Origin of the sequence: Mucilaginibacter aquariorum (assembly GCF_024498135.1) — a bacterium.
Taxonomy (GTDB): Bacteria; Bacteroidota; Bacteroidia; order Sphingobacteriales; family Sphingobacteriaceae; genus Mucilaginibacter; species Mucilaginibacter aquariorum.
Window position 1 is genome coordinate 461,373 of sequence record NZ_JANHOH010000002.1, and the last position, 57,671, is coordinate 519,043.

The 57,671-nt window shown below is 42.2% G+C and carries 52 protein-coding genes and 1 riboswitch (2 of these 53 cut by a window edge); of the genes, 30 read left to right on the forward strand and 22 right to left on the reverse strand.

The features are described from left to right. On the reverse strand, positions 1–263 hold the 5' portion of the coding sequence (locus tag NPE20_RS13125; RefSeq protein ID WP_256539118.1) for a glycosyltransferase family 117 protein. 2,755 nt of this gene lie to the left of the window's left edge; 263 of the gene's 3,018 nt are visible here — the first part of the coding sequence; the start codon lies at positions 261–263; the stop codon falls past the left edge of the window. A gap of 174 nt (positions 264–437) precedes the next feature. Between NPE20_RS13125 and NPE20_RS13130 the strand changes: the two genes are divergently transcribed. From NPE20_RS13130 to NPE20_RS13185, 12 genes are all read left to right on the forward strand, one after another. Next, positions 438–2,090: a capsule assembly Wzi family protein gene (locus tag NPE20_RS13130; protein WP_256539119.1), complete on the forward strand. Its 1,653-nt coding sequence runs from the start codon at positions 438–440 to the stop codon at positions 2,088–2,090. Between the two features lie 203 nt (positions 2,091–2,293). Further along, on the forward strand, positions 2,294–3,544 hold the full coding sequence (locus NPE20_RS13135) for a DUF2130 domain-containing protein (RefSeq protein WP_256539120.1): 1,251 nt from the start codon (positions 2,294–2,296) through the stop codon (positions 3,542–3,544). Between the two features lie 134 nt (positions 3,545–3,678). Beyond that, the gene (locus NPE20_RS13140; protein WP_256539121.1) at positions 3,679–4,332 is read left to right on the forward strand and encodes a response regulator transcription factor; all 654 of its coding nucleotides are present in this window, start codon (positions 3,679–3,681) and stop codon (positions 4,330–4,332) included. Positions 4,333–4,464: 132 nt separating this feature from the next. After that, positions 4,465–4,755, forward strand: coding sequence for a hypothetical protein (locus NPE20_RS13145; protein ID WP_256539122.1), 291 nt, complete (start codon positions 4,465–4,467; stop codon positions 4,753–4,755). Then, positions 4,755–5,141 (forward strand): response regulator, encoded by a 387-nt coding sequence (locus tag NPE20_RS13150; RefSeq protein WP_256539123.1) that lies wholly within the window; start codon positions 4,755–4,757, stop codon positions 5,139–5,141. Before NPE20_RS13145 ends, NPE20_RS13150 begins: the two co-directional genes overlap by 1 nt. An 87-nt stretch (positions 5,142–5,228) precedes the next feature. Further along, positions 5,229–5,579 carry a single-stranded DNA-binding protein gene (locus tag NPE20_RS13155; RefSeq protein WP_256539124.1) on the forward strand — a complete coding sequence of 117 codons (351 nt, stop codon included), beginning with the start codon at positions 5,229–5,231 and terminating at the stop codon, positions 5,577–5,579. Between the two features lie 265 nt (positions 5,580–5,844). After that, positions 5,845–6,909 (forward strand): M20 family metallo-hydrolase, encoded by a 1,065-nt coding sequence (locus NPE20_RS13160; protein ID WP_256539125.1) that lies wholly within the window; start codon positions 5,845–5,847, stop codon positions 6,907–6,909. 36 nt (positions 6,910–6,945) lie between these two features. Continuing rightward, a complete protein-coding gene (locus tag NPE20_RS13165) occupies positions 6,946–7,296 on the forward strand; it encodes a four helix bundle protein (protein WP_256539126.1) in 351 nt (116 codons plus the stop codon). 53 nt (positions 7,297–7,349) lie between these two features. Continuing rightward, entirely contained in the window at positions 7,350–8,684 is a 1,335-nt protein-coding gene (gene argH, locus NPE20_RS13170) for an argininosuccinate lyase (RefSeq protein WP_256539127.1), read from the forward strand. 5 nt (positions 8,685–8,689) lie between these two features. Then, positions 8,690–9,157 carry an HAD domain-containing protein gene (locus NPE20_RS13175; RefSeq protein WP_256539128.1) on the forward strand — a complete coding sequence of 156 codons (468 nt, stop codon included), beginning with the start codon at positions 8,690–8,692 and terminating at the stop codon, positions 9,155–9,157. 15 nt (positions 9,158–9,172) lie between these two features. After that, entirely contained in the window at positions 9,173–9,373 is a 201-nt protein-coding gene (locus tag NPE20_RS13180) for a YwbE family protein (RefSeq protein WP_256539129.1), read from the forward strand. Between the two features lie 87 nt (positions 9,374–9,460). Then, positions 9,461–10,144, forward strand: a complete 684-nt coding sequence (locus NPE20_RS13185; RefSeq protein ID WP_256539130.1) for a DUF1345 domain-containing protein — start codon at positions 9,461–9,463, stop codon at positions 10,142–10,144. 307 nt (positions 10,145–10,451) lie between these two features. Here NPE20_RS13185 and NPE20_RS13190 read toward each other — a convergent pair whose 3' ends face one another. After that, positions 10,452–11,762, reverse strand: coding sequence for an MFS transporter (locus NPE20_RS13190; RefSeq protein ID WP_256539131.1), 1,311 nt, complete (start codon positions 11,760–11,762; stop codon positions 10,452–10,454). A 331-nt stretch (positions 11,763–12,093) separates the two neighbouring features. Here NPE20_RS13190 and NPE20_RS13195 point away from each other — a divergent pair, with 331 nt between their 5' ends. Both NPE20_RS13195 and NPE20_RS13200 read left to right on the forward strand, forming a co-directional pair. Next, positions 12,094–13,380: a DUF2851 family protein gene (locus tag NPE20_RS13195; RefSeq protein ID WP_256539132.1), complete on the forward strand. Its 1,287-nt coding sequence runs from the start codon at positions 12,094–12,096 to the stop codon at positions 13,378–13,380. A 1-nt stretch (position 13,381) separates the two neighbouring features. After that, positions 13,382–13,603 carry a PspC domain-containing protein gene (locus NPE20_RS13200; RefSeq protein ID WP_256539133.1) on the forward strand — a complete coding sequence of 74 codons (222 nt, stop codon included), beginning with the start codon at positions 13,382–13,384 and terminating at the stop codon, positions 13,601–13,603. Positions 13,604–13,864: 261 nt separating this feature from the next. Here NPE20_RS13200 and NPE20_RS13205 read toward each other — a convergent pair whose 3' ends face one another. From NPE20_RS13205 to NPE20_RS13235, 7 genes are all read right to left on the reverse strand, one after another. After that, a complete protein-coding gene (locus tag NPE20_RS13205; RefSeq protein ID WP_256539134.1) occupies positions 13,865–14,782 on the reverse strand; it encodes a DUF72 domain-containing protein in 918 nt (305 codons plus the stop codon). 111 nt (positions 14,783–14,893) lie between these two features. Beyond that, complete coding sequence (locus tag NPE20_RS13210) at positions 14,894–15,655, reverse strand: SDR family oxidoreductase (RefSeq protein ID WP_256539135.1); 762 nt, start codon at positions 15,653–15,655, stop codon at positions 14,894–14,896. Between the two features lie 219 nt (positions 15,656–15,874). After that, positions 15,875–16,264 (reverse strand): helix-turn-helix domain-containing protein, encoded by a 390-nt coding sequence (locus NPE20_RS13215; RefSeq protein ID WP_256539136.1) that lies wholly within the window; start codon positions 16,262–16,264, stop codon positions 15,875–15,877. A 90-nt stretch (positions 16,265–16,354) separates the two neighbouring features. Continuing rightward, positions 16,355–17,968, reverse strand: coding sequence for an amidase (locus NPE20_RS13220; protein ID WP_256539137.1), 1,614 nt, complete (start codon positions 17,966–17,968; stop codon positions 16,355–16,357). Positions 17,969–18,023: 55 nt separating this feature from the next. Continuing rightward, positions 18,024–18,542, reverse strand: a complete 519-nt coding sequence (locus NPE20_RS13225; protein ID WP_256539138.1) for a hypothetical protein — start codon at positions 18,540–18,542, stop codon at positions 18,024–18,026. Between the two features lie 107 nt (positions 18,543–18,649). Beyond that, complete coding sequence (locus tag NPE20_RS13230) at positions 18,650–19,153, reverse strand: hypothetical protein (protein WP_256539139.1); 504 nt, start codon at positions 19,151–19,153, stop codon at positions 18,650–18,652. Next, complete coding sequence (locus tag NPE20_RS13235) at positions 19,150–20,436, reverse strand: alkaline phosphatase family protein (RefSeq protein WP_256539140.1); 1,287 nt, start codon at positions 20,434–20,436, stop codon at positions 19,150–19,152. Before NPE20_RS13235 ends, NPE20_RS13230 begins: the two co-directional genes overlap by 4 nt. 180 nt (positions 20,437–20,616) lie before the next feature. Here NPE20_RS13235 and NPE20_RS13240 point away from each other — a divergent pair, with 180 nt between their 5' ends. Beyond that, complete coding sequence (locus NPE20_RS13240; RefSeq protein WP_256539141.1) at positions 20,617–21,588, forward strand: glycoside hydrolase family 5 protein; 972 nt, start codon at positions 20,617–20,619, stop codon at positions 21,586–21,588. Between the two features lie 50 nt (positions 21,589–21,638). Next, a complete protein-coding gene (locus NPE20_RS13245) occupies positions 21,639–22,097 on the forward strand; it encodes a hypothetical protein (protein WP_256539142.1) in 459 nt (152 codons plus the stop codon). Here NPE20_RS13245 and NPE20_RS13250 read toward each other — a convergent pair. The 3 genes from NPE20_RS13250 to NPE20_RS13260 form a co-directional block, all read right to left on the reverse strand. Next, positions 22,094–22,516 (reverse strand): BLUF domain-containing protein, encoded by a 423-nt coding sequence (locus NPE20_RS13250; RefSeq protein WP_256539143.1) that lies wholly within the window; start codon positions 22,514–22,516, stop codon positions 22,094–22,096. The two genes, NPE20_RS13245 and NPE20_RS13250, sit on opposite strands and share 4 nt — an antisense overlap. A gap of 70 nt (positions 22,517–22,586) precedes the next feature. Beyond that, on the reverse strand, positions 22,587–23,348 hold the full coding sequence (locus NPE20_RS13255; protein WP_256539144.1) for an MBL fold metallo-hydrolase: 762 nt from the start codon (positions 23,346–23,348) through the stop codon (positions 22,587–22,589). Next, positions 23,345–23,644: a hypothetical protein gene (locus NPE20_RS13260; RefSeq protein ID WP_256539145.1), complete on the reverse strand. Its 300-nt coding sequence runs from the start codon at positions 23,642–23,644 to the stop codon at positions 23,345–23,347. The genes NPE20_RS13255 and NPE20_RS13260 overlap by 4 nt, the downstream gene beginning before the upstream one ends. A gap of 157 nt (positions 23,645–23,801) precedes the next feature. Here NPE20_RS13260 and NPE20_RS13265 point away from each other — a divergent pair, with 157 nt between their 5' ends. Continuing rightward, positions 23,802–24,935 carry an acyltransferase family protein gene (locus tag NPE20_RS13265; RefSeq protein WP_256539146.1) on the forward strand — a complete coding sequence of 378 codons (1,134 nt, stop codon included), beginning with the start codon at positions 23,802–23,804 and terminating at the stop codon, positions 24,933–24,935. Positions 24,936–25,163: 228 nt separating this feature from the next. On the opposite strand, the gene lolA1 is transcribed toward NPE20_RS13265, so the two are convergent. Continuing rightward, positions 25,164–25,835 (reverse strand): outer membrane lipoprotein periplasmic chaperone LolA1, encoded by a 672-nt coding sequence (lolA1, locus tag NPE20_RS13270; RefSeq protein WP_256539147.1) that lies wholly within the window; start codon positions 25,833–25,835, stop codon positions 25,164–25,166. Between the two features lie 82 nt (positions 25,836–25,917). Beyond that, on the reverse strand, positions 25,918–28,485 hold the full coding sequence (locus NPE20_RS13275; protein ID WP_256539148.1) for an FtsK/SpoIIIE family DNA translocase: 2,568 nt from the start codon (positions 28,483–28,485) through the stop codon (positions 25,918–25,920). Positions 28,486–28,568: 83 nt separating this feature from the next. Here NPE20_RS13275 and NPE20_RS13280 point away from each other — a divergent pair, with 83 nt between their 5' ends. Together NPE20_RS13280 and NPE20_RS13285 are read left to right on the forward strand one after the other, a co-directional pair. Beyond that, positions 28,569–29,216: an ankyrin repeat domain-containing protein gene (locus NPE20_RS13280; RefSeq protein WP_256539149.1), complete on the forward strand. Its 648-nt coding sequence runs from the start codon at positions 28,569–28,571 to the stop codon at positions 29,214–29,216. Between the two features lie 91 nt (positions 29,217–29,307). After that, positions 29,308–30,636, forward strand: a complete 1,329-nt coding sequence (locus tag NPE20_RS13285) for a serine hydrolase domain-containing protein (protein ID WP_256539151.1) — start codon at positions 29,308–29,310, stop codon at positions 30,634–30,636. Between the two features lie 65 nt (positions 30,637–30,701). Here the strand turns inward: NPE20_RS13285 and NPE20_RS13290 are convergent, their stop codons facing one another. Both NPE20_RS13290 and NPE20_RS13295 read right to left on the reverse strand, forming a co-directional pair. Then, positions 30,702–30,887 (reverse strand): hypothetical protein, encoded by a 186-nt coding sequence (locus NPE20_RS13290; protein ID WP_256539152.1) that lies wholly within the window; start codon positions 30,885–30,887, stop codon positions 30,702–30,704. 264 nt (positions 30,888–31,151) lie between these two features. Further along, entirely contained in the window at positions 31,152–32,216 is a 1,065-nt protein-coding gene (locus NPE20_RS13295) for a branched-chain amino acid aminotransferase (RefSeq protein WP_256539153.1), read from the reverse strand. Positions 32,217–32,323: 107 nt separating this feature from the next. Between NPE20_RS13295 and NPE20_RS13300 the strand changes: the two genes are divergently transcribed. Continuing rightward, the gene (locus tag NPE20_RS13300) at positions 32,324–32,800 is read left to right on the forward strand and encodes a hypothetical protein (protein WP_256539154.1); all 477 of its coding nucleotides are present in this window, start codon (positions 32,324–32,326) and stop codon (positions 32,798–32,800) included. Here NPE20_RS13300 and NPE20_RS13305 read toward each other — a convergent pair. Both NPE20_RS13305 and NPE20_RS13310 read right to left on the reverse strand, forming a co-directional pair. After that, the gene (locus tag NPE20_RS13305; RefSeq protein WP_256539155.1) at positions 32,787–33,740 is read right to left on the reverse strand and encodes a tryptophan 2,3-dioxygenase family protein; all 954 of its coding nucleotides are present in this window, start codon (positions 33,738–33,740) and stop codon (positions 32,787–32,789) included. The two genes, NPE20_RS13300 and NPE20_RS13305, sit on opposite strands and share 14 nt — an antisense overlap. A gap of 18 nt (positions 33,741–33,758) precedes the next feature. Beyond that, positions 33,759–34,262, reverse strand: a complete 504-nt coding sequence (locus NPE20_RS13310) for a hypothetical protein (protein WP_256539156.1) — start codon at positions 34,260–34,262, stop codon at positions 33,759–33,761. An 85-nt stretch (positions 34,263–34,347) separates the two neighbouring features. Continuing rightward, positions 34,348–34,412: riboswitch (Fluoride riboswitch) on the forward strand. Between the two features lie 27 nt (positions 34,413–34,439). Here NPE20_RS13310 and NPE20_RS13315 point away from each other — a divergent pair. Together NPE20_RS13315 and NPE20_RS13320 are read left to right on the forward strand one after the other, a co-directional pair. After that, on the forward strand, positions 34,440–35,780 hold the full coding sequence (locus NPE20_RS13315; protein ID WP_256539157.1) for a voltage-gated chloride channel family protein: 1,341 nt from the start codon (positions 34,440–34,442) through the stop codon (positions 35,778–35,780). A gap of 109 nt (positions 35,781–35,889) precedes the next feature. Further along, positions 35,890–36,366, forward strand: a complete 477-nt coding sequence (locus tag NPE20_RS13320; RefSeq protein WP_256539158.1) for a universal stress protein — start codon at positions 35,890–35,892, stop codon at positions 36,364–36,366. Between the two features lie 26 nt (positions 36,367–36,392). Here the strand turns inward: NPE20_RS13320 and NPE20_RS13325 are convergent, their stop codons facing one another. Then, positions 36,393–37,253 carry a YitT family protein gene (locus NPE20_RS13325; protein WP_256539159.1) on the reverse strand — a complete coding sequence of 287 codons (861 nt, stop codon included), beginning with the start codon at positions 37,251–37,253 and terminating at the stop codon, positions 36,393–36,395. A gap of 198 nt (positions 37,254–37,451) precedes the next feature. Beyond that, positions 37,452–38,213: an NUDIX hydrolase gene (locus tag NPE20_RS13330; RefSeq protein WP_256539160.1), complete on the reverse strand. Its 762-nt coding sequence runs from the start codon at positions 38,211–38,213 to the stop codon at positions 37,452–37,454. A gap of 180 nt (positions 38,214–38,393) precedes the next feature. Here NPE20_RS13330 and bglX point away from each other — a divergent pair, with 180 nt between their 5' ends. The 6 genes from bglX to NPE20_RS13360 all read left to right on the forward strand — a co-directional run bounded on the left by bglX (position 38,394) and on the right by NPE20_RS13360 (position 53,202). Then, positions 38,394–40,703, forward strand: coding sequence for a beta-glucosidase BglX (gene bglX, locus NPE20_RS13335; protein ID WP_256539161.1), 2,310 nt, complete (start codon positions 38,394–38,396; stop codon positions 40,701–40,703). Between the two features lie 805 nt (positions 40,704–41,508). Next, positions 41,509–44,778, forward strand: coding sequence for a SusC/RagA family TonB-linked outer membrane protein (locus tag NPE20_RS13340; protein ID WP_256539162.1), 3,270 nt, complete (start codon positions 41,509–41,511; stop codon positions 44,776–44,778). Between the two features lie 33 nt (positions 44,779–44,811). Beyond that, complete coding sequence (locus NPE20_RS13345) at positions 44,812–46,647, forward strand: RagB/SusD family nutrient uptake outer membrane protein (protein ID WP_256539163.1); 1,836 nt, start codon at positions 44,812–44,814, stop codon at positions 46,645–46,647. 79 nt (positions 46,648–46,726) lie between these two features. Continuing rightward, entirely contained in the window at positions 46,727–50,302 is a 3,576-nt protein-coding gene (locus NPE20_RS13350; RefSeq protein WP_256539164.1) for a VCBS repeat-containing protein, read from the forward strand. Between the two features lie 22 nt (positions 50,303–50,324). Continuing rightward, a complete protein-coding gene (locus NPE20_RS13355; RefSeq protein ID WP_256539165.1) occupies positions 50,325–51,644 on the forward strand; it encodes a vanadium-dependent haloperoxidase in 1,320 nt (439 codons plus the stop codon). Positions 51,645–51,663: 19 nt separating this feature from the next. After that, entirely contained in the window at positions 51,664–53,202 is a 1,539-nt protein-coding gene (locus NPE20_RS13360; protein WP_256539166.1) for an FG-GAP repeat domain-containing protein, read from the forward strand. A gap of 55 nt (positions 53,203–53,257) precedes the next feature. Here NPE20_RS13360 and NPE20_RS13365 read toward each other — a convergent pair whose 3' ends face one another. Next, positions 53,258–54,481, reverse strand: coding sequence for a multiheme c-type cytochrome (locus NPE20_RS13365; protein ID WP_256539167.1), 1,224 nt, complete (start codon positions 54,479–54,481; stop codon positions 53,258–53,260). A gap of 279 nt (positions 54,482–54,760) precedes the next feature. Here NPE20_RS13365 and NPE20_RS13370 point away from each other — a divergent pair, with 279 nt between their 5' ends. After that, positions 54,761–57,172, forward strand: coding sequence for an ABC transporter permease (locus NPE20_RS13370; RefSeq protein ID WP_256539168.1), 2,412 nt, complete (start codon positions 54,761–54,763; stop codon positions 57,170–57,172). A gap of 111 nt (positions 57,173–57,283) precedes the next feature. Then, positions 57,284–57,664 (forward strand): hypothetical protein, encoded by a 381-nt coding sequence (locus tag NPE20_RS13375; protein WP_256539169.1) that lies wholly within the window; start codon positions 57,284–57,286, stop codon positions 57,662–57,664. A 3-nt stretch (positions 57,665–57,667) separates the two neighbouring features. On the opposite strand, the gene bla is transcribed toward NPE20_RS13375, so the two are convergent. Next, positions 57,668–57,671, reverse strand: the end of a protein-coding gene (gene bla, locus NPE20_RS13380) for a subclass B1 metallo-beta-lactamase (protein WP_256539170.1). It continues 722 nt past the right edge of the window; only the last 4 of its 726 coding nucleotides appear in the window; the start codon falls outside the window, past its right edge — the gene reads right to left on this strand; its stop codon occupies positions 57,668–57,670.

Consider the following 57,671-nt stretch of genomic DNA (forward strand, 5'->3'; position numbering starts at 1 on the left):
GCGCCACTTGCAATGGCCGAACCCATATTAGTGAAATACGGTACCTTGGTATTATCGCCCAGTGATAGCAGCGAAAACACCTTGCCCAACATAGCAAACAAAGGGTAGCCGGGCTGATGTGATACCTGCAACCTGTATGCGCACGAAATAAATTCGCCACAATCCCAAAAACTTACTGATGGCTCTAATGTTAAGATGTAGGTTGCTGAAGCTATAACAAAGCAAAGCCAGCCAAAAAGGTTGTTAATTTTATTGTATTGCATCCTGTATGGGTATAATTAAGCGGGGCAAATATCAGTATTTTTTGTAGCTTGATATTACAATAATAAGGCAGTATTAACAAATTTAACAGAAATTAACTGTTTACCATGGCGATGATACTTTAATTAGCGCCTTAAATTTTAATGTTACAATAAATAACACTTATTTTGTTGTGTATGCAAAAAAACTATACTAAGCTGGCAGGTAAATCAATCTTGCTGTTGTGCGCCATCATGTTATCGGCTACGATAAGTAAAGCGCAATCTGTTTATTTGCCCCAATCGTATCAGCTTTATCAAAAATTTAATGCCGATATATACTCCAAAAGCAGCCGGATGCATACATCGCTGCGCCCGTTTCTTATAGATAGTACATTAAATGCAAGGTATGATCAGTTAATGAACCTTGGGGTTGATACCAACCGCAAAAACTGGTTTTTACGCAAGATATTTAACGAGCATTTAATAGATATAAAAACCAAAGATTATACCTTTTACGGCGATATACTTTTAGAAAATACCTTTGGCCACGATTTTAAGGACAAATCAAACGAACCCATAAACTTTAAGCCAATTGGTTTTGGCCCAAATGCCAGGATAGGTTTAAATACACGCGGTTTCCAATTTGGCGGTACGGTAGGCACAAAATTCTCTTTTTATACCAGCGGTTTTGAGAATCAGGCATCGTTCCCCGATTATTACACCGATTATGTTAAACAGATCCGATTCATTCCCGGCCAGGCGTATGACAGGTCGCCTTCTAAAAGCTATCGCGACTATTCTTACGCAACAGCAATATTATCATACACACCAATAAAACAATTGAACATTACCTTAGGGCAGGATAAAACCTTTATTGGCGATGGTTACCGCTCAATATTATTGTCAGATAATGCCGCACCTGCACCTTTATTAAGGTTAACCGCCAATGTTGGCAGGGTGCAATACATGATGATGTGGACTTACATGCAGGATATTAACCTGCCCAAGTTTGACAGCTTTGGCGGCAATCGCCGTAAATGGGGCCTGTTCCACTACCTGGACTGGAACGTAAGCAACAGCCTTTCGTTAGGGTTCTTTAACGCTTATATAGTTCCCGAGGCCGATGATCAGGGTAACCGCCGTGGCTTTGATATTAACTTTATTAACCCCGTACTGTTTGCAAGCGGTTTAGGCTCGTCATCGCAACCGGGCAATGCTTTGATTGGCTTTACAGGCAAGTACAAAATATTTGATAAAACCGCGCTTTACGGGCAGCTATTGTTAGATCGCTTTAAGGCAGATAACTTTTTCAAGAGCGACAATACCGATAATACAGGTGGTTTACAGTTAGGTATCCGCGGGGCGGATATATTTGGTGTGAAGAACCTGAATTACCTGTTTGAATACAATACCGTTAAACCATATACCTACTCGGATGAGCAGGCTATAAGCGCCTACACGCTTTACAGCCAGCCATTGGGCAACCCGCTGGGAGCGAATTTCAGAGAGTTTATAGGGATAGTAAATTATTCTGCTGGCAGGTTTGATTTTCAGGGCCAGCTAAACTATGCCAAATACGGCTTGGATGCTACCGGACAAAACAATGGTAAGGATGTTACCAAACCCTTTGTACCAACGTTAAATTCGACAAAGGTAGGGCAGGGCATAAGCACCAATCTTTACTACGCCGAAGGCACAGTCTCATTTATGGTTAACCCCAAATACAACCTCCGTTTTGAGCTTGGCGGTATTTACCGGAGAGAATCTAACGCGATAGATACAAAAAATGCCGCTATTATCTCTTTCGGACTAAGAAGCAGCTTCCGGAACTTGTATCACGATTTTTAAGCTAATATGGTGGTGATTTAACCACAGAGGAAACAGAGGTTTTCACAGAGAGGGTAGAGCTTTCCGGTCTTTTAATAATATTCTTATCTATTATTTTTTAGATATTCCTCTGTGGGCTTTGTGCTTTTCACTTTGTGATCTCTGTGGTTAAAATTCTAAAACCAAACAAAAATCCCCCTATCTTTGATATTCTATTTTAAATTATGGCTACAGAAGTTAAGTGCCCAAGCTGCGGACATGGTTTCCCTATTGAGGAGGTTATGGCCGAGGAATATAAACAGCAGCTAAGGCTGAAAATGCAGGATTATACCCGCCAAAAAGAAGAAGAGTTCCAGAAGAAGGAAGCTGATTTTGTTAACCGCGAAAAACAACAACAGGAAGCCTTTGAACAGCGCCTTGCCGGAGAAAAGAAAGCTTTACAGCTAACCCTGGAAGAAAACCTGCGTAAATCAATCGCATCCGATTTTGAGAACCAGTTGCTGATGCTGCAAAACTCGGTAAATGCAAGCGCCGAAAAACTAAAGGAATCGCGACAGAAAGAACTGGAGTTTTTACAGCGCGAGCAATCTCTCAAACAAAAAGAAGAAGAGATGGAAATTGCCCTGCAACGCAAATTGCAGGAACAACGCGCCGAACTAAGTGAGCAGATCCGCAAACAGGAAACCGAAAAATACAGCATAAAAGATACCGAGCACCAGCTAAAGGTGAAGGAGATGGAGAAACAACTTGAAGATCAAAAAAAACTGGTTGACGAGATGAAACGCCGTGCCGAGCAAGGATCAATGCAGTTACAGGGCGAGGCCCAGGAGCTGATACTGGAAGAACAGTTACGCAGTTATTTCCCGTTCGATGTGATCAGCGAAGTAGGTAAGGGTGTACGCGGGGCCGATTGCGTGCAAACCGTACGTAACCAATTTGGACAGGAGTGCGGGCGTATCATATATGAAAGTAAGCGTACTAAAGACTTTGGCGGCGACTGGATAGATAAACTTAAAAAGGATATGCGTGCCCAGGGCGTTGATGTTGCCGTTATTGTAACACAATGTTATCCTAAAGGTATGGACTGCTTTGGCGAAAAGGATGGCGTATGGATCTGTAGCTTTGATGAGTTAAAGGCAGTGTCCTACATCCTGCGCGATGGTGTTGTTAAACTGGCTAACATGGCCAAAGCCCAGGATAATAAAGGCGATAAAATGCATTTGCTGTATGATTACCTAACCAGCGGCGAATTTTCTGAACAATGGAAGGCCATTAGGGAGGGATATATGAGCATGCGTATATCTATCCAAAAAGAGCGCGACGCCATGGAGAAACTATGGAAAGCCCGCGAAAAGCAGCTGGAAAAGGTTTTATTGAACGCGGCCCACATTAAAGGCTCAATAGAAGGCATTGCCGGTACAGATGTTATACAACTAAGCCTGGGCGATGAGGACGAACCTTTACTGCTCGAATAAGAATTAATACTTTATAATTAATATTTATACGCATAATACCAATCTTTATATGTAGATTTACTCTTCTTTCCGCTCACCCAATACTACTTCCCGGTACTTATATCATCCCGCTAAGTTTTTTTAGTAATACTATAATGATTAAGATTATACTGGCCGAAGGTCATAATGTTGTGCGTAATGGTATCCGTTTGCTTTTAGATAAGGAAGCTGATATTGAAGTAATTGCCGAAGCTAACAATGCTAAAGAGGTACTGCAGTTACTTAGTGATGGCCTTAAGCCGGATATTATAATAACCGCCATTAATCTGCCCCATATAAATGGCATCGAACTTTTAACAAAAGTACGTTCAACATACCCCGAGATCAAGCTTGCCGTGCTTTCTATGGTGGAGGAAGAAAAATACATTATACAAGCTTTTAAAGCAGGCACTACGGGCTACATGCTAAAAAGTGTGAATGAGTTTGAATTGGTTTATGGGATAAGGCATATGTATTTGGTTAACGAAAGATACCTGTGTAACGAACTTGCCTTAAGGCTGCTTGATAAGCTATTACGCATGCCCGAAAATAAATTTGACGTGCACATAAAAGATATCGAAATATCAAAAAGGGAAGTAGAGATCTTGTCGCTCGTATCAGAAGGATTTACCAATCAGGAAATAGCAGATAAACTTTTTACCAGCAAACGTACTATTGAAGGGCACCGCCAGGACCTTATTGCAAAAACCGGAACACGCAACACTGCCGCTTTGATCAGGTATGCGGTTTTGAACAGTATCATAGAGTAATTACCATTGAGATGTAATTATGGTATTCAATTACTTTTTAATTAGAATACCGTATTTATTCCTGTAAATTAGGTACTTATACTTATTGATTGAGTTTTCTTTTCTTAGCTTTGTATTCTAATAGGGAGTCTTATGAAAGCTATCCTCACCCGTTCGGTTGTGAGATTTTTGATTTTACAGGGTTATAAGTACTGTTTATCAAAAACAACCAACATTCAACACACAGATGCATCTGTCTGCATCACTTTAACCCCCGTAAAATTTAAACCGGCAACCAGGTTTTTGCCCCAGGGCTACGATACCTATTTTAGTATTATGCGAGAGCCTCTGCAGCTTGCAGGAGGTGTTGATGATACTGAAGTTTTGGTAAATATTGACGATACCGAGCTCCAGAAATTTAAAGGCAGCATAAGTATCCTATAATGAGCGGTATTATAAAACGGTTACTAATTCTGGATAATGACGGGGACCTTCTCGAAATTATGGAGGAAGTTTTTGTGTATGAGGGTTATGAAGTTAAAGCGCTGCAAGGCACTGATGATATTTTTAATGATATAGCTGCCTATAAACCACATGTAATTATGCTCGATTACATTTTAGATGGTGTAAACGGCGGTGAAATATGCCATCAGGTAAAAAACAGCCCCCTTACCTGCTATTTACCAGTAATTATTGTATCGGCATACCCAAAGGTTATTAACTCTTTGGGTTACTACGGGTGCGACAAGTTTATACCAAAGCCATTTGATATATATGATCTGATAAATCAGGTTAATCAGCTGATTATTCCCGATAACAAACACGTATAAATTCATATTAAATACGTATAAATACTACTTTTAATTAAATTTATTAACCCAAAATTTGCAAGGCAATTACTATTCAATATAATTTTGATGCTAAGCAATTCGGGAATAAACAAAGTACTACTGTTAGGGCAAATTACAAATGATCCTTTTATTGACAGTTATGTTAACGACCAAAGGTATGTATCCGTTACATTGGTAACTAACGAGCAAATAAAAAGAGGTGACGATACCGTAGAGCATAACGAATATCATAAAATTAAGATCCCCGAAAAAATGGTATCTCAGGATAGATTGCAGCTACAAGCGGGCCAGGTTGTTTTTATAGAGGGTAAAATTCATACAAGCGCTGTAATTGATAATGATAACATTAAAAGATATAACCTGGAGGTGATAGTTAATAAATTAGAGGTATTAAATTTAGTTTCAGTAACTGCTTAATAATTAAATTGTAACTATCGAGAAATATTTATAGCTTTGAGTATAATATGCCGATTCTTAAAGAAAAATACTCCAAGCCGGGACAGCCCGGCTTATTTTTTTGCCCGTCATGCCGAATTTATTTCGGCACCCCACCAGAATAGCTTGCCGCCTTACTAATGAGATCCCGAAATAAATTCGGGGATGACATATAAGGTTCAATTGTTACCTTACACCAAAAGCATTACTTTTGCCGTTCACTATTTGGGAACATTACCCGCTATTTATGGCCGATATAACAGCATTATCGCAACTGGCTTTACAGCTGCTTCAGCAACTCATCTCTATACAATCTTTCAGTAAAGAAGAAGACCGCACCGCCGATCTTATAGATCAGGTTTTACAGCAGCACGGTGTTAAAACACATCGCAAGCTCAATAATATATGGGCATGGAACAAACACTTTGACGAGGGCAAGCCCACCGTACTATTAAACTCTCACCACGACACCGTTAAACCCAACAGCGGCTACACCCGCGACCCATATGACGCCAAAATAGAAGACGGCAAGCTGTATGGCCTGGGTAGTAATGATGCCGGCGGATGCCTGGTATCATTGATAGCCGTGTTCCTTTATTATCACGATCAGGAAAACTTGAAATACAACTTTTGCCTGGCTACTACCGCCGAAGAAGAAATTTCTGGCGTGAACGGATTGGAACTGATCATCCCTGACCTTGGTAAACTGGATTTTGGCATAGTTGGAGAACCTACCCTGATGGACCTTGCCATTGCCGAACGTGGACTGATGGTGCTGGATTGTGTTGCCCACGGCCGTGCAGGCCATGCCGCGCGCGAGGAAGGCGACAATGCCATTTACAAAGCCCTGGCCGATATTGAATGGTTCCGTAATTTTAAATTCCCGAAGGAATCGGAAGTGTTCGGGCCAATAAAAATGTCGGTTACTATTATTAATGCGGGTTCGCAGCATAATGTAGTGCCCGCAACCTGTACCTTTACGGTAGACGTTAGGGTGACCGATGCTTATCGTAACGAAGAGGTGCTGGAAATTATCCGCCAGCATGTAAGCTGTGATGTAACCCCGCGCAGTATCCGTTTAAAACCATCATCAATAGATAAAAAACACCCGTTTGTGCAGGCAGGTGTATCGCTTGGCCGAAACACATACGGTTCGCCCACAACGTCCGATCAATCCTTATTAGATATCTCCTCCATCAAAATTGGTCCCGGCGATTCCGCACGTTCCCACATGGCCGATGAGTTTATTTATGTCGATGAAATAGGCGAGGGGATTGATCTGTATATCCAGATGCTAAGCAAGATAATTTGATTTTAGATTTACGATATACGATTTTAGATTTGTTTTATGACTAAGCAAGAAATGCTATTAAGAACTAAACAGTACTCAATAGCAAATGCACGATTGGTATTGAGCATTCCTATCAATATTGTAAATAAAAATTATTGCGATCAGTTAAGCAGGAGCGCAAGTTCAACCGGCGCAAATTACCGGGCAGCCTGTCGGGCAAAATCTAAAGCCGATTTTATTAACAAATTAAAAATTGTAGAAGAAGAGCTTGATGAAAGTATGTTCTTTTTAGAACTTTTGGTGGAACTTAATCCTGAACTAAAAGAAAAAATTACACCAATATATAGAGAAGCCAATGAACTTCTTTCTATTATTGTATCTTCAATTAATACATCCCGTGGAAACTGATTGCGATAGAACTTTATTAAATCTAAAATCGTAAATCTAAAATCGTAAATCAAATGAGCAAGCTATGGCAAAAAACCACAAACGTTGATAAGCTGGTAGAAAACTTTACCGTTGGCCGCGACCGCGAGCTGGATAGGCAAATGGCCGCTTTTGATGTGCTGGGTTCACTTGCCCATACCACCATGCTGCAATCTATCGGCCTGATGGAAATGGAAGATCTTGTGCTGGTTCAGCAGGAGTTAAAGTCAATTTATGCTGATATCGAGAACAATAATTTCGAGATAGAAGCTGATGTAGAGGATGTGCACTCGCAGGTAGAAATGCTGCTTACCCGCCGCATTGGCGACGCCGGTAAAAAGATCCATAGCGGCCGTTCCCGTAACGACCAGGTGCTTGTAGACCTGAAACTTTTCTTCCGCCATCAGCTACAACAGGTAGTTATTGAAACTAACACCTTATTTCGCCAGCTAATAACGCTGAGCGAATTACATAAGAATGTGCTATTACCCGGTTATACACACCTGCAGGTAGCCATGCCATCGTCATTCGGGCTATGGTTTGGCGCTTATGCCGAAGGCTTGGTAGACGACCTTGAAATGGTTTTAGCCGCATGGAAGATCACGAATAAAAACCCCTTAGGTTCGGCCGCGGGGTATGGTTCGTCATTCCCGCTGAACAGGACAATGACAACCAATTTACTTGGTTTCGAAAGCCTTAATCATAACGTAGTTTATGCCCAAATGGGGAGGGGTAAAACAGAGCGTGTTATTGCACAAGCCCTATCATCTATAGCAGCCACGCTGGCTAAAATGGCTATGGACCAATGCCTGTACCTAAGCCAAAACTTCGCTTTTGTAAGCTACCCCGAAAACCTTACTACGGGCAGCAGTATAATGCCGCATAAAAAGAACCCGGATGTTTGGGAAATAATGCGTGGTAAATGTAACCGTCTGCAAGCCCTGCCGAATGATGTTGCCCTGATGACCACCAACCTGCCATCGGGTTATCACCGCGAATTGCAGTTATTGAAAGAGCTGCTGTTCCCGGCCTTTACCGATTTGATCGATTGCCTGCAAATGGCAACCTTCATGTTGCAAAACATCGCCGTAAACGAAAATATACTGGATGACCCCAAATATACCTACCTGTTCAGCGTAGAGGAAGTGAACAGATCGGTATTGAATGGTACACCTTTCCGCGATGCTTACAAGCAAATAGGTTTGGATATTGAACAGGGTAATTTTAATCCCGACAAAACGGTTAACCATACTCATGAAGGCAGTATAGGCAACCTGCAAAACCAGCAGATAGCCGAAGCAATGGATAAAGTGATAGGTAGTTTCGACTTTAAAAAGGTTGAGGATGCGATAAGCTGGCTGGTGAAGTAAATATTATGACTATTTTGCTTGATATGGATGGGGTTTTAGTTACCGTTCCATCGTGGAGAAAAGTAGAAATAGGCCCGGATGGTTTTATGTTATTTAATGAAAAAGCAGCAAAGAACCTGGCAGACATATTATCAAAAACAAATGCGTCAATAGTTTTAACAACCACCCATAGGATAAACTACAACATAGAAAGGTGGCTTGAAATACTTGCGGCAAGAGGTTTAAAATTACAAACTATAGCTAAAATTAATAGCGTTAATTCAATATCCTTAATGGGTAGTCGGGCATCTGAAATAGAAGGATGGGTCAATAATAACACACCGGAAAATTATGTAATTATTGACGATGACCTGTCGATTGAAAGTTTACCTGAAAGCATTAAATCAAGATGGGTTAAAACCAATCCAATGATTGGGATAGATGAACAAGCAAAACAAGCGGTCTTACAAATACTGGGTGCAGTCAATCAATAATAAGTAAATTATAACATGAACGGACAAAACAGGGCAGACATATATCCCGGACTTGAAGTAGACATTATCCTTAAAAAAGATCAGCGCAGCGGTAAACTTACACGTGGCATAGTGAAAGATCTACTTACCAGTTCTTCTTTTCACTCACGTGGCATAAAAGTGCGTTTGGAAGACGGGCAGGTAGGCCGTGTTGCAGAAATAGTGGAAGAAGATTAAATTTAGTTCCTGATTCATAGTTAATAGGCCATAGCCGAATGTATATTTGGCATAACCGTATTGCTCTGAACCATTAACTATAAGCTAATGCCATCCCAACCCAAAAAAAACTTCTTATTACGTATGGATGCCCATTACAGGCTTTACCTATCCCTGTTAATTGGTATGGGTACGTTTTTCGCCATAAGGCATGTGCAATCGGTGCCGGCCGTAGCATTAATTGCCTGGATAGCCGTTGCCATGAGCATTATCATACTCGATTGGATAGTTATCTTAAGCGCGCACCCAAAAGATATCCGTAAGGTTGCCAGTCTGGAAGATTCCAGCAGGCTTACTATATTTCTTTTTGTGCTGGTAGCATCGTTGGCAAGTTTGATAGCCATGTACCTGTTGCTAAAATCAACTAAGGGCGAATCTGAAGAAACAGTTACCGGTTATATATTTTTAGCTATGACAGCGGTTGTGGTATCCTGGTGGCTCGTACATACGGTGTTTACTATGCGTTATGCCCATCTATTTTACACCGTAACAGACGGTCATAGAACACCAACTGGTGGCCTGGAGTTTCCAGGTGATGACAAAGAACCCGATTATCTCGATTTTGTGTACTTCTCTTTCGTTATAGGGATGACCTTCCAGGTATCCGACGTCGAGATCTCATCCAAACAGATCCGCCGCCTTGCCTGGGCACATGGGCTGATCGCTTTCGCGTTTAATACCGCTATAGTGGCGTTGAGTATTAATGTGATATCGGGGTTGGTATCGAAGTAAAGATAACAAGCATCTTCCTCCACTCGTCATTGCGAGGTACGAAGCAATCCCTTTAGACAGTTAGTAAATATGCTGAGTCGATACATCATGCCGTTGTTTCGGCATCTCTAATGCTAAGCCTCCTGCTATAACATTCGCCGCTCATTGCCGCGGAGGCTACTTCTTTTGTCTTGATACAAAAGGAAGCAAAAAATCAAGACAAAAAAATCCTTCCCCACACAGGCCTTTACCTATCGGCCCCGGTTTTTTGTCACCCCAGCGCTCTTTATTAATTGTCCTAAAAAATCTCTTAATCTCTAAAATCCGCTTAATCCGGGTTTTCCTCTATCTTCGAATGTTTCTGCGTATCATTCATCGTAATATATATCACCAATGACACAATGATACAGCCCGTAACATACCAGTAAAACCAGTTCTCGTGGCCATAACCTTTAAACATTAACGCGATGTACTCGGCAGTGCCGCCAAAAACAGAAACCGCTATAGCATACGGGAAACCCACACCCAGCGCACGGATGTGTGCGGGGAAAAGCTCGGCTTTTACTACGGCGTTAATAGCGGTATAATTACTCACAATAAGCAGGGCCAGCATTATCAGCGCGAAGGCTACCCAAAAGTTATGGGTTTGGCTCAGGTAAGTAAATATGGGGATGGTTGTCAGCGTACCCAGTATCCCGAAGGTTTTTAGCATGGGCTTGCGGCCTATTTTGTCAGATACCCAGCCATACAGCGGTTGTATCAGCATAAAAACAATTAGGGTAAGGCTTGATATTAAGGTAGCCTCGTTCTTGCTGAAACCATTGGTGTTCACCAAAAACTTTTGCATGTAGGTAGTAAACGTATAAAATGCTACCGTACCGCCAATAGTTAACCCTATAACGGTGAAAACAGCCTTTGGATGCTGCGCTAAGGCCCTTAACGAGCCACGGGCGTTCTTATTTACATCTTCGGGTTTATTGAGTGTAACAGACTCCTGCAGACTGCGCCTTAAATACATAACAATAATGGCCAGCATAGCGCCAATAGCAAAGGGAATGCGCCATCCCCAGGAATGTAATTGTGCTTCGGTAAGGAAAACGCGTTGCAATAATATAAGCACGCCAAGGGCCAGCAACTGCCCCATAATAAGGGTTACATACTGAAAGCTGGAGTAAAATCCTCGATCCTTTTTAGTAGCCATTTCGCTGAGGTAAGTGGCGCTGGTACCATATTCGCCGCCAACGCTAAGCCCCTGTATAATACGGGCCAAAACAAGTAATATAGGCGCGGCTATACCGATGTGGTTATAGTCGGGGGTGATGGCAATGATCAGTGACCCGGCACTCATTAACAAAACTGAAAAGGTAAGCGCCGTTTTACGGCCGCGTTTATCGGCAAAAGTACCCATTAACCAACCGCCTATCGGGCGCATTAAAAAGCCGATAGCGAATATCCCTGCAGTATTTAATAACTGCGCCGTAAGGCTTCCCTTAGGGAAAAAAGCCCCTGCAAAATATAGCGAGAATGCAGAGTAAACATACCAATCGTACCATTCCACCAAATTACCCAGCGACCCACCAACAATTGACCATACACGACTTTGGGTGGTTTGTGGTTCGGCGATAGTAGTAGTATTCATATACGATCAGGGTTTGGTGCAAGGTAATAAATAAGTTTCCTTTTGTCATGCGAGTTATCAAATCCCGTGGCCTATTTAGGGCGAAATGAACACTAATTTTTGCGAAACCGTGCAGCGTAACCGACTATGTTATTTGCATGTTTGCCTGTGCTATATTTGGATTTAATGGTGACGTTATTTCGTCAGTAGCTTATTTTTTAAACTAGTCATTATCAGTTATTTATGAATTAAAGATGGTGTTCACGGCCGTGAACGTGAACACTTCTCACGCCATTTGCTAACAAGTTTAAATCGAATTGGTAAGGTTCAGACAAATTTCTTACCTTCCCTGATGCTTTTCACCGAAGACTTTTTGCATTATGTTTGGAAGTTCCGCTTGTTCGATCGTATCAACTTGCGTACAACCGCAGACGAAGAGCTGGAAGTATATTCGGTAGGGCTACATAACTCGCATGCCGGGCCCGATTTTCAGAACGCCCGCATCCGCATAGGCGAAACCACATGGGCGGGGAATGCGGAACTGCACCTTTCCTCGTCAGACTGGCAACGCCACGGCCACACCTCCGATAACGCTTACGATAACGTAATACTGCACGTAGTTTACCGTGATGACGAACCGCTGTTCAGGACAGATGGCCGTAAGGTTCCTACATTGGAACTGAAAGACCGTATCTCGCCCGATCTGTATAACCGCTATCATAACCTGGTATTCGGCAACCAAACCATTATCCCCTGCGAGGCAAGTATTGCAACCGTTGACGGACTTACTATGCAAAACTGGCTCACCCGCATTTTGGTAGAGCGGTTAGAGAAGCGGTCGGAGGCTGTAATAGCTGCCCTTGCGGTAAATCGTGGCGATTGGGAAGAAACCTTTTACCAGTTTTTATCGGCAAATTTTGGCTTTAAAACCAATGCGCTGCCGTTTGAGTTAATGGCTAAATCGCTGCCCCAAAGCATCCTGGCAAAGAATAAAAACAACCCAATGCAAATAGAGGCGCTGATATTTGGGCAGGCCGGTTTCCTGAAAGATGATCTGCAGGACGAATATCCGCGCAGCTTAAAAAAAGAATACGATTATCTAAGTAAAAAATATAGTCTGCAGCCGGTAGAGAACCACTTATGGAAATTCCTTCGGATGCGCCCGCAAAACTTTCCAACTATTAGGTTAGCACAATTTGCAGCGCTGGTAATACAATCAAATCACCTGTTCTCGAAAGTACTGGAGGTAAGAGATGTGAAAGGCCTGCGGGACCTGTTTACAGATATTAAGATAAATGAATATTGGGAAACCCATTATCGTTTCGATAAAGAATCAAAGCCTGCGGGTAAAAGTTTGGGCCATGCATCCATAGATACCATATTGCTGAATACTGTGGTATTATTTTTGTTTAGTTATGGCAGGCACCTGCAATTGCAGCACTTTGTGAGTCGCGCATTAAAGTTACTGGAGAATATTCCGGCCGAGCAAAACAATATTACGGCAGATTTTGCTAACTTAGGAGTGAATATTAATACCGCCTTTGAGTCGCAAGCGTTGCTGGAGCTAAAAAATACTTACTGCGATTATAAGAAATGCCTGCAATGTGGCGTTGGTATTAAGATATTAAAACCCTGCTGATATGTTACAACGGATAATCACCTTTTTTGAGCGCTATTCCTTCGGAGTATGCACCTATCTGGGCGAGCGTTTTAATATTTCTATCAGCAAGATCAGGCTTTTCTTTATCTATTCGTCATTCCTGGCAGTAGGATTCCCCTTGATAGTCTACTTCTTTGCCGGCATAGTGCTCGATTTTCGCAACTATATCAAACGCAGCCGTACACGAGCTGTGGATATGTAAGAAAAGTATTAATAGTACCTGTCATCCTGAGCGATAGCGAAGGATCTATTCGCGAATTTACAGGTTGGTTACATGGCGGCTATTAGATGCTTCACATACGTTCAGCATGACAAAATTTAAATTTATGGCGTTGCCTTCGGCCGGGCTTTCCGCTCATACTGCACAGGCATTAGCCACAGGCCGGTATCCGCTTCAATCCCTAACGTAGGGAATGAGGATAATGTAGAGACGCGATACTTCGCGTCTTTGTTAAAATTGCAATTAATCAAACAACCCTTTATCTTTTCCAATAAACTGCGGGCGGTGCAAATTAATATCTAATTTCTTGTTCAGTTTTTCTATCACATAATCACACAACTCGGGCGAGTATCGTTCATCGTGCTGGTGCATAAAAAACCAAACAGACTGCAGGCCTTGTTGCTTCCAGTCGGCAATGCGTTCTACCCATTCGTCGCAACGGGCGTAATCGGTAGGGTGCAGACTGTTACCCACAAAGCGGATAAAGGCGTGTGGGGTAGGCAGCATCATGTGTAAGCAGTCGCGGCGACCTGTAGCGTCGGTTATCACTGCGCCGATATTTAATCGCTTAAACAAGCTAAAAACAGCATCCCGGTTTTCGGGTACGGCAAACCAATCTTTATGGCGCAATTCTACAAATACAGGTACATCTGTTGGCAACTGTTCCAGGTAAGCGGTTAGCTCAGGCAGGCTTTTAGGGGTGAAGTTATCACTCAGCTGTAAAAATAGTGGTCCCAGTTTATCGCCAAAGGCCATAATGCCTTCGTAATAACTGGTGGTCACATCTTCCGCATTTTTTAAACGGCGGATATGACTGATGCTTTGAGAAAATTTAGGGCAAAATTTAAACCCCGGGGCTACATCTGCCTTTTGCTTCCATTTGCCAATGGTTTCGGGTCCGTATGTTTGATAAAAGGTAGCGTTTAACTCAATACAGTTAAAGTGTTTAACATATTCGTCTAAAAAGTTGGCGTCTTTAGTTTTTGGCGGATAGATCTTGCCTACCCATTCTTTTCGGCCCCATTTGGCGCAGCCTACGTGCACTTGTAACGGCCTGCTTTTGTCTGCCGCTTGCAGGGTCTCCATGGTAAAAGCCGGATCGGGCGGCAGGGTGAAATCTATAGTGGGCAGTTCATGATCGGGTACGCGGCCAAATTCCATAGTAATAGTATTGCTTTATGCCCGAAGATACAGCGATTGCACCAACAAAAAAAGAGAACGGTGTTGACCATTCTCTTTTACTTGATAATTTGATAGGCAACTACTCACCAATTACAAGAACATCCCACCCGATGCTTCTATCCTTTGCGCGTTTATCCAGCGGGCATCTTCGGTGCATAAAAATGCTATAACACCGCCAATATCATCCGGCTGGCCGGGCCTGCCTAATGCGGTTATAGACGATATAAATTCGTGCATTTTAGGGTGGCTTTCGAAAGCATCTTTGGTAAAATCTGTTTCTATAATGCCCGGTGCAACAAGATTAGCTGCAATACCACGGCTGCCCAACTCTTTGGCCAGATATTTAGTGAATACCTCAATAGCGCCTTTCATTGATGCGTAAGCCGCGTAACCCGGTGTGGCAAAACGGGTAAGCCCGGTTGATAGGTTAATAATACGGCCACCATCGGCAATGGTAGTAAGCAGCGTTTGCGTTAAAAAGTAAACGCCTTTAAAGTGAACGTTAAACAGGTTGTCAAAATCTTCCTCGGTAGTTTTGGCAAACGGCGATGCAGCATCGATGCCGGCATTGTTTATCAGAAAATCAAATGTATCCCTGTTCCATTTTTGCTGCAGGATAGTGGTTAACTGTTCTTTAAAAGGGCCAAATGACGCGATTTTAGAGGTGTCTAACTGTAAAGCTGCGGCTTTTAACCCTTGCGATTCAATTTCTTTAACAACCTCATCAGCTTCTTCTTTTTTGCTGCGGTAGGTAATTATTACATCGTTGCCGTTTTTGGCAAGCTTTAACGCGGTGTTTTTACCAAGGCCCCTGCTTCCGCCTGTTATTAATGCAATTTTGTTTGTGCTCATTTTGTTATGTGTTTTAATACATTACAAATGTGAGCTTAAAACGTTGTGAAAAAATGGTGACAGCTACAGTTTTAATGGTGAGCAGTACAGTATTTTAAGCTTGATAAACGCCGCCACGTCATTGCGAGGTACGAAGCAATCTCTTTAGGACAGTTATACACTTTGCATAAACGAATAACATAAAGAGATTGCTTCGTACCTCGCAATGACGCATATTTATTAATGCAATGCTTCCTCAAACACCCGTTCCCTGTATTCTTTTGGTGTTACACCTTCAAAGCGTTTGAAAAACTTGGTAAAGTTTGATGCATCAAAAGTGAGTTTAAAGGCAACCTCTTTGATGGGTTTATGCTGCTGTATCATATCTTTAGCAATGGCCATTATCTTTTCTTCAAAGAAAAAACAGGGTGGTTTGCCTGTGGTTAACTTAATGGTATTGGTAAGGTGGGTAGGATGTATATGCAGTATTTCAGCAAAGTCGCGGATCTCAAACATATCTACTACACGCTCATTTACTATATCGTCCAGGTGTTTATCAAGCTCCCGCAGGTAATCGGCAAATATCTCATGCTGACGGGCTAATATTTTCTTGGGGATGGGAGTGGGCATTTTAGTTTGCACTTTTGAGTTTGCGGTTAGCAGATATCAAAATTAATAATTAATGTTTAATCATACACTGTTTGCAACAGAACGCCGCGTTTATGCAAACAGATCCGGCCTGAACTTTGGTGCAACCCTTTTCTTTGAGGCTTGTTCATAGGCATACGCAAGGCTTATGAGGTTACCTTCGTTCCAGGCAGTGCCTACAAACGATAGGCCCATCGGCAGATCATGCCAGGCACCCATGGGTACTGTGATATGCGGATAACCGGCCATAGCAGCAGGCCCGGAGAAGGAAAAACCATTATCATAGTCGCCATTGATCAGGTCTATACAAACCGCGAAGCCATTGGTTGGCGCAATTAAAGCGTCCAGCTTATTTTCCTTGAGTAAGCCGTCAATGCCCTGCCTGCTGATGCTGGTGGTTTTAGCAACCGCGTCCAAATATTCCTTACTGTTCAGGTCGCCTTTTGTTTGCGCATACTCTGCTGTCTCCTGTTTGAAAAATGGCATTACTTTTTCCTCGTTCTGCTTATTAAAGGCAATCACATCGGCCAGTGTTTTAACCTTTGCGTTGGCTTTGCTCAGGTAATGGTTTAGACCATCTTTAAACTCGTATAGTAACACTTTAAATTCTGCTCCGTCTATCGGTTTTAAGCGGACACTCAAATCAACTTCTATAATTTCAGCACCCTGCTTTTTCATGGTGTCGATAGCTGCTTTAAGTAAAGCATCTGTAGCAGCGGGCAGCTTTTCAATTTTTACTAAGCCAAGTCGTTTGCCTTTTAGTCCGTTAATGTCCAGGTACTTAGTGTAATCTTTCTCGGGTTTGCTTTTAAGGGTCGCATCATCGGCTGCGTCAATATCAGCCAATGCGCCAAGCAGTATAGCGGCATCTTTAACAGTACGCGCCATTGGCCCGGCGGTATCCTGTGTTTTTGATATGGGGATAATGCCGCTGCGGCTCCATAAGCCTACTGTCGGCTTAATGCCTACCAAACCATTTACCGAGGATGGCGAAACGATTGAGCCATCTGTTTCGGTACCTATGGCTATGGCGCATAAATTGGCTGCGGTTGCAGAGCCCGAACCTGCGCTGGATCCGCTTGGGTTCCTGTCGAGCACATAAGGGCATTTGGTTTGCAAACCGCGGCTGCTCCAGCCGCTTGTTGACCGTGTAGAGCGGAAATTTGCCCACTCGCTCAGATTGGTTTTGCCTAAAATTACCGCGCCAGCCTTACGCAGTTTGTGTATAATAAAGGCATCTTGCTTGGCAAAGTTATCGCTTAAGGCCAGTGAACCCGCGGTGGTATGCATGTTATCGCCCGTATCAATATTGTCTTTTATCAGTACCGGGATACCGTGTAAAAGGCCACGCAGCCTGCCTGCTTTGCGTTCCTTATCCATATTGTCGGCCATATCCAGCGCGCTTTTATTTAGCTCGATAACCGAGTTTATTTTAGGGCCGTTCTTATCTATGGCTTCAATCCTTTTTAAATACAGTTCGGTGATCGACCGGGAGGTATGCGTACCGCTTTCCATCTTTTTTTGCAGATCGCTTATGGTTGCTTCATTCAATTCAAAATCGTCGGTAAAGCCTTCGTTTTCAGCTGTTTTCTTATCTGCAGAGGGTTGGGCGCACGATGCTGCAACAAGGGTTGATAAGGTTAAACCAGCTAATGAACCTGTTTTTAAAAAGTTTCTTCTTTGCATAAAAAGGGCGGTTGTTTAATTGCGTAATTAACGAAATAAATAGCTGATTATAAAGCTAATCTGCAAAGAACATGGGTTTGCCAGATGGGGGAATGATCAGATCATTATTATAATTGGGCAGAAGCTTGTGTAAAACATCAGCAGGCATTTTGCCTACATCTAAAAAGGTCCAGCTTTTACCCTTGTTATCACTAATAGCCAGCAGGTAAGAGCGCCCAACATAGCGTCCGTTAAACATCCGCAGGATAATGGTTTCTGGCAGCAGGCAGTGTATTTGGTTGCCTGCCTTATAGAACCGGCCGGGCGAACCTACCGAGCCGTCAAATGTCATGATGCCTTGTTTTTTCAGGTTTTCAATACGCTCTATAATGAGTTTTTGCATGGTATCCCTGCCGCCGGATAATTCGACCAATTTAGGATATGTAAGGTCAATAACCGTCCTGAAATCGCCATTAAATGTCGCTGTGGCAAAACGTTTCGCCTGTTTTTTAACCACTACAGTGTCCTGGGCAAAAGTTGCAAAAGGGAGTAGTAAAACAAGTACGGAAAAGATGAAATTCTTAATAGAGCACATTTACAATTTCGGCCAGGGCCGGGTTTTCTGTTTATAGTGGTCCGTAAATAACGGCAATAAATTTATAACGAAGTTATGATATTTTCATTGCCGTTGGTAACCGTTGGTTACAACATTACAGGTGGGGCCGGCTTAGGGATTATAAGGTTATTATTGAAGTTGGGGAATAAGGTTTTAACAGAATTGATAGTGCCCTGGTTCAAATCCAAAAAGCTCCAGTTCTTGCCACCATCGTTGCTTATGGCCAGCAAATTGCTTTTTGCAGACATGCGCCCCCTTGAAGTTTTCATGATCAGCGTTTCGGGGATCAAACAATGGATTTCGGTGCCGGCTTTATAAAACTTACCCGGCGATCCAATACTGACCTTTTCGAATGCAAATCCCTGCGCCTTCATTTGGTTAATGCCATTGCTCATCATTTGAAGCATCTTCTCCTTACCGCCTCCAAACGCAACCGCTTTTGGATAGGTATGCGCAATAACCGTTTTAAAATCGCTGTTTAATAGTGCTTTGGCAATTACGTTAGCCTGGCGTTTAACAACTGTGGTATCCTGCGCAAAAAGTGAGGCAGGCATTAAAAGGAGCAGTATTATTTTGATAGATAACTTCATTTCTTCTTTTTAGGCGTTTTACCGACCAGTATTTTATTGGCCAACTGGTTTGTACCGTCAATTTTATCGGTGTACTTAATGCCCAATATCCGACTAATTAAATTAAATACCGAAACATTCTCAAATGCCGGGATGCTTAGATGCTTTTTAAATGCCGAGCCCCAGGCATAAAAGGTGGCGTGCATGTCTTTAACCGCACTTGGGTCGTACCCATGCCAGCCGGGGTTTATTTTCTTGCTTTTCCAAAGATTAAAGATCTTAGGCGCCCGTGGTATCAGTAGGATATCGCCAATGCGGTTATGCCAGTCGTCAGTTGTGCCATAATGCAGGTGGGCCGGTACGTTGGTTTTTAAGTAAACGTCGTAATCCCTTGCCTCTTTTCTAAGCCCCTCATAGGTGCTTTGGATATATTTTTTATCCTTAGCATAAAGCTCCACCAAAACACCATCGCCAGATACCACAAACTGAGTGGTGTCAATAGCTGCCGGGATACCCATGGGGTTTTGGTTGTCAACTTTAGTCATACCGTGGTCTGATACAAAAACAAAGTTTACATCTAACCCGGTGGTTTTTACAGCTTTCTGCAACTCATTTACTGCCGAATCTACAAAATGCACCTCGTGCTCCGTCTCCGGTGACTCGGGGCCGTAAAGGTGCGCGGCATGGTCAACCTGCGGGAAGTAAAAGGTTATAAAATGCGGGCGCTGGGCGGGGGGAAGGTTCAGCCAGTCGACCACTGCAGCAATACGGTTATGAATATTTATTTTTTCGTTATAGATGTAGTAATAGGTTGGGCGTGTGCCCTGGATCTCGGCTTCTGATGCTACCCAGTAAAAACTGGCCGAAAGCATTTTTTGCTGCTCGGCACGTACCCAAAGCGGGGCGCCGCCATACCAGGTGCCATCAGCCACCTTGGTTTTGTTGCCCATCGAGTATCTGTCGTTACGTTTGCGATCGTAAAAAGTATTGTTCACTAAACCCGAGTGGGATGGATACAAACCGCTGATAATGGCATAATGATTTGGAAAGGTAACCGAAGGATAGGACGGTATCATAGATGTAGCGCTTATTCCTTCGCTGCTCAGTCTAAGCAGGTTATCCGCATTGTATTTTTTAGCGAAATCGTACCGGAAACCATCGGCAGAGATCAATATTACATAAGGCTTTTTCTGCTGAGCGACGCTGTTTGTACGGTTTGGGATTATTTTTTGTGTGGTATCCTGGCAAAAGCTATTAAGGGTAACCGCGAGCAGCGTAAGCAGCAGCAAGCTATATTTTTTCATATGTATAACGATGGTGAGTAAAATTAGGTAAATAAGGTTAACGAAAGGATATGTTAACGTTAATGTTGCAGTTGGCTGGCGTAAACTTATCGCTGACATACCTGTTCATTTTTAACATACTCTAACTGATTTTTTGCAAAACCATTGTTTGATGTACTCAATTAATTAAACTTGTTTAGTATGAAGATCAAAGCTTTATTAGTGCTAATTGGCCTTGTTACAGGCACTGTTTCATTCGCGCAAAACCCTGTGGCTATAAATGGCGCCTTAACGGTACGTGGCAATAAAATTATCAACAAAAATGGTGTTCCGCCGCAATTAAGGGGCATCAGCCTTTCGTGGAGTTTGTGGGGCGGGAAAAAGTATTATAACCCTGCTGTAATAGATTGGTTGGTGTCTGATTTTAAAGCTTCGATAATTCGCGCTTCAATGGGTGTACAGCCCGACCATGGTTATTTGCAGGAGCCGGAAAGGCAAAAGAAAATGATAATTACCGTGGTAGATGAAGCCATTAAACAAGGTGTTTATGTACTGATTGACTGGCATGATCATAATGGGCACCTGCATATCCCGCAATCAAAAGCATTTTTTGCCGAAATGGCAAAGAAATATAAAGGCGTGCCCAATGTAATTTACGAAATATGGAACGAGCCCGAACGCATTAGTTGGGATACCGTTAAAAATTATTCGGTGCAGTTAATTGCTGAAATTAGAAAGTATGACCCTGATAACCTGATCGTGGTGGGCAGCCCAAAATGGGATCAGGATGTGGACGTGGCCGCTGCAAGCCCGGTAACCGGCTTTAAAAACATAGCTTATTCTTTTCACTTTTATGCGACAGACCCAAACCATCAGGATGGTTTACGCGCCAAGGCAGATAAAGCCATTAAAATGGGTTTGCCGCTTATTGTTACCGAGTGGGGCGTTGGCGAATCAAACGGCGACGGCAAATTTGATCTGGCCAAAAACAAAAAGTGGATGGATTGGGTAGAGAAGAATCAGCTTAGCTGGGTAAACTGGAATATTACTGATAAAAAAGAAACTACCGCCATTTTGCGACCCGGTGCCCCAGGCAAGGGTGGATGGACAGCAAACCAGCTTACACCTGCCGGTTCTTACATCCGCGAGCAGCTTAGATCGCTGAATAAGTGAAATTTATGTTACAATGACCTGCTTATGTGTTAAATCACTTACATTTATGCATGGCACCAGGCAGGGTATATATTGTATTGTTATTTGTATTAGCCCTGCAGGCATGCAACACCCATAAAAAGAAGATCTATACCAGTGAATGCGCTACAGAAGTGCATTTTAAAAGAGTGAACTTTTCCCATCTCATAGATAGTATTAAATTTTACGACAAGCAGTATGTAGAAGTATCCGGCAAATATGTGGAGGGTAAGCATATATCTGCCCTGGTAAACGATAGCACCTTTACCAGCCATGGCAATAATCGTTCGCTTTGGGTAAATTTTACGCAAGATTGCCCGCTATATCTTAAAGATAAACATATTGGGTTATTTGAGACTGAAGATGGCCAGTATAATGAGATCAACAACAAGCAAATGACCATTAGGGGGCGTATAGACTTACAAAAGAAAGGCCATAAAGAAGCTTATTGTGCAACCCTAAACGAGGTTAGTTACCTGGAGCTTTATTAAAAACTTATTAAAAGTTTATTGGTTTCTATAAAAGTTTGCAAGGTTACAATAGCTGCGCTGCTATCCTGTTTTTGGCTTAACTCATCAGTATGTTTTAGATAACCTATTAAGTGATCAACCTTATCAGCCTTTGCAGTAGAAAAGCCCATCGACCAGTCAGAAAAGCTTCTTTCCTGAATAGGCCCGTTAATTAATGTTATTAGATTTTTGTGCCTGGTATCGGTTTCAATTTTTGAAAATATCGCGTCTACATCAGCATCATCGCCTTCAACCACTTGTATAAAAGTTCCTTCACTATATAGTAAAACTCCTGTTACATTACGCTCAGTATTATTTTCGCGGGCCGAATTAAGAATCTCGATAAGCTGTTCATCATCCAGTAATTTAACAGCGGTACATAAATAAACAATGTTTTTCATTATATGTGGTTATGTATCGTAAGATAATATTTTCTTTTGATGAAAAAATAAATCCTATAAATAAATTAGATTAAATATCTAATTGTAAACCATCATAAGCTAACTCAATCCCGGCAGGAAGTTCTTTAGCGATATCTGCATGACGGCCCAGGCGGTGACTAATATGGGTGAAGTAGGTTTTTTCGGCGTTGATATCCTGTGCAAAGGCAATGGCTTCATCCAGGGTAAAGTGTGAGATATGTGTATCTTTTTGCAGCGCGTTTATTACCAATATTTTTGAACCCCGAATTTTTTCTTTCTCTACATCAGATACCGTTTTTGCATCGGTGATATAAGTAAAATCCTTTATCCGGAAACCTTTAACCGGCAGCTTGTAATGCATTACCTCGATAGGGGTAAAGTGCACCCGGCCAATATCAAAAGGCTGCAGATCGATAGTATGGAGGTTTATCTGCGGGATGCCCGGATATCCTTTATCGGCAAAAATATAAGGAAACTCGCGGCGCAGGGCTAATTGAACACGTTCATCGGCATATACATCTACAGGCCCAAGTTGCTTGTAATTAAACGCGCGAATATCATCCATGCCGGCCACATGATCTTTATGCTCGTGGGTAAAAACAATGGCATCCAGGTGTTTTACTTTAGCGCGCAGCATCTGGTACCTAAAATCGGGCCCCGAATCAATCACGATCACTTTATCTTCGCCCTCTACCAAAATAGAGGTACGCAAGCGGTTATCATGCTTATCGGCAGATGTACACACCTCGCATTCGCAGGCAATAACAGGTACGCCCTGTGATGTTCCGGTTCCTAAAAATGTAATGGTCACAGCTGCAGGGTTGTTTGTTTTAATTGATGTAAAAATGCAGCCTGTTTATCGTCTAATAAATTATAATCTACTTCAAGGGTACGAGCCAGCTCGGCCACCGAGGCTATTTTGCTTTCCAGGTTGGCAAATTTATTTACAACTATTACACGGCTGTTTAGCAGCATGCAAGCGCCGGTTTTAAAGTTGCCTTTCTCATACCTAACCCGGTAACCTGCTGTTTTAAGCAGCATCTCCAGTTTTTCGAGTGTATGATTGGTAATGGTAAGCATCTTTTCAAAAATAGTAACATTTACCATTATGGAGGTAAAATGTTGTAAATAGATGTATCATCGATCTGTAAATAAACTTCTTAAATTTTTTTATAAAGATTTGTAGTCTATTGTAAATCACTTTAATTAATTACTATATTGGTGCAATAATTCTCCTGAAATAATTTAATCAATTGTACCCATTATGAGCCAAAAACCCGAACGGTTTCTTTCGCTGGATGTCTTCCGCGGACTGACTATTTGTTTTATGATCATTGTAAACACGCCGGGGAGCGGCGCGGCGCCATTTGCACCGCTTGAACATGCTGCCTGGTTTGGTTTTACCCCCACAGACCTGGTGTTCCCATCTTTCTTATTCGCGGTAGGTAATGCTATGAGCTTTACCATGAAAAAGTTTGATACGCTGAGCACCGGCACGGTTCTTTACCGGGTATTAAAACGTGGTTTGCTCATATTTTTGATTGGTTACCTTATGTACTGGTTCCCGTTTGTAGAACCACATAACGGCGTATGGTCAATGAAACCGATAGACCACACCCGCATAATGGGCGTGTTACAACGTATTGGCCTTTGCTACATATTTGCTTCGCTTATTATTTACTTTATCAGATCTAAAACGGCTGTTATTGTTGTGAGCATATTGCTTTTAGTGGGCTATCAGGTTTTATTGCTGGTATTTGGCGATCATGCTGCCCCTTACGGGATGCTTACAAACGCGGGCACCTATCTTGATAAATTTGTTTTAGGCGATAACCACCTGTACCACGGCGAAGGTGTTGCCTTTGACCCGGAAGGGATCCTGGGCACTTTGCCGGCCATTGTAAATGTTATTGTAGGGTATTATGCCGGTAAGTTTATCCAGGAAAAAGGTAAAGGGTACGAAACCATTGCACGGCTGGCATTAATGGGATGCGTATTCATCTTCATCGCCCTAACCTGGAATATGAGCTTCCCTATAGGTAAAAAACTTTGGAGCAGTCCTTTTACGCTGCTTACAACAGGTATAGATATGGTGATGATAGCTGCCTTAATATATGTGGTTGAAGTGCGGGCCTGGAACAAAGCCAACTGGACATCGTTCTTTACTACGGTTGGTAAAAACCCGCTGGCTATTTATATCCTGTCAGAAATCTTGGTTATTGCTTTCTGGATGATCCACATAGGTGATAAAAACCTGTACGCCTGGATAAACGATGTGTTCTATCAGAAAATAGCGCCGGGGGCTATTGGCTCATTATTGTTTGCCGTAAGCTATATGCTGATCTGCTGGGTTGTGGGTAAGGTGCTGGATAATAAAAAGATATATATAAGAGTGTAGGGGAAGCCTCACCCCAGCCCTCTCCAAAGGAGAGGGGGAGGAATAATAAAGGCGATGAGAAATCATCGCCTTTATTATTGTAACAAAATGTCATTTCGAACGAGGTACGAGGAGAAATCTTTTACAAAATGCATGTTAGTGAATATGGTGTAAAAGATTTCTCTTCGCACTCCGCTCTTTCCACCCCTCCGCTCATCGAAATGACAGTTGGGGTTTGCTTAATAAGTCTTACCTCAAATCCACCACCTCAACACCGGGATACGCTTTTTTATCAAACACAAAGGCTGTTTCTGCAACTTTGTAGTTTGGGGTAAAGGTGCGCAGGGCATAAGTATAGGTGCTGCCGTTTTTATCGAAGATCTGGGCGCTGTAAAGCTGGTTCTTAACCTTATCAATCATCAGCCTTACCTTAAAAAAGCTTTTCTTGCTGTCTTCGGGGGTAAGGTCAACAACCTGGTATATTTTGCCTGTAAGCTTTTGCTGACCTGTGTAGATGTATTTGTACCCTTTCTCGTACATGGTGAAGATCTTGGCCGGGTTAAAGCCTTCTTCACTGTTATCGGCTGCGCTTAATTGTACCTCATTGGCATCTTTCAGGAAAGTCCATTGGTTTTTGCCATCGCTGATAATATCCTGCGTAACTGTTTTTTTGCCCGGGGCATATAAGGTCACCTTGTACTTGTTGGTTTTTGAACGGGATATAAGCGTGCCTGTCTGCGTTTCTTTTACACCCGCCTGCTGGTTGTCAATCGTCAGGGTAAAATCTGTTTTAACCGCATCGTAACTGCGGTATTGCTTGCTCAGTTTGTTGAGAATAACTTTTGCATCGGCATCTTTTTGCGCGAACGCGGTGGCTACAGTAAGGGTAGATAATACTATGCAGATAAATAATCTTTTCATGTTCTTTTTTGTCGATTTAAAAGCTCACAGGCAATAACCATTAGGGCTTATAATGGTTTAGAGTGATGTAAACTAAATTAGTTTAATCGCGCGGTTTTTGCAGCTCTTCCAGGTGGCGCTCCAGGCTGTATTCATCCGGATAAAGTACATCGCGGGCTTTGCTACCTTCAAACGGGCCGACAATACCTGCGGCTTCCAGCTGATCAATAATACGGCCTGCACGGTTATAACCCAACTTCATTTTACGCTGGATAAGCGATGTTGAGCCTTGCTGATGCAGCACAATAAGTCGTGCGGCATCTTCAAACATCGGGTCGCGGTCATCCGGGTCAAAATCTTTAGGGCTGCTGCCTGCTTCACCTTCGCCAACATACTCTGGCAGGAACATCGCCGAAGGATAGCCGCGTTGGTTACCAATAAAATCGGAGATACGTTCAACTTCCGGTGTATCCACAAAGGCGCACTGTAGGCGTATCAAGTCGCTGCCTGTAGAAAGCAACATATCACCACGACCGATCAACTGATCAGCGCCGCCGGCATCTAATATCGTACGCGAATCTATTTTAGACAACACCCTAAAGGCCAAACGGGCCGGGAAGTTAGCTTTAATAGTACCCGTAATAACGTTAACCGAAGGCCTTTGCGTAGCAATAACCAAATGGATACCAACCGCACGGGCAAGCTGTGCGATACGCGCGATTGGCTGCTCTACCTCTTTACCGGCAGTCATCATCAAATCGGCAAACTCATCAATTACCAGTACGATGAACGGCAGGTAACGGTGTTTCTCGGGATCGCTTATTTTGCGGTTAACAAATTTTGTGTTGTATTCTTTCAAGTTACGTACCTGTGCGTCTTTCAACAGATCGTAACGCTGGTCCATCTCAATACAAAGCGAGTTGAGCGTGTTTACTACCTTTTTGGTATCGGTGATAATAGCATCAGCTTCATCGGGCAGTTTGGCCAAAAAGTGTCTTTCTATTTTACGGAACAGGGTAAGCTCCACCTTTTTAGGGTCGACAAGAACAAACTTTAGCTCTGCAGGGTGCTTTTTATAAAGCAGGGATACCAATATGGCATTAATACCAACCGATTTACCCTGGCCGGTAGCACCCGCAACCAGTAAGTGGGGCATCTTAGCCAGATCGGCAATGAATACCTCGTTAGAGATAGTTTTACCAAGGGCGATTGGCAGATCCATGGTGTTGTTCTGCCATTTTTCGGTAGCCAGTATCGAGCGCATGGATACCATCTCGGGGTTTTGGTTGGGCACCTCAATACCGATAGTTCCCTTGCCCGGCATTGGCGCAATGATACGGATCCCCAAAGCCGCTAAACTCAGCGCTATATCATCTTCCAGGTTTTTTATTTTGGAGATGCGCACACCTGGTGCTGGTATAATTTCATATAAAGTAACTGTGGGCCCAATGGTGGCTTTAATTTTATCGATCTCGATGTTGTAGTGGTTCAGCGTTTCAACAATTTTGTTTTTGTTGGCTTCCAATTCTTCGGAGTTTACAGCAATTTTAGCCGAACCGTAGTTCTCTAAAAGATCTATCCCCGGATATTTGTAGCTGGCAAGGTCAAGCTTATGGTCATACATGCCAAATTGCTCTACCAGGCTTTTAGCCTTATCATCATCGCTTATTTCGATGTTTAAGATAGGGTTGGGGCGCTCTACATCAATGGTAAGCGGTATTTCGGTTTCTTCTTCGGGCTCGTGACTGGTGGTATCGGGGCGCAGCGTAACAGGTTCATGAAAAGGAGTATTCTGTGTCATGGGCTGCTGTTTCAGTGGCTCTATGGTTTCGGCGGCCTGGTTAGCCAGCATATCTTTAACACGGTTGCCGTTTCTTGGCCATTCAACCGGTAAAGAAATTTCTTCGTCCACCAACTCAACAGGCTCGGGTGTTACACCGTCTACAGCCATAGGCGAAACTCTCTCTTTTCGCTGTGGTAGCTTAAAGTCGATGTTATAGGCGATAATTAATACGGTTAACACCAAAAACAGCAGTATAAAACCAGTACCCGATTGGCCAAACTGCGCGGCTAATAAACGGTTTGTCCAAAAGCCAAAGTTGCCTTCCAGGAAGTGGGGGTAATCGATAATAAAAGCGTGGAAAAAACCTATAGATACCGATATAAATACGATACCAAAAAAGGAATAGGCCAGCATTTTACTAACCGAGAATAGTTTTATTTTGAATAACAGGCGGTAACCAATAGTGAAAAATATAAATACGAACAGGAACGATGCTATACCAAACCACTCGAATATGAACTGGTTAGATAGCAGCGCGCCAAACTTGCCCAGCCAGTTGTCCACCATGGGGTTGTTAACACCGTTCTCTAAAAGCTCTTTTGTGGTTTTGAACAGGTTGCCCCAGCCGCCGTTTGCTTTTGAAACGTAGCTTTGGTCCTGCTGCCAGGTAAACAGGTAGGAGGTGAAGGCGATAAGGAAAAACACCGACAGCACCAGGAAAAACAGGCCTATTATTTTGATAGCCCTGCCATCGCGCAAGTCGAAAAGTGGCAAGCGCTCGGTTGGCTGCTTTACAGGCCTTTCTCTTTCGGGTTTTGATCCCGGTTTGCGTGGCTGGTTCTCTTCCTTAAAACTATTTGATCTGAACTGGTTTCCTTTAATCGGCATCCTGTATTTTGAACGTTTAATTGCAAATATAAAGTTATTAGATTAAACAGATATTTTTTAATTTTTTAGTAATATTGAATTAAATGAGCGTTGAACAACTGGAAGAATTTATTGCCAATGCCGATACTGATGCTTTAGATGCTTTGCTGGCCGCAAATCCCGAACTGGCTAAAGCAAAAACAAGCCTTAACGTATCGCCGTTAATGCTTTCCTGTTATTATCATAAACCGGTGGTAACAAATATTTTGTTAAAACACACAACAGATCTTACCCTGTTTGAAGCCGCTGCTGCCGATAGATTTGATGATGTTGCCCATCTTATTTACACCCATCCCGAAAGAATTGACTCGTATGCCGATGACGGTTTTACTGCTTTAGGGCTAGCCAGTTACTTTGGCCGTTTTGATATTGCCCGTTACCTGGTACTTAAAGGTGCTGATGTGAACCGTCCGAGTGATAATGGTTTTAATGTTTACCCGCTGCACTCGGCCGCGGCCGGTAATTTTACAAGCACCGCCCGCATGCTGATAGAGAACGGCGCCGATGTTAATGTGAAGCAACAGGCCGGTAGCACACCACTGCACTCAGCCGCACAAAACGGTAATTTAGAGTTATTGATATTGCTGCTGGAGAAAGGCGCCCACGTTGATATCCGCATGGAAGGTGGTAAGCTCCCCGCCGACCTGGCCCGCGAAAAAGGTTATGATGAGATAGCCGAGATCTTATGGTAGACCCAATATCAGATGCAGCTTCCTGCTTAATTAATTAATCTGTAACATGTTCCTAAACATGTAGTCAAACCAATATTTAAACCACATCGCCATGATTAAAAGAATACTCCCTTTAATACTCCTTGCATTAGGGTTAAATTTTAGCCTGCATGCCCAAAGCCTGAAAAAAGCCCGTTTAGATAGTCTGCTGGATGTGCTTGCTGCCAATAATAAAAGCATGGGCAGTTTGGCTATATCGCAAAACGGAGAGATTCTTTATCAAAGAAGTATTGGTAATGCTGTAGTTGATAGTCCTGCTACCGTACCGGCATCGGCCAAAACCAAATACCACATAGGCTCTATCAGTAAAATGTTTACTGGTGTAATGGTGTTTCAGCTGATTGAAGAAGGTAAGCTAACCCTGGAAACCACCCTGGATAAATTTTATCCGCAGGTAGCTAACGCAGGGAAGATAACCATTGGTATGATGTTAAGCCACCATAGCGGCTTGCATAACTTTACTAATGACCCCACGTATATGACGTATATGCTTGCCCCGCAAACCCACGAGCAAATGCTAACCAGGATAGCGGCCATGAAAACCGATTTTGAACCGGGCGCTAAGGGGGAGTACAGCAACACCAATTTTGTATTGCTGAGCTATATTATTGAAAAGATCACAAATAAAACCTATCCCGAACTAGTTAAACAACGCGTAACTTCCAAAATAGGGTTAAAGGATACCTACTACGGCGGTAAAGTTAATACAGCCAATAACGAAGCGTTATCTTATACCTATTCCAATAATAAGTGGAGCAAGTTTGTAGAAACTGATATGAGTATTCCGTCTGGTGCGGGCTCTATGGTATCAACCCCGGCCGATCTGGATAAATTTATCGAAGCCTTATTTGCCGGTAAGCTGATAAAGCCTGCCAGTTTAGAGCAAATGAAAACTATGAAGGATAATTATGGGATGGCTATGTTCTTAAACCCATTTAAAGATAAGGCAAAGTATGGGCATGGCGGTGCTATAGATGCGTTCCGGTCAGAGTTGGCTTACTTTCCCGAGGAGAAATTAGCTGTAAGTTATATTTCAAATGGTGGTACTTACTCCCCGGGTAAAGTTATGGAGGGTGTATTAAGTATTTGTTTGAAAGTGCCTTATACTATCCCCAGTTTTGCTGAAGCAAAAGGGCTTGATAAATACACAGGTGTTTATGCGAATCCAGAACTGCCTATAAAAATTACTATTTCAAAAGATGACTCCAACTTAATAGCTCAGGCCACCGGTCAGTCTTCATTTCCGCTTGATGCTACCACAACAGCCGATAATTATCAGTTTGAATCAGCAGGCATTGTAATGGAGTTTCGCCCGGATAAAGGTGAATTTACGCTGAAACAGGGTGGTAAAGAGTATGTGTTTACGAAAGAGGTTAAATAGCAAACTGAACTTGTCGGATACTTAGTCCCTAATGATCCGACAAGCTCATCATGACACGTGAATATTTATTCAAACTGCAATTCCCATTTATCGTCACCACCATCAACCACACGGAAGATGGTTTTTTCTACATAGGCGTAATCGTCAGATGATTCTATTCGAATGGTTTCATGGTCGTGATACTCGGCTTCGCGGGGTACCATTATAGCTGTTAATGATTCGGGGTTGCCTTCAATTGTTATCGTTTTCATTGTTGTATCGGTTTATGATAGTTCAACAAAGCAAAGGAGTTTTAGTTTCTCCCGTCATCCTGAACTTGTTTCAGGATCTCTCGGGACAAGTCGCAAGTGTGCATATTTATTACTTAGCATGAGGGATGCCGAAACAAGTTCGGCATGACGGTTGGGCGATCAATACTTCACCTGGCATAATTCGCAACAAAAACTTGTCCCGGGATGAGAGCAAAAAAAATCCCCTCATGAAAATGAGGGGATTCTATATCTAAATCAGCAGAATTATACGATATAATTCCAGCCGTTGGTATCTTCGGCGCGGCCGTATTTGATGTCATCAAGGGTTGATAGCACCTTCTTAGAGAACTCACGCGTTTGAGGGTCGCTCAGGAAATACTCTTCGCCATTGTAACTGATCGAAGCTACAGAAGCAATGGTTGCAGCTGTACCGGCACCAAAAGCATCGGTTAGTTTACCATTTTTTGCTCCTTCTATCAGTTCGGCAACAGATACCTTACGCTCTTCAACCGGGATGCCCCAGCTTTTAGCCAAAGCGATAACCGTATCGCGGGTTACACCATCAAGGATGGTGTCTTTTGCTTCGGCAGTTATCAGTGTGCCATCTAAAAGGAACATCGCGTTAGCGGCACCCATTTCTTCAATGTACTTATGTTCTTTGGCGTCTGTCCAAATCAATTGGTCAAAACCTTCTTCGGCAGCTTTACGGGCAGGTAACATTGACGAACCGTAGTTACCGGCAGCTTTTGCAAAGCCCATACCACCTTCGGCAGCGCGGGTGTAATGTGTTTCAATTTTAACCCTAAGCGGTTTTGAAAAATATGGGCCAACCGGGCCAACAATTACTACAAACTTATAGGTAGCCGATGGGTTTACGCCCAAAAAAGGGTCGGTAGCAAACATGAACGGACGGATGTACAGGGCATGATTGGCCTTGCCGGGGATCCAGTCGCGGTCAATATCAACCAAAGCGGCAATAGTTTGTACAAATACTTCTTCGGGCAGGGTAGGCATGCACAAGCGCTCTGCCGATTTATTAAAGCGGATAGCGTTCTTGTCAGGGCGGAAGATAGAAACCTTACCATCGGCATGTTTGTAGGCTTTAATGCCTTCAAAAAACGACTGGCCATAATGCAGTGCAGAAATAGCAGGGCTCATTAAAATTGGGCCGTAAGGCAGTATCTCAAAATTCTTCCATTCGCCATCAATATAATCGGCCACAAACATGTGGTCAGAAAAAACCTTACCGAAAGGCAGTGTATTAAAATCCGTTTCAGCTAAACGGGAATGTTGTGTTTTGGTGATCTTTATGTCCAGTGTGTCGGTCATGGCGTATGTATTTAATCGAAAAATGGCAAGTTAAAAAATTTTTAGGCGATTTTTTAATTTTTAAGTCTTTTGAAGGCTATATTACAGCAAATTAACAAATAGCTAATATGCCTGTATACCGTTTTAGCCCGCAGGGCAACATTGACATGAAAAAAACCTGGGTACGCACCATGCTGGTGTACTATGGGATAATTATAGCGGTATTTGCCTACAACCTGCTTTATAAAGGGCACAACACATTAAGCATAGGTATTTTTGTAGTTATTGTAGCGGCACTTACTTTTGGATATATCTTCGGGCGCAAAAAGTATTTCGCCATTATTGATAACACCGAATTGACTGCCGACGATAACGAAGTAACGCTTAGCGTGAAAGACAGGCCCGATATTACTATTGCCTATCGTAACATCAAAAAGATAACCCATCGTAAAGACGGCATCCACCTGAGCAGTAAACTACCGGCCGAGCCATCCATGATCATCATCAATAAATTCGAGGATTTTTATGGGATAGAAAAAATGCTTACGGATAAGGTTGACGAAAACGACTTACCCGCTGATAAGCAGGGTGCTACAATTCGCTAATAACCTTCTCTACCCAGGCTTTACCCCAGTTTTCCAGTTGCTCGGCACTCCATAAGGATGGGTAAAATATACGGCGCTGAAAGCGCGGAGGCAGGTATTTCTGCCAGTTGGTGCCACCTGTTGCCTTGATATCTTCGGGGTCGCGGTTTAGGTAACGCACGGCCGATTTATAATGACAAAGTGGCCAGTTCACATTTACGTTAACATCCAGCTGGCGCAATTCATCCTCTAAAGCTTTTGTGTTTTCGCCCTTGTATTTAAATTGCTGTAGCAATGCGTTAAAGTTGGTATTAGCCACATCCTTGCCCAGCTCAATAAATGTTTTGGCGTATTTTTTCTCGAACTGTTTTAGGGTGAGGGTTTGTTTGCCGGTAGATAATTCGGTTGCGCCAAATTTCCAGTAGATCTGTTCAAATTGCTCTTCAACCGGCGCGTTAGCAAGGGCTATGCGCTTATCGGCAATTACCAGGTTAATAAAATCAGTAGCATAGATCTCTATCAGGCGGTATTGCCCGCTTTGGAAACCACTGGCCGGTAACAAACTCATCCTAAACTGCAGGAACTGTTCTTTATCCATGCCATCCACCATTATCTCGAACGAGTGGGTAAGCGCTTCAAAGTAGCGGTTAATGCGTTTTAAGCGGATGGTGAAAAACTCGGTAGTGAGGTTTTCCGCGCCTGATATTTGCTTGCACTCGTGCAGGGTAAGCTTAAAATACAGCTCGGTTATCTGGTGATACATGATGAAGATCTCTTCATCCGGGAAGGGCGTTTTGGGGCTTTGCAGGCTCAAAAGCGTATCCAGGTGAATATAATCCCAATAGGTTAAAAAGTCGGCATGCAGCAGGCCGTCCAGGTACGATGTCATATCCTGGCCCATGGCGTTGTATTTTTCTTGCAGCAGGGTAAGCCTTTTTTCTATTTCGGGAGAGATGCTCATGAGGCAAATATAGAAAGTTTAAGGATTAGATTGAGAGGCCTCTATTTGCTCTATTTTTTTTATTCTATCACGAATAATTTCGGTTGCGCCATTATAATACCAGGGTGAAGAATCCCTGTCAAATTCAAAGCTAAAATGTATCCAGAAGAACTTAAATCCTAAAACATATCCACCGCCGTCAGTGCAGTCGGGGCACCCAAAACTTCCCCATATATTAGATAAAAGCAAAAGAGGGGCATTAAATTTCAAATCTTCAAAATTACCTTTTATTACTTTGTGGACATTGGTAGCTGGATCTGTCGATGTGTCGTCAATTGTTAATTCATCGGAAGTGATTTTGTATTCTGAGCGGCACATTCCTTGTCCGCATTCTCCTGCAAAATAGCCAATATACTCAGTGCTAAAGCTAAACCTGATAAGCGAGAAAGCAAATACAAGGCATATTATCAGAAAAACTTTTGTCTTTTTAGATAATTTGTGCCATTTAAAATTCAGGTTGACAGATTCTTCGCTAATTCCCATGCCTGTTAATATCTGTTTACCAAATAGGTAACCCGAACTTTAAGCTATCGGTATAAAATTAAATTAAAAAACTATATTTGTGCTATACAAACAAGGCAATGGTGTTCTGCCTACTTGAACCGCTGCAAAGCTGATGACGCCTACTCAAATAATTTGTTATTTATTTGCATGTAGGTTATGTTTAAAAATATCGTTTCAAAACAAATTTCTCTCTTCAAATATCTTATCCGCTGGACGCTGATCAGCATACCTGTAGCTATTGCTATTGGTAGCGTGGTTGCGCTATTTTTGTGGCTGCTTACCTGGGCTATTCATTTCCGCTTTGCGCATACATGGTTGCTATACCTTTTACCGGCGGCGGGTGTGGTTATTCACTTGTTGTACAAACTGTACGGACAAAGCGCTGAGCGGGGCAATAATTTGATCATAGACGAGATCCATCAGCCAGGTGCGGGTGTCCCCAAACGCATGGGGCCGCTTATTTTGATTACCACCGTTATTACCCATTTGTTTGGTGGCTCAGCAGGTCGCGAGGGTACGGCTGTGCAAATTGGCGGCAGTTTGGCCAACCTTTTTGGCGGCTGGCTAAAGCTTAACGAGGCCGATAAGAAAGTGATATTAACAGCAGGTGTGGCGGCGGGTTTTGGGGCGGTGTTTGGCACGCCGTTAACAGGTGCCATTTTCGCGCTGGAGGTTATTGCTATTGGCAATATCCGGTATAATGCTTTGCTGCCCTGTTTAATTGCGGGTTTGGTTGGCGATATTACCGTATCTGCCTGGGGCGTGCATCATACTTTGTATCATGTAGATATTATTAATACCAGTCAGGACCTGTACGGGCTTCATTTGCCTGTAAGCTTATGGCTGTTATCAAAAGTTATTGTAGCGTCGGCAGTTTTTGGGGTGATGAGCCGGGTCTTCGCAAAGGCAGTGCATTTGGTAAAAAACTTCTCTTTAAAATGGATGAAAATTACCTGGCTGATACCCATTTGCGGCGGTTTGATCATCATCCTGCTCACGTTTATTTTGGGCAAGCCCGATTATTTAAGTCTGGGTGTCGACGCGGAATACCCGGGAGCGGTAACCATTGTATCGGCGTTTCAGCATGCCGGGGCAGATGCTTTTAGCTGGCTGTGGAAACTGATATATACGGCCATTACTTTAGGTACGGGTTTTAAAGGGGGCGAGGTAACGCCGCTGTTCTATATTGGCTCAACATTAGGCAATACCCTGGCCGAATTAATGAACGCGCCCGTGAGCCTTTTTGCCGCTTTAGGTTTTATAGCTGTATTTGCCGGGGCTACCAATACCCCGCTGGCCTGTACCTTAATGGGGATTGAATTGTTTGGCGGAGAGTATGCGCTGTTTTTCGCGGTAGCCTGTTTTACCGCCTATTTCTTTAGCGGCGAAGGGGGGATATATTCTGCCCAGCGGGTAGCAACGCCGAAGATTGTTGATGGCGGCGGTGGCCATTCGCCAAAATATTTAAAGCGCATGTTTTCAAAGTATAAGCTTTAAGTAAATCAAAAAAATGCCAAAACATATTTAATATTGATTGTTTAGTAAGGATAACCCCAATCCTTAAAGCCATGATAGCTTCATCTCTATTAAAAAACAAATTACCCCGATGAAAATTAGCAAGATACTTATTGGTATAGACGACAGCAAATTTGCTGAATACGCGGCCTCGTATGGCTTTGATGTAGCGCGCACCTTTAATGCCCACGTTGGCCTGGTGCATATTGTTGAGCCCGCGATAACAACAGATACCTCTACCGATACAATAATGGGCATGCCCCTGCAAACACCTGATTATAACGAAATGAATTTACTGGAGTTTCAGAAAGACCAGGCGGAAAGCATTATAGAGCGCACTATTGTAAAGTATGCTCACGGGTTGCAGGTTACCCACTTTAACGAATACGGTTCAACCGCTGATGGTATTTTAAACTGCAGCAAAGAATTCAAGGCGGATCTTATTGTTATAGGCACCCATAGCCGCAGCGGTATAGACAGGCTGTTAATGGGCAGCGTTGCCGAAAGTGTTGTGCGTAATTCGCATATACCTGTACTGGTGGTGCCAATGTTAGAGACTGATGAATAATAACCCCTCCCTTTAATTGGGAGCGGCTAATGCCCCTTCTTACGCTTAAGTAAGCCACCTGTGGTATCGTCAACGCTTTGTTGAACAATAAATGCTGCGGGGTCTATTTTTAATATTTCGCGTTTTAGTAAAGGTACCTCTAAACGTGTGGCCACGGTAAAGATAATTTCCCGTGGGGCATTAATATGCCCATCTTTTCCGTACCCGCTTTTACCCTGGTAAACCGTAACCCCACGACCAAGCGACTGGGTTATAGCCATACGGATCTCTTCGCCTTTGGCGGATACTATGGTCATGCCGGTATATTGCTCCAGGCCGTTTAGTATAAAATCTATCATCTTAGATGCAGCCAGATAGGTTAAAATAGAGTACAAACCCGATTCAACCCCCAAAAGGAATACCGCGGCGGTGAATATCACCACGTTTAATATCAATATTACATCGCTTACACGCACTACCTGGGTCTTTTTACTTACCAGCAGGGCGGCTATTTCGGTACCATCAAGCACAGCACCACCGCGGATAGCCATACCAATGCCCGCACCTATAAATACCCCTCCAAAAACAGCGGTTAATAGTTTATCGTGTGTAACATCCGGGAAGTGTACAAATGCCAGGCAAAGCGACAGGCCGGCTATTGACAAGGCACTTTTTACAGCAAAGGTTAGTCCCAGTTTACGATATCCTAGAAACAAGAAAGGGATATTGATAACAAATATCAGAACAGAAAGCGGTGTTTTGGTAGCATCTGCTAAAAGCATGGATATACCGGTTACGCCACCATCAATAAAATGGCTTGATAACAAGAACCCCTTTAACCCCATACTGGCAGATAAGATGCCAAATACAAGTAATGTAAGATCAACAAGTACGTTTTTAAACTTCATAAGTAACGGTAATAGTAGCAGGGGTTAAGATAGTAAAATTTGAGGGAATGAGGTGCCAGGGGCTTTAAATTGACCTTTACAATACAACAATGCAGGGATTTGGAACCACGCAGTAATCGAGCTAACTATGCATAGATTAGCATACAGCGAATAGCCGCGCTATGTTCACAATAATTAAAATAAATGAATTATAGGGATCTACCAGCCACTCTTCAATCCCTCTTTTAAAGCGGCCTGGTAATTTTCCAGGTCGAAGGAATAGAGGTAGGGGGCCTTATGTGCACCGCCTTTGCGGGTGGTTTCCAGTTTATTTAATATGCCAAAGCCCAGCATGCGGCGCTGAAAGTTGCGGCGGTCAAGCTTTTTGTCCAGTATGGTTTCGTAAAGCTTTTGCAGTTCGGGCATGGTAAATTCCTTAGGCATCAGGTTATAACCAATGGGTTGGTAATTTAATTGAAGACGCAGGGTATCTAAGGCGGTTTTAAATATTAATTCGTGGTCGAGCTGGAAACGGGGCAGGTCATTAAGGTCTCGCCAGGTACATATCTCCGAAAAATTATCGGGTGTTGGCGTAACGTTAAAAAAATCAACCAAAGCATAGTAACCGATAGATATAAAACGCTTGGCGAAGAAGTTTTGATCTTCAGGCAGCATATCCTTATACATCTCGTTATGTATCTTAGAGCGGTCAGGATCGCCAAAAACGTAAAACTGCTGCAAAAATATTTCATCAATACCGGTACGTTCTTTTAATATACGATCGGCGGCATTTTCAATAGGTTCTTGTTTAAGTACAAACCCCCCTGGCAGGTACCAGGCCTCTTCGTTATTGCTTTTAAGCATCAAAACCTTCATTTGCCCTTCATGAAAACCAAAAACTACACAATCTATTGATATATGGTTTAAGTATATTTTCCCTGCTTCGGCCCAAAACTCTTCCAGCTCTTGCTTAGTTAACATTTACGTTATTGATAAAAAAATTACTTTGATTGTTTAAATTTAATATTTACAATTGTGTACCAATTACACCATGCATTAAGCAACATTAAAAACAATTATAGCTAATAAGTTTTACAGTAATTTAATATTACGGAAATTTAATAGCTACAACGATATATTAAACCACCAAAGCTGTTATTGATGAAAAAATATTTTACCACTAAACATATTGTTTACTTGAGCTTGGCTGTGCTGTTTTGCCTGCCCCTTAGTAACGCCACGGCCCAAAAACAAGCCGAGACTGCAAAAATGAATGCTTTTGTTAGCGGTTTAATGAAAAAAATGACCGTTGATGAAAAGATAGGACAGCTTAACCTGGTAACAGGTGGCATGGCTATTACGGGTTCGGTAACAAATAATGGTATTGCAGATGGCGTTAAAAAAGGTGCCATAGGCGGTATATTTGGCTTATACGGAACAGATAATGTACGCAAAATGCAAGAAGCTGCTGTAAATGGCACGCGTTTACATATCCCCTTAATATTTGGCCTGGATGTTATACATGGGCACCGTACCATTTTCCCTATCCCGTTGGGTATGTCTACCACCTGGGATCTGGGCTTGATTGAGCAATCGGCACATATTGCAGCTAAAGAGGCTACTGCCGAAGGCTTAAACTGGGTGTTTTCGCCCATGGTGGATATTGCCCGCGATGCAAGATGGGGGCGTATATCTGAAGGTAGCGGTGAAGACCCATGGTATGGGGGGCAAGTTGCCGCGGCAATGGTTAAAGGTTACCAGGGTACCAGTTTAAAAAATGCTGATGCTGTTATGGCTTGTGTAAAGCACTTTGCATTATATGGCGCTGCCGAAGCCGGCCGTGAATACAATACGGTTGATATGAGCAAAATTGCCATGTATAACTATTATCTGCCACCATACAAAGCTGCGCTTGATGCAGGCGCGGGCAGCTTCATGAGCTCGTTTAACGTGGTTGATGGTGTACCGGCAACTACCAATAAATGGTTGCTCACAGATCTGCTGCGTAAGCAATGGGGCTTTAATGGCTTTGTAGTATCAGATTATACCGCTTTAAATGAAGTTACTAACCATGGCCTTGGCGATCTGCAAACGGTATCGGCGCTGGCATTAAAAGCCGGTTTAGATATGGATATGGTGGGCGAGGGCTTCTTATCGACATTGAAAAAATCATTACAACAAGGTAAGGTAACTATGGCCGATATTGATCTGGCTTGCCGCCGCGTACTGGAAGCCAAGTATAAACTGGGACTTTTTCAAAATCCATACAAATCAATAAACGCACAAAAAGAAAAAACGGATGTATTTACCGATGCTAACCGTAAGGCGGCACGTATAACCGCCGAGCACTCTTTTGTATTGCTTAAAAACGCTAACCAAATATTGCCGCTAAAAAAATCGGGCGGGAGCATTGCGGTTGTTGGCCCATTGGCAGATAATAAAAGGGATATGCTGGGTACATGGGTTATTGCCGGCGAGTGGGAAAAATCAGTAAGCGTATTAGAAGGTATAAAGCATGTGGTTAATGATGACGTAAAAGTTACTTACGCCAAGGGCGCTAATATTACCGATGATACAACATTTATGAAACGCCTTAACTTTGGCCCGGGCATGGTTAGCCTTGACCCTAAATCGCCACAGGATATGCTGGAAGAAGCAGTGAAAACCGCTAAAAAGGCTGATATAATAGTTGCCGTAGTTGGCGAATCGCAAAGTATGAGCGGCGAATCATCAAGCCGGTCAGACATCAGCATACCAGAAAGCCAACAGCTTATGTTAAAAGCTTTAGCAAAATTAGGTAAACCTATTGTTATAGTATTATTTAACGGCAGGCCACTTACCTTAACCTGGGAAAATGATAATGCCGCTGCTATATTAGATGTATGGGCCCCCGGCACCGAAGCGGGTAATGCTGTGGCCGAGGTATTGTTTGGTAATTATAACCCATCGGGTAAATTAACTACAACATTTCCGCGCAGCGTAGGGCAAATACCTTTATATTACAACCACTTAAACACCGGTCGCCCGTATTCATCTGGGCCAACCAAGTTCAAATCAAATTACTTAGATATCAGCAACAATCCACTATATCCTTTTGGTTATGGTTTAAGTTACAGCAAGTTTAGTTATAGTAATATTAACGTAAGTAAAACCCACTTAAAAGGTGACGAAATTTTAACGGCAACAGTTACAGTAACTAATAATGGCCCGTATGCCGGTGAGGAAGTTGTGCAGTTATATATAAGCGACCCTGCTGCGAGCATTAGCCGCCCGGTAAAAGAGCTTAAAGATTTCAAAAAGATAAACCTGCAAATAGGAGAGAAGCAAGAAGTTACTTTTAAGATAACCCCTCAGCAATTAAAATTTTATAACAGCCAGTTAAAATATGACTGGGAGCCCGGCTCGTTCATTATACAGATAGGAACAAACTCTGCCGATACAAAAACGGCTAAAGTACAGTGGGCCAAATAGGTTTAGTGCTTCATTACAAAAGAGTTTTCAGTTAAATTTCTTTTATATTAAATTTTAACTAATATGCCTTACTGATATCGGTAAGGCATATTTTTTTTATACAAAGTGTGTATTTAATGCCAAAGGTAGATGGTGTAAAGAGTTGCATTTTTATTGTTGCCTTATTTAGCGTGGGTAAGCAATATTAACATAAGTTTAACATTTGCTTTATTTTATCAAACCAACTTCTTAAAAATTTGAGAAAAGTTTTTAAGTTTTTGAATGATGGGTACTGAATTAGGGCTTTTAAAATATCAAAACATGGTTTTTGGCAAAAAAAACCTTTTATAACAAGAATATTACATTGCGATATTGCTATTTAAATTATTGAATTATTAACAGGAGTTTAACAAATGATTATCTAATTGATGCTTTGTTCATTAAATATCTAAAAAAAATAAATAATTAATAATTCTATTAGGGAAGCTTGTGTAACGTGGACACTCTGTTTATATTAGAGCATTACCAATTATAAACTTTCTTTTTTTATAAAAAGAAACTGAATTTAACGGACAAACCACATTGATGAACCTTAATATAAGGGGCATAAATGTGCAAACAGAATAAAATTTTTAAGCAGGATAGTGTAACTATATGATAAAACTTTTACAATTTTTTCTTTTTGATTATCTCACACTCCTTATCTCTCTAAGAAAGAATTCTTTAAGTCTTCCTCTATTTGCTATTCCTTGCAAATTAATAAACTTTATACCCATATGAAATAAGACCTTAAATCAAATATATTAATCAACTAAATCTCAATCTCATGTTTAAAAGTTTACTCCTTAAAGGAAGAACGCTGTGCTTGCTATTATGCTGCATGGTGTCTTCACTGGTAGTTACAGCTCAAACAAAACACACTGGAAGGGTTACAGGCAGCGACGACAAGCTACCTGTAGTTGGAGCCACTGTGCGCGTTAAAGGTACTACCATCGGTACACAAACAGACGTTAACGGACAGTTCAGTCTGAACGTTAGCCCTGGTGATGTGTTAACTGTCTCCTATCTGGGATACCAATCACAAGATGTTACTGTAGGCGCCTCCGAAACAATCAGCATTGTTTTACAGGCCGGCAATAACACGTTAAACGAAGTAGTAGTAACTGGTTACACTTCGCAACGTAAAAAAGACATCTCCGGTTCGGTTACAACCGTGAACATTGCAACAGCAAAGTCAGTACCTTCTGTAAGTGCTGAAACTATGCTTCAAGGCCAGGCCGCCGGTGTTAACGTGGTAACACAAGGTGCTCCGGGTGGTGGTGCGCAGGTTACCATTCGTGGTTTAAGTAACTTCAATAATTCATCACCCCTGTATGTGGTTGATGGTTTGCAAACAGGTAGCATTTCAAACCTTAACCCTAACGATATCGAGTCGATTTCGGTATTGAAAGATGCGGGTGCTGCTGCAATCTACGGTGTTAGCGGTGGTAACGGTGTTATCGTTGTAACTACAAAAAAAGGTAAGCAAGGTAAAACAACAATTTCTTATGATGCATTCTACGGTACTACCCAGCCATTGGGCGGAAACGTATTTAACGTGCTTAATGCAGATCAGTTTGAGCAATTGGTGGCCAAAGTTGACCCGGACAACGATTTGATGAAGGGCAATCCAAAAGGTAATAAATTCTATGATTACGGCTATCAATCAGGTGCCGGTGCCAAAGGGGTATTTAACCAGGAACAGGCCAGTGCATTTTTGCCAAACTATCACCTTGATAACGACCCTGCAAGGGATTACCTGATACAAAAATTTGTTAAAGGTGCAGGTACCGATTGGTTCCACGAAATTTTTAAAAGTGCTCCTATTCAGCAGCACTCATTAAGCGCAAGTGGTGCAAGCGATAAAAGCAACTACTTTATGTCTTTAGGTTATACTAACCAACAAGGTACGCTTATTAATACTTACTTTAAAAGATACCAGGCTCGTGTTAACACTAACTTTAGTGTAAAAGATCACGTAAGGTTGGGTGAAAACTTTAGCTTTTTCTATGTCAACTCGCCTAATGGTGGTGGCGGTTTAGCTAACGGTGGTAACCAAAACGAGGGTAACCCAATTTCTGAAACCTATCGTACACTTCCTATCATCCCTGTACGTGATATTGCAGGTAACTTAGGTGGTACCTATGCAGGCCCTGCCGCTTTAGGCAACGCTCTTAACCCGGTTGGTATTCAAGAGCGCCAAAGCACTACCCATACCAATGAGTACGGTATGCAAGGTACTGTGTTTGCTGAAGCCGACTTTTTGAAACACTTTACTGCACGTACGGCTTATAGTGCCGATATATACAACCGCTACTATTATAACATTGGCTACCGCCAGTATGATAGTGGTGAAGCGCACGGTGGAAACAATGGTTACAGCGAAGGTTCATCATACGATAGCAACTTTAACTGGAGCAACACTATAAATTATAAACAAGTATTTGGAAAACATAGTATCAGCCTATTGGGTGGTTTTGAGCAAAGAGGTTATACCGGTCGCCAAATTAACGCGAATGCAAAAAACCTTTTCTCGCTTGATCCATTCTTTGCTAATATCCAAAACGGCCAGGCCGGTCAAACAACTGCGGATAGTAGATTCAGGGATCTTAACACCATCATGTCATTCTTTGGCCGTTTAGATTATACCTTTAATGATAGGTACATCATTGGTGCAACTATACGTCGCGACGGTAGTTCTCGTTTTGCAACGGGTAACAAGTGGAGTACTTTTCCCGCTGTATCTGCTGCATGGCGTGTAACTCAGGAAGAGTTTGCTAAAGGTTTAACCTGGTTAAACGACTTGAAGATCCGCGGTAGCTACGGTACATCAGGTTTCAACGCTAACGTAGGTGTAAACAGTGCTTACGCTGCTTATGGCGGTGGCCCTGGTTCATCATCTTACGCTATTGATGGTTCATCAAATTCTGTTATCCCTGGTTACTTACAAAACTCACTGGGTAATCCCAACGCTGTTTGGGAAACTGATAAAACCTTTAATATAGGTTTTGATGCATCCTTCTTTAACCACCTTGATGTTACTGCCGAGTATTACAAAAAAACAATTTCGGACCTATTGGTAATTATACCTGTACCAGCAACTGCCGGTGGTTCAGAAGGTGCCTGGCCAACTGTTAACAACGGTCAGGTTGTTAATAAAGGCTTTGATATCAGCGTTAACTACCATGGTGCTGCCGGAGGTTTAACTTACTCTGTTGGTACTAACATCACTACAATAAAAAACGAAATTACAAAACTGGGTGCACCGTTCTTTACTTCAGACGTTCGTAATGGTAACGTAGTATACAACCAGGTAGGTGGCCCAATTGGCGCTTTCTACGGTTACAATGTTACTGGGTACTGGAACACCCAGGCCGAGATCGATGCACTTAACGCACAACAAAAACCAGACTTATTTGGTTCGACACCGGTATACCAGGCGGAAGCAGCCCCGGGTCGTTTCCGTTATGCCGATACAAATGGTGACGGCCGTATTACTGACGCCGACCGTACCCAAATTGGTAATCCAATTCCGGATTTCACTTATGGTGTTAACTTAAATGTTGGTTACAAAGGGTTTGATTTAAGCGCTGTATTGTACGGTTCACACGGTAATGATATTTACAACACCGTTAAATACTGGACTAATTTTTACGGTACACAAACCGGTAACAAAAGCATAGACCTGTTAAATAACGCCTGGGATCCAGGTAAGTCAGCCGCACAAAATGCTGGCGCAAAAACACCAATAGCTGAAAAAACAACCAACTTTAGTACTGCCGATGCTGTTAACTCTTACTATGTAGAGAGTGGTTCATTCCTTAAGTTAAGGTCGGTACAAATTGGTTATAAATTTTCACCAAGCATAATTAAGAGCGTTGGGCTTGATCAATTACGCGTTTATGTACAAGGTACTAACCTGTTCACTGCTACAAAATACAGTGGCCTTGATCCGGAGCTGCAAGCATATGACGGCCGTAACAGCCAGGGTGTGGATAGGGGTAATTACCCTAACAACGAGCGCAGATTTATATTTGGCGTAAACCTTAGTTTCTAATAATAACTAACATAATATATAAAGAGAATAGTTATGAAAAAAAGTTTTAAATTAAAAGTCCTTATACCGGCAACACTAATATTGCTTGGAGGCTCTTATTCATGTAAGAAGTATCTTGATCAGGCGCCAATTGGCTCCCTGATCCCGGAGGTACTTGCAACACGTGCGGGTGTTGATGGTATTCTTATCGGTGCATACTCAGTTGTTGATGGTGTATTTGATGGCCAAACTGGTAGCCCTTGGGAAACCGGTACCGATAACTGGGTTTATGGTAGTGTGGTAGCAGGTGATGCCTTCAAAGGCTCTAACCCTGGTGACCAACCTGCAGCTGCAAATCTTGAGGCCTTTAGCGCAACAGGTGCTAACGATTACTTAGATCACAAATGGCGTGTATGCTATGCTGGTGTACAACGTGCTAACGATGTGCTAAGGTTGTTACCTCAAATTAAAGATGGTTCGGTAACAGCTGAGCAACAAACTCAGTACATCGCCGAGGCCCGTTTCCTACGCGGTTTCTTCCACCTGGAAGCTGCTAAACTTTGGAAAAACATTCCGTATGTTGACGAAACAATTACCTACACAGCCCAAAACTACAACATTCCAAATGATGGACCTATTTGGGACAAAATAGCGGCTGACTTTGAAGCTGCTGCAAAAGACCTGCCTGCAACACAGCCACAAATTGGCCGTGCAAACAAATGGGCAGCTTTAGCTTTCCAGGCTAAAACCCTTATGTTTAACCATAAATACCCCGAAGCTTTCGATATCCTTAAAGATGTAATAGCTAATGGTAAAACAAGTTCAGGCGCGCCTTATGCATTAGGTAAATATGCAAACAACTTTAACCCATCAACCAAAAACGGCCCAGAGGGCGTGTTTGTGGTGCAGGCATCTGTAAAAGATGGTGCAAACGGCTTAAACGGCAACGCAGGTAACGTGTTAAACTTCCCTTCTGGCGGCCCTGCAGGATGCTGCGGTTTCTTCCAGCCAACGTTTGATTTTGTTAACTCATTTAAAGTAGATGCTAATGGCTTACCATTAATTGATACTTACCAAAATGGTTACATTAAAAATGATCAGGCTGTACCTGCCGGTACTGTGTTTACACCAGGTGATGAGTTGCTTGATGCAAGGTTAGACTGGTCAGTTGGTCGTCGTGGTATACCATATTTAGACTGGGGAATTTGCCCTGGAGCTGCATGGGCACGTGACCAACCCAATGGTGGCCCTTACCTGCCTATTAAAAACGTTTATTACAAAGCTGCACAATCAACCACTTCAGATTCATACGGTGGTTGGGCTGCAAATCAGTCAACTTCAAATAGTTACAATGCTATCCGTTTTGCTGATGTTATTTTATGGGCTGCTGAGTGTGCTGTTGAAGCAAACCAACTGGCGATTGCCGAAGGTTATGTTAACCAGATAAGGACACGTGCTGCTGACCAAACTGGTTGGGTTAAAGGCAAGTTAACAGGTTACACAGGTGGCGATGCTACCAAGCCAATTGTTGATAATAGCGAGTTTGCTGCAAACTACAAAGTAGGTTTGTATACAGGCCAGTTTGCTACAAATGGCCAGGCTTACGCACGCAAAGCAGTGTATTTTGAGCGCAAGCTTGAGTTGGGTATGGAAGGTCACCGTTTCTTTGACTTATCTCGTTGGGATGCGGCTAACGGCGGCCCTGCAGGTACAATCATGTCAACAGAAATTGAGAAATTCCTGAAAAACACCCGCGATTTTGGTGACAAATTTACCTCAGCGGTAATGAAAGTTGCTAAATTCACTGCAAACAAAAACGAGCTTTACCCAATCCCTCAATTCCAAATTGATATTGCTAAAGGAACATTAAAACAAAACCCGGGTTATTAATAATTAATAACCCAAAAAAAGAGGGGGAGATATTTATCTTCCCCTCTTTTTTTATTAATATATTTCTTAATATCGTTAAATGAAACTCCTTAGATACCTGCTGTTTATTGCTTTGCCGCTTTTTATATTCTCTTGTAAAAAGGCAACAATGTTTGAAAAAATATCTTCATCACACTCGGGCATAAAATTCAATAATCTCATTGTTGAAAATGATACCATCAACCCACTTGATAAGCTGAATATTTATAACGGGGGCGGTGTTGGCATAGGCGATTTTAATAACGATGGCCTGCAGGATATTTATTTTATAGGTAATGCCGTATCAAACCGTTTATACCTAAACAAAGGCGATTTTAAATTTGACGATGTTACCGAAAAAGCAGGAGTAGGTGGTAAAGGCGGTTGGGGCCGTGGTGTAGCGGTTGTTGATATTAATAACGATGGATTAAAAGATATTTATGTATGTAACTCGCTGCTAAATGATTCGGTTAAACGGCTTAACCTGCTTTACATAAACCAGGGCCCGGATAAGAATGGAGTGCCCATTTTTAAAGAATCGTCAAAAGAATATGGCCTTAATATAAATGTACATTCTACAATGGCATCGTTTTTTGATTACGATAACGATGGCGACCTGGATATGTACCTTACCGTTAACGAGGCGCAATCAACAGATAATACAAGTTCGTTCAGGCCAATTATAAAAGATGGTACCAGCCGTAATACAGGCAGGCTGTACCGTAACGATTATGACCCTGCTTTAAAGCATGGCGTTTATACAAACGTATCTAAACAAGCTGGCATATTAATAGAGGGTTACGGCCATGCAACAAGCATAGTTGATATTAACCGCGATGGCTGGAAAGATATTTACGTTACAAATGATTTTTTACCAAGTAATATACTTTACATAAATAACCACGACGGTACTTTTACCGATCGTACAAAAGAATATTTTAAACATACTGCCACAAGCGCCATGGGCCAGGATGTGCAGGATATAAATAACGACGGCCTTGCCGATGTTTTTGAACTGGATATGGATCCGGAAGATAACTATCGCAAAAAAATGTTTATGCCGGGTACATCATACCAGTTATACCAAAACTTTGACACTTACGGTTACCAATACCAATATAATCATAACACCTTACAGCTAAACCAGGGCCCTCGCTTAGGCCAAAATGACTCAATAGGCGCACCTGCATTTAGCGAGGTTGCTTTTTTAAGCGGTGTAGCACAAACAGACTGGAGCTGGGGGCCTATGATAACAGATTTTGATAACGATGGCTTCAGGGATATAGTAGTAACCAATGGTTACCCCCGCGATGTTACAGATCATGATTTTATTGCTTTCAGGAACGAATCTTTTATTGTTGCCAGTAAAAAACAAGTATTAGAGCAAATACCTATCGTAAAAATATCAAATTACGCGTTCAGAAATAACGGCAAGTTGCAGTTTGAAGATGTAACCAAAAGCTGGGGAATGGATATAGCATCGTTCTCTAACGGTGCCGCTTATGCCGATCTGGATAACGACGGTACCTTAGATATGGTCATTAATAATATTGATGACGAAGCATTTGTGTACAAAAACAGATCGCGCGAGGATGATAAAAACAACAATCATTATTTGCAGATACAATTTAAGGGCAGCCCTCAAAACCGTGATGGGATAGGGGCATGGGCCGATATTTATTATGACCATGGCAAACATCAGGTATATGAAAATACCCCATTCCGCGGCTATCTGTCAACCATACAAAATATAGCGCATTTTGGCCTGGGCAAAATTACAAGTATCGATTCGGTTGTAATAAAATGGCAAAACGGCAAACAGCAAACCCTAAGAAATGTAAAGACTGATCAGGTACTTAAGGTTGATATTAACAACGCAAAGGCTGGATATAATTTTGGTATTTCGCCGATAAACAGCCAGTCTTTATTTACCGAAGTAACAAAATCGGTAGGGATAAACTATAAACATAACGATGTTGATTTTGCAGACTTTAATGTGCAAAAGCTACTGCCGCACAAGTTATCAGAGTACTCGCCGGCAGTTGCTGTAGGCGATGTTGATGGTAATGGCTTTGATGACATGGTTGTAGGTGGCACATCAAAATATCCCGCACAGGTTTTATTACAACAAGCCAATGGTAAATTCACCCAGCGTAACCTGTTAGCTACAGCAACAAATCTTACTGAAAAGTATAAAGATGAGGGTTTACTGTTATTTGATGCGGATGGCGATGGCGACCTTGACCTTTATGCTGCGAGCGGGGGCTATGAAGATGCGCCAAATTCAAAATCGTATCAGGACAGGATCTATGCAAATGATGGAAAAGGGAACTTTACCCTGCAAGCGGGCGCTTTACCAGTAAACTTTACCAGTAAATTATGTGTAAAAGCGGTTGATTATAATAAAGATGGCTCGCTTGATCTGTTTGTATCGGGTAGGGTTGATCCGTGGAACTATCCTAAACCGGTATCGAGCTTTGTTTTACGTAACGATAGTAAAAAAGGCCAGCTTAAGTTTACTGATGTAACACCAACCGTTGCCAAAGGCTTAAATAATTTAGGCCTGGTATGCGATGCATCTTTTACAGATTATGATAACGACGGCTGGCCAGACCTGGTTATTACTGGCGAATGGATGCCGGTAACTTTCATGAAAAATGACCATGGTGTATTTAAAAATGTAACGGCCAACAGTGGTATAGCTGATAAGTTTGGCTGGTGGAACACTATTGCCGGTGGTGATTTTGATCACGATGGAGATATTGACTACATTGTTGGCAATACAGGTTTAAATACCTTTTACAAAGCTACCGACCAATATCCAGCCTATATAACCGCTAAAGATTTTGATAACAATGATAGCTATGACGCTTTCCCATCGGTCTTTTTAAAGGATAGGGATGGTAAAATGAAAGAGTTTCCGGCACATACCCGCGATGACATTGTAAAACAGATGATAGTTATGAGGGTGAAATATCAGAACTACAAATCGTTTGCCGTGGCTACCATGGATAGTGTGATTACGCCAAAAATGCGTGAAGGAGCTATCAGGTTAAAAGCAAATGAGTTGCAGTCATGTTATTTACGCAACGATGGGCATGGCAAATTTACCATGATACCACTGCCGGCAGAAGCGCAGATATCTCAACTGGCGGGTATCATTATAGATGATTTTGATAGTGATGGCAACCTGGATGTAGCACTTAGCGGTAATGATTATGGTACCGAGGTGAGCACCGGCCGCTACGACGCCTTTAACGGTTTAATGTTAAAGGGTGATGGCAAAGGCGGCTTTAAGCCCTTAACCATATTGCAAAGCGGCATTTATATACCGGGAGATGGAAAGGCATTAGTTAAATTGCGTAGTGCTAAAGGTGGTTACCTGTTGGCGGCTACACAGTATAAAGATGTAATGAAAGTGTTTGAATTGAAAAAGCCCGTACGTACCGTAAGTATAAAGCCCCTGGATATGTTCGCCACCATTAAATATAAAAACGGAAAAACTGCGAAGCAGGAGTTTTATAATGGTTCGTCTTTCTTGTCGCAGTCGGGCAGATTTTTTAATATTGATGCTACCATGGCATCGGTTACCGTAACCGATAATACCGGCCAAAAAAGAGATATACCTTTAAATTAATACTATACATAGCCCCATTATTATGAGATACTTTAAGGTTTTTATTGCAGCTGCATTTTGTTTACTGGCAATAAGCTGCAAGCAAAAGCAAAAAATTGCTCGTGTAAGCGACGTTGATGTTTTACATCAGAATGTTGATCAGCTCACACAGGTAATAATTTATGATGTTTTTAGTCCACCGGTAGCAAGCCGTATTTATGGTTATACTTCATTGGCTGCATATGAGGCTATGCGGTTCGAGAACCCTAAGTATAAGTCAATAGCCAGCCAGTTAAAAGGATTTAAAGCTATGCCCGAGCCTAATAAAGGAATGAAGTATAATTATGCGCTTGCAGCTACTAAGGCGTTTTTTACGGTGGCACATAAGGTAACCTTCTCTGTAGATACCTTAAAAAAATACGAGGATAAGGTTTTTGCTATGTATCAGGATAACCTGGACGATTCTACTTATGCCCGTTCTGTTGCTTTTGGCGAAAAAGTGGGCGCGGCAATATTAGCCCGCTCCAAGTTTGATAACTATGCAAAAACAAGAGGGAAGCCAAGGTTTTTAGGTAGCACTGATAATGGTAAATGGCACCCAACAGCACCAGATTATTTAGATGGCGTGGAGTTTTGTTGGGGCACAATGGAAACGTTCGTGGTAAACTCATCTTCAGATTTCCCGCTGCCGCCACCAACACCGTATAGCGATGATAAAAACAGTGAGTACTTCAAGCAAAACCTTGCGGTTTACGAACAAAGTAAAAAGCTTACGCCCGAGCAGATAAGCATTGCTAAATTTTGGGATGATAACCCTTTTGTTATACAGCATAACGGGCACATGATGTTTGTAAATAAAAAAATTACTCCCGGTGGCCACTGGATAGGTATTACAGCTATAGCATGTAAAAAAACAAAAGCCGACGCGGTAAAAACGGCGCAAGCCTATGCTTTAACCTCAATTGCCTTATACGATTCATTTATATGCGGATGGCAGGTAAAATATACCACCGAGTACATACGACCGGTTACCGTTATAAACGATAAAATTGACAGTAAGTGGCTGCCGCTTTTGCAAACACCGCCCTTCCCCGAATATCCAAGCGGGCATAGTGATATAAGCGCTGCATCGGCAGTGATATTAACCCATTTATTTGGCGATAACTTTGAGTACGATGATACCAGCGACTTGCGGTATATTGGTATGCAACGCCATTTTAAATCGTTTCTGCAGGCATCCGAAGAAACATCTATAAGCCGTTTTTATGGAGGTATTCACTATAAATTTAGTATCGACGCAGCCGCAAAACAAGGCAGGCAAATAGGCGAACATATCTGGAATACATTGAAATTAGAGAACTAAACAAGCGTTACAATTTGTTATGAAATTAAAGCAGACCTTTTTATTTACATCTTTCATATTATCAGGGGTTGCGTTACTATCATTAAGTACCGTGCTTGATGGCTGCAAAAGCAAAAGCACCACATATAAACTTACAGGCGATACAATTGCCGATGGTAAGTATCTTGTAGAACTGCATTGTACAAAATGCCATTCGCTTGTACCTGCAAACATGCTTACAAAAAATGTATGGCGCATGCACACGCTGCCCGATATGGCGCGTTACCTGGGTATATCAACCTATGGCCCCGATTTTTATAAAGACCCTAAAGATACCGGCGGCATATCTATAGTTAATTGGCAGGCAATTGTTAATTATTATAACAAACTTGCGCCGGATACCCTATTGCCTGCAAAATGGCCAATAGCTTTAACAAATGATTGGGCAGGCTTTACGTTAAAAAAACCGGCCGGTAGTAACGATATCTCCTTTACCACAATGGTGGCTGCAAATCCAAATACAGGTAATATTTATACCAGTGATTTGGTTGCAAATAATTTAACCGAATGGAGCAATAACCTTCAATCTAAAAAAGTGATTGGCCTGCCATCAGCAGCTGTGAATGCTAATTTTACAGATGTCGATAATGTTATATTATCCTTGATAGGCCGTATCGATCCTGTTGATTATCCTAATGGAAAGATCTATGGCGTAAACCTTGTTGATAATAAATTAACTGCTAACGAAATAGCAGGGGATATGCCAAGGCCGGTACAAACCCTTAGTGTTGATATAGATAAGGACGGCCATAACGAACTGGTAGTATTAGGGCAGGGGAACACTAAAGGTGGTATTTACATGCTTAAATTGGGCGCAGATAACAAAGCCGAAAAGCAATTTACCATAACCGAAAGGCCGGGTGCCGTACAAGCTATATCAAAAGATTTTAATAATGATGGTTACCCCGATCTGATGGTGTTATTTGGTTCGGGCGACGAAGGATTATCGTTATTTATAAACAATAAAAAGGGCGGTTTTACCAGTAAAGAACTGTTGCGTTTTCCACCGGTGTACGGTTCAACCAGCTTTCAGTTAACGGATATTGACCACGATGGTAACCTCGACCTGATCTATACCTGTGGATATAATTTCCGCGATTCCCGTATCTTGAAACCATACCACGGATTATACATTTATAAAAACACGGGCGACTTCAACTTTAAGCAAACCTGGTTTTATCCAATAAATGGCTGCACAAAAGCTATTGCTACAGATTTTGATAAAGATGGTGATATTGACATTGCCACCATTGCCTTTTTTGCCGATATGAAAAATAACCCTGCCGAAGAATTTATATATTTTGAGCAGGATAAGCCTATGCAGTTTAAAGCAAACGCGGTGCCGGTTAGCAAGTACGGCAGGTGGATGGCAATGGATGTGAGCGACCTGAACAAGGATGGCAAACCGGATATTATTTTGGGTAATTATGCAAGCGGGTTCTTGTTCCAGCCTAATTTTTCACCATCGTGGGATGAACACCAGCCTTTTATAGTACTGGAGAATAGCATAAAAAAATAGAGTTTGAACTTCCTTTAATGATGGTTATGCTACCGTGTTGTAGGTAGCATAACCATCATTTCTTTTTTATATAGTCCGTTATCTTTGTTATATCATCAGGATAAACTGCAATATGGTGCGTGTGTATCAATACCGATTCCTTTTCGTTGATTATTGCTTTTGAGGGCAGAGCAGGCATGTGGCACGATATACATTTTGCCTGTAATACTTTTGCGTCAAGCTTGCCTGTCATTTTACAAAGGTTATGGCTGGCTGCTTTATGGCAGGTTTGGCAACGTTGGGTAAACAACACCATATCATTACGCTCATTTTTGTGGGTATTGTGGCAGGTAGAGCAATCCATTTGACTGCTTATATAACATTTGCTGGTTTTTAGCATGTCCAGCTGGTCGCCGTGTACATCAAGGTGGGCAAGGTCTGTTGGCCCGGCAGATGGGGCATGTTTTTTATAGTCGGTAAGTTTATCGCCCGGTTTAAAATCAAATATCGATTTAGAGTTTTGGGTTTGTGTACCCGAGTGGCATGTGCCGCAAAGGTCTATCTTTTGTTCACGGGTTAAGGCGCTTATTTTGGTGATGTATTTTGCCGTTTTAATGGTGGGGTTTGCTGTCTGAAAATCTACATGCTGTTTTGCACCGCCGTGGCAGCGTTCGCAATCAATACTTAATATGATCGAGTTTTTTTGGAACCCGATAGCATCACCCGAAAAACTTGGAAGCTTACCCGGTTCCGTTTTAGCGCTTGATGTATGACACTCCATACAACGTAAGTTTATTGACCTGTCAAAACTGGCCATAACGCTATCATAACCAGGGCTCATTATCCAATGGTTCTTTATGTTATCGAACGATACGGGCAACTGAAATAATTCGTTCTCTTTCCAATACAAATAGCTTTCTCCCTTAACGCCACCCATCGCAATATCTATACGGGCAGTTTCTACCTTTTGGCCATTTACATAATTGGTTTGGTATAAGCCGCTATCGGTTTTGGTCATCACAACCTTGGTATGGTCGTTATAGGTAAAACTATTTAGTCCCGGTAGAAAGCTGCCGTGCACGGTTTTGGTTGTCGCCGGCGAGGATGCAATAGAATGCGCCATATGCGGGTAGGTATTGCTGATATCACTATGACAGCTAACACATGTTTTAGCCCCGGCATAAGCTTCGCCGCGTGGATCTTGTGATTCATGTGCCTCCTTTGTGCTTAAGCATTGCGATAAAATAACTACCAGCGGAAATAAAAACAGAGGCAACAGCAATAGCTTCCTTTTGGCCATCAGGTAAATTGGTTTGTTTGTTAATAATAGTCAATAATCGGGAAATATCGCCCCTTAATTAAGTTTTTTATTATAACAGAGCGGGACTCAAATATGGTAAACTTATTTAGTGCAAACCAAGTACAGATCTTGAAGTACGAAACCGTACGTACAAGTGTCCGTTATCGTACACCTGTTAAATATAAAATGCCCTTATTGTATGAAAAACAGGGTTTTATGGCTTGGCATTCACTTTGATAATTTTAGGTGGTCACTCAAAATTTAAATAAACCCTTTGCTATGTTACAAAACTTATTTAAAACCGCCTGGCGTAATGTATCGCGTCATAAATCGTATACATTCATTAACATAATAGGCCTGGGCTCGGGCATCGCCATTTGTCTGATTATTTTTGTGCTGATACAATTTCATTCCAGCTTTGATAATTTTCATAGCAAAAAGGATAGGATCTACCGCATGCTAACCGAGTATCATCATGCCGATTCAAAAGATATATTTTATGGTTCGGGCATTGCGCGTGGCATACCGCAAACATTAAAAATAGATATACCCGAACTTGAAGCCTACGCTCCGGTATTTCATGGTTATAACGAGCAGATACAGGTTTTGAATGCCGACGGGCAAATTGAAAAGAAGTTTAAAGAAGAGGGGGTGTTTGCAACTACGCCATCCTTCTTTAAAATATTCGATTTTCCGCTATTGCAGGGCGATGCCAATACGGCGCTGAGTAACCCTAACTCGGTACTACTAACAAAAGAGACCGCCGACAAATATTTTGGCGACTGGCGCCAGGCAGTGGGCAAAACCATTAGATGGGATAATAAAGAAATTTTAAAGGTAACCGGCATATTAGCCCCCATTCCTAAGAACACCGATTTTCAGTTTAAGGTAGTGTTTTCGTTAGGTACAGGCCGCACTGCCGAAATGCTAAAATCAACCGATTACGATAGCACAGGCGGATTTTATGGCTGCTATGTACTTGCCCCCGCTGGCATGACCGGAGCGCAATTAACCGGCAAACTACAGGCGCTGATGAAAAAATACCGCTCGCCCGAAAATAAGGATAGTGAAGTGGCCCAGCCGTTAAGTAATGTGCACTTTGATAATAAGGTAGATAACTACTCCAACATATCTATTACCCCGCAAATGATAAATATGCTTTGGATGATAGCTTTGTTTATTTTGATTATTGCCTGTGTTAATTTTGTAAACCTGGCAACCGCACAGGCGGTAAACCGCGCTAAAGAGGTTGGCGTACGTAAAGTGCTTGGCGGCAATCGCGGCCAGTTGCAAATGCAGTTTTTGGCCGAGACATTGGTCATCGTTTTATTAGCCCTGGTACTATCGGCAGGCATAAGTTTTTTGGCGGTGCCAATGGTGGGTAAAATAATGGATCTGCCGTTATCCGCAGGCATGCTGCTGCAGTTTAAAGTGGCAGCTTTTGTAGTAGCCTTAACGGGAGGGGTAACGCTTATAGCGGGTTTTTATCCATCAATGGTACTTTCGGGTTTTAACCCCATTAATGCTTTAAAAAGCAAGGTGGCGTTTAAAACATCCCGGGGAATCTCTTTAAGGCATGCGTTAGTAGTATTTCAGTTTATTATTGCGCAGGGGTTGATCATTTGCACCATCATCATTGTAAAGCAAATGAACTACTTTACGCACGAGAGTATGGGCTTTGATAAAGATGCTATTGTGAATGTTCATTTTCCGTCAGACAGTGCTGCAATAAGTAAGCTCGATTACCTTAAAAAGAGACTAACAGATATAAGCGGGATACAACAGGTAAGTTTAAGTTCGGACCTGCCCGCCGGCGAAGATGATAACTGGACGATGTTTACCTATGATAATGCCATTAAACAAGTAGATTTTTATTCCATCATCCAGATGGCCGATGAACAATACGTGCCGACTTATAAGTTAAAGCTTGTGGCCGGGCGCAATGTTGCATCTTCAGACACCATACGGGAGTTTTTGGTGAACGAGGCGGTAATCCAAAAACTGGGCCTCAAAAAACCTGAGGACGCCTTGAACAAGCAGATAGCCTTAGGCAAGTTTGCTAAAGGCAGGATAGTGGGAGTACTCAAGAACTTTCATAACCGGTCGTTTAAGGATGAGTATGCGCCAATGCTGATCACTACTTTGAAAAACCAGTATGGAGTTAGTAATATCAAGTTATCATCGGCGAACATGAGCACTTCAATAAAAGGTATAGAAAAGCTTTGGAATGAAGTTTATCCCGACTACGCTTTCGAGTACAAGTTTATGGATGAACGCATAGCGGCTTACTACAAACAGGAAAGTCAACTGTCAAAAATATACCAAAGCTTTGCTGTAATTGCCATATTACTAAGCTGCCTGGGCCTGTATGGACTGGCATCTTTTATGGCTGTGCAGCGGATAAAAGAAGTAGGTATCCGCAAGGTGCTGGGTTCTTCGGTATCGGGTATAGTTTACCTGTTCTCGAAAGAATTTGTAGTGATGATAGTAATTGGCTTTGCCATTGCAGCACCAATTACCTGGTACCTGATGAATAAGTGGCTACAAGATTATATTTATCGGATCCAGATACATTGGGGTATATTTTTACTGGCGGGCGTTATAGCAATTAGTATCGCGTTGGCTACAGTAAGTTTCCAGTTGATAAAGGCCGCTTTGGTTAATCCGGTTAAAAGTTTGCGGAGCGAATAAATCATTATATAAAATTATTACCCTGATTTACAGTTAATTGTATTTTATTATAGTACTATGTATTGCATAATACCATGTAATGTGTATTTTTGTTTATCAATTTAAAAAATCATGAAATCGATCAGCAAAAAATTACAAATTATTGTATTGGCATTAATAATATTAGGTACTGTAGCAGCATGCGATTGGGGCAAATCGACAACCATTATTAACAAAACAGACAACTTATCGCAAAAGATAAAATACTCTGGTAAGATAATTTTTAACGAGCAGCAAAACGGTATCGACCATATATCAGATGGTGGATACCTGGAGTTTGACGAAAATGGAAGAGGTTTTAAAGCCAAAAACGATGCTTATGGAAAAATAAACTACGAGTTTGATGGCGATAGTAAAGTAAACACTTTAAGTGATGACCAAAAGCAATTTGTAGCCCATGCGGTTAAAGCCATTATTAAAGAACGGGCAAAATTAAGGCCCGAGCATAAGTAAAAATCAT

Excerpts from the sequence above, each read along its gene's own strand:
- NPE20_RS13190 (WP_256539131.1), bottom strand. The coding sequence starts at position 11,762 with ATGAATACTACTACTATCGCCGAACCACAAACCACCCAAAGTCGTGTA.
- NPE20_RS13375 (WP_256539169.1), top strand. The coding sequence starts at position 57,284 with ATGAAATCGATCAGCAAAAAATTACAAATTATTGTATTGGCATTAATA.
- NPE20_RS13135 (WP_256539120.1), top strand. The coding sequence starts at position 2,294 with ATGGCTACAGAAGTTAAGTGCCCAAGCTGCGGACATGGTTTCCCTATT.
- NPE20_RS13250 (WP_256539143.1), bottom strand. The coding sequence starts at position 22,516 with ATGAAAAACATTGTTTATTTATGTACCGCTGTTAAATTACTGGATGAT.
- NPE20_RS13310 (WP_256539156.1), bottom strand. The coding sequence starts at position 34,262 with ATGGGAATTAGCGAAGAATCTGTCAACCTGAATTTTAAATGGCACAAA.
- NPE20_RS13140 (WP_256539121.1), top strand. The coding sequence starts at position 3,679 with ATGATTAAGATTATACTGGCCGAAGGTCATAATGTTGTGCGTAATGGT.
- NPE20_RS13180 (WP_256539129.1), top strand. The coding sequence starts at position 9,173 with ATGAACGGACAAAACAGGGCAGACATATATCCCGGACTTGAAGTAGAC.
- NPE20_RS13295 (WP_256539153.1), bottom strand. The coding sequence starts at position 32,216 with ATGACCGACACACTGGACATAAAGATCACCAAAACACAACATTCCCGT.
- NPE20_RS13300 (WP_256539154.1), top strand. The coding sequence starts at position 32,324 with ATGCCTGTATACCGTTTTAGCCCGCAGGGCAACATTGACATGAAAAAA.
- NPE20_RS13160 (WP_256539125.1), top strand. The coding sequence starts at position 5,845 with ATGGCCGATATAACAGCATTATCGCAACTGGCTTTACAGCTGCTTCAG.
- NPE20_RS13165 (WP_256539126.1), top strand. The coding sequence starts at position 6,946 with ATGACTAAGCAAGAAATGCTATTAAGAACTAAACAGTACTCAATAGCA.
- NPE20_RS13185 (WP_256539130.1), top strand. The coding sequence starts at position 9,461 with ATGCCATCCCAACCCAAAAAAAACTTCTTATTACGTATGGATGCCCAT.
- NPE20_RS13145 (WP_256539122.1), top strand. The coding sequence starts at position 4,465 with ATGAAAGCTATCCTCACCCGTTCGGTTGTGAGATTTTTGATTTTACAG.
- argH (WP_256539127.1), top strand. The coding sequence starts at position 7,350 with ATGAGCAAGCTATGGCAAAAAACCACAAACGTTGATAAGCTGGTAGAA.
- NPE20_RS13365 (WP_256539167.1), bottom strand. The coding sequence starts at position 54,481 with ATGGCCAAAAGGAAGCTATTGCTGTTGCCTCTGTTTTTATTTCCGCTG.
- NPE20_RS13330 (WP_256539160.1), bottom strand. The coding sequence starts at position 38,213 with ATGTTAACTAAGCAAGAGCTGGAAGAGTTTTGGGCCGAAGCAGGGAAA.
- NPE20_RS13305 (WP_256539155.1), bottom strand. The coding sequence starts at position 33,740 with ATGAGCATCTCTCCCGAAATAGAAAAAAGGCTTACCCTGCTGCAAGAA.
- NPE20_RS13155 (WP_256539124.1), top strand. The coding sequence starts at position 5,229 with ATGCTAAGCAATTCGGGAATAAACAAAGTACTACTGTTAGGGCAAATT.
- NPE20_RS13275 (WP_256539148.1), bottom strand. The coding sequence starts at position 28,485 with ATGCCGATTAAAGGAAACCAGTTCAGATCAAATAGTTTTAAGGAAGAG.
- NPE20_RS13240 (WP_256539141.1), top strand. The coding sequence starts at position 20,617 with ATGAAGATCAAAGCTTTATTAGTGCTAATTGGCCTTGTTACAGGCACT.
- NPE20_RS13350 (WP_256539164.1), top strand. The coding sequence starts at position 46,727 with ATGAAACTCCTTAGATACCTGCTGTTTATTGCTTTGCCGCTTTTTATA.
- bglX (WP_256539161.1), top strand. The coding sequence starts at position 38,394 with ATGAAAAAATATTTTACCACTAAACATATTGTTTACTTGAGCTTGGCT.
- NPE20_RS13215 (WP_256539136.1), bottom strand. The coding sequence starts at position 16,264 with ATGCCCACTCCCATCCCCAAGAAAATATTAGCCCGTCAGCATGAGATA.
- NPE20_RS13285 (WP_256539151.1), top strand. The coding sequence starts at position 29,308 with ATGATTAAAAGAATACTCCCTTTAATACTCCTTGCATTAGGGTTAAAT.
- NPE20_RS13245 (WP_256539142.1), top strand. The coding sequence starts at position 21,639 with ATGGCACCAGGCAGGGTATATATTGTATTGTTATTTGTATTAGCCCTG.
- NPE20_RS13220 (WP_256539137.1), bottom strand. The coding sequence starts at position 17,968 with ATGCAAAGAAGAAACTTTTTAAAAACAGGTTCATTAGCTGGTTTAACC.
- NPE20_RS13280 (WP_256539149.1), top strand. The coding sequence starts at position 28,569 with ATGAGCGTTGAACAACTGGAAGAATTTATTGCCAATGCCGATACTGAT.
- NPE20_RS13200 (WP_256539133.1), top strand. The coding sequence starts at position 13,382 with ATGTTACAACGGATAATCACCTTTTTTGAGCGCTATTCCTTCGGAGTA.
- NPE20_RS13175 (WP_256539128.1), top strand. The coding sequence starts at position 8,690 with ATGACTATTTTGCTTGATATGGATGGGGTTTTAGTTACCGTTCCATCG.
- NPE20_RS13340 (WP_256539162.1), top strand. The coding sequence starts at position 41,509 with ATGTTTAAAAGTTTACTCCTTAAAGGAAGAACGCTGTGCTTGCTATTA.
- NPE20_RS13130 (WP_256539119.1), top strand. The coding sequence starts at position 438 with ATGCAAAAAAACTATACTAAGCTGGCAGGTAAATCAATCTTGCTGTTG.
- NPE20_RS13320 (WP_256539158.1), top strand. The coding sequence starts at position 35,890 with ATGAAAATTAGCAAGATACTTATTGGTATAGACGACAGCAAATTTGCT.
- NPE20_RS13355 (WP_256539165.1), top strand. The coding sequence starts at position 50,325 with ATGAGATACTTTAAGGTTTTTATTGCAGCTGCATTTTGTTTACTGGCA.
- NPE20_RS13210 (WP_256539135.1), bottom strand. The coding sequence starts at position 15,655 with ATGAGCACAAACAAAATTGCATTAATAACAGGCGGAAGCAGGGGCCTT.
- NPE20_RS13360 (WP_256539166.1), top strand. The coding sequence starts at position 51,664 with ATGAAATTAAAGCAGACCTTTTTATTTACATCTTTCATATTATCAGGG.
- NPE20_RS13345 (WP_256539163.1), top strand. The coding sequence starts at position 44,812 with ATGAAAAAAAGTTTTAAATTAAAAGTCCTTATACCGGCAACACTAATA.
- NPE20_RS13315 (WP_256539157.1), top strand. The coding sequence starts at position 34,440 with ATGTTTAAAAATATCGTTTCAAAACAAATTTCTCTCTTCAAATATCTT.
- NPE20_RS13150 (WP_256539123.1), top strand. The coding sequence starts at position 4,755 with ATGAGCGGTATTATAAAACGGTTACTAATTCTGGATAATGACGGGGAC.
- NPE20_RS13195 (WP_256539132.1), top strand. The coding sequence starts at position 12,094 with ATGCTTTTCACCGAAGACTTTTTGCATTATGTTTGGAAGTTCCGCTTG.
- NPE20_RS13230 (WP_256539139.1), bottom strand. The coding sequence starts at position 19,153 with ATGAAGTTATCTATCAAAATAATACTGCTCCTTTTAATGCCTGCCTCA.
- NPE20_RS13265 (WP_256539146.1), top strand. The coding sequence starts at position 23,802 with ATGAGCCAAAAACCCGAACGGTTTCTTTCGCTGGATGTCTTCCGCGGA.
- NPE20_RS13370 (WP_256539168.1), top strand. The coding sequence starts at position 54,761 with ATGTTACAAAACTTATTTAAAACCGCCTGGCGTAATGTATCGCGTCAT.
- NPE20_RS13290 (WP_256539152.1), bottom strand. The coding sequence starts at position 30,887 with ATGAAAACGATAACAATTGAAGGCAACCCCGAATCATTAACAGCTATA.
- NPE20_RS13325 (WP_256539159.1), bottom strand. The coding sequence starts at position 37,253 with ATGAAGTTTAAAAACGTACTTGTTGATCTTACATTACTTGTATTTGGC.
- NPE20_RS13235 (WP_256539140.1), bottom strand. The coding sequence starts at position 20,436 with ATGAAAAAATATAGCTTGCTGCTGCTTACGCTGCTCGCGGTTACCCTT.
- NPE20_RS13260 (WP_256539145.1), bottom strand. The coding sequence starts at position 23,644 with ATGGTAAATGTTACTATTTTTGAAAAGATGCTTACCATTACCAATCAT.
- NPE20_RS13225 (WP_256539138.1), bottom strand. The coding sequence starts at position 18,542 with ATGTGCTCTATTAAGAATTTCATCTTTTCCGTACTTGTTTTACTACTC.
- NPE20_RS13205 (WP_256539134.1), bottom strand. The coding sequence starts at position 14,782 with ATGGAATTTGGCCGCGTACCCGATCATGAACTGCCCACTATAGATTTC.
- lolA1 (WP_256539147.1), bottom strand. The coding sequence starts at position 25,835 with ATGAAAAGATTATTTATCTGCATAGTATTATCTACCCTTACTGTAGCC.